Source organism: Ideonella sp. FW305-24 (assembly GCF_058788035.1).
The window spans coordinates 442,230-497,976 of the sequence record NZ_JBYTAI010000004.1 but is presented as its reverse complement, the minus strand read 5'-3'; the positions used below and the strand labels follow the sequence as shown (position 1 = coordinate 497,976).

Genomic DNA, 55,747 nt, shown 5'->3' with positions numbered 1-55,747 from the left:
TGGCCGCCCTGGCCGCCCTGGCCGCCGGGCTGTCTGCCTGCGGTGGCGGTGGCCCGCTGGGCAACCCGCCTGACATCACCAACCCGCCCGGCGCCACAGGCGAGAAGTTGTCGTTTGCCTACTACCAGAAGTGCATCCAGCCCATCCTCGATGCGGCGCTGGCAGCCCCGGACGGCAGCAACCACACCAACACCTGCGCCAGCGGTGGCTGCCACGACAACACCACCGGCACCGGCGGCGCGCTGCGCGTGGTCGGCGGCGCGGCGGCCCAGGACCTGAGCCAGTCGGCGGACGTGATCCGCGCCACCGACATGTACCGCAACTTCTATTCGGCCCAGGGCGTGACGCTGCCTGGCAATGCCGACGACAGCCGGCTGTTCGACAAGCCCTTGCTGAAGAACGTGCTGCACGGCGGCGGCCTGATCTTTGCGAGTGAGTCCGATCCGAATGCGCAGAAGATCCGCTACTGGATCTCCAACCCCGCGCCGCAGGGCCAGGACGAATTCAGCACTGCCTCCTACAGCATGTTCACGCCCGCCGACCCGGCCACCGGCACCTGCAACACCACCCCATGAGCGTTTTCCCACGTCTGGGCGGTGTGACAGGCCTTGCCGCACAGCTGACGATTTTGGTCGCCCTGGCGGCTTTGGCCGCGCCGGCAGTGGCGCAAACTGTCATGCCGGTGGTCGACGCGCCGGAGGCCGTGCCCTCGGTCGGCATCCCCCAGCCGCTGGTCTGGGTCGGCGCGGAACCCGGCCGTGACGACAAGGTCGAGATCGTGCAGGTCCAGGTGGCCTACGTCGAGATGCGCAGCGGCCCGGGCCGCGGCTACCCGGTCTTCTACGTCGCCAAGCGCGAGGAGTGGCTGCGCATCGAGTTGCGCCACACCGACTGGTACCAGGTCCGCACCGCCAACGGCAAGGTCGGCTGGGTGCAGCGCGGCCAGCTGGAAAATACCGTCGTGGCCGGCGGCGACCAGCTTTACCGCAACGTGGTGCTGGGCGACTACCTGAACCGCAGGGTGGAGCTGGGAGCTGCCTGGGGCCGCTTCAAGTCCGAGCCGATGATCCGCTTCTGGACCGCGTATCGCATGTCCGACACGCTGAGCCTCGAAGGCTCGCTGGCCCAGGTGCAGGGCGTGTACTCCGGCAGCACGCTGTGGCATGCAGACCTGATGGCCGAGCCCTGGTCAGACCAGCGCCTGTCGCCGTATTTCGCGGTCGGCGTGGGCCAGTTCAAGAACATCCCGAACCAGAGCCTGGTCGAGTCCCAGACCACCGATGCCAAGCTGGCCGACATGCGGCTGGGCCTGCGCTGGCATCTGACTGACCGCTTCGTGCTGCGGCTGGACGGCACGCTCTACACCGCCTTCCTGTCGCAGCAGCGCACCGGCGAATACCGCGCGTATTCGGCCGGCCTGTCGTTCTTCTTCTGATTGCCACCCATGGCCCACTTTTCCTCCCGCACGCTCCTGGCCGCCAGCGCGCTGCTGCTGTCCCTGCCCGCGCTGGCCGTCGACACCACGACCTCCGGCGACCAGCAAGCCGTGGTGCCGCAGGTCCAGCGCAGTGAGCTGCGCCCCGCGCGCTTCCCGTCCAACGACTTCGAGGTCGGCCTGTTCGGTGGGATCTACGGCACGCAGAACTTCGGCGCCAGCTTCGCCGGTGGTGCACGTGTGGGCTACCACATCACCGAGGACTTTTTCGCCGAGGCTGCCTACGGCCAGACCAATGTCACCGACGAGGCCTTTCGCCGCGTGCTGCCCGGCGGCATCTTCACCAGCGACACAGAGAAGCTCAGCTACTACGACCTGTCGGTCGGCTGGAACATGCTGCCTGGCGAGATCTTCCTCGGCAGCAGCACCGCGAGGATCTCGCAGGTCTACCTGATCGGCGGCCTGGGCCGCACCAGGTTCGTCGACCAGCGCGAGCAGACCTTCAACTTCGGCCTCGGCGTGAAGGTCTTCCTGGCCAACTGGTTCGCGCTGCGCGTGGACATGCGCGACCACATCTTCACGCTGGACCTGCTGGGCAAGCGCGACAGCACCCACAACCTCGAACTAACGACCGGCGCGTCGTTCTTCTTCTGACCGTCCTGCCTGCGTTCCCTGCCGTTGTCATGAACCTCCTGTCTACCCTGCTGCGCCCCGCTGCCCTGTGCCTGCTGCTGCTCGCAGGCTTGGCCCAGGCCACGCCCACGCCCAATGCCCCGGCGCCCGATTTCACGCTGCGCACCGCCGAGGGCCGCAACCTGCGCCTGCAGGAGCAGCGTGGCCAGGTCGTGATGCTGAACTTCTGGGCCACCTGGTGCGGGCCCTGCCGGGAAGAGATGCCTCAATTGGGCAAGCTCTACGAGCGCTACCAGGGCGCCGGCTTCCAGCTGCTGGGGGTCAACGTGGACGAGGACCCGGCCGCGGCCGCGGCGCTGGCGCAAAAGCTGGGCGTGAAGTTCCCGGTGCTGCTGGACAGCGCCAAGCAGGTCAGCAAGCTCTACGAGCTGACCTCGATGCCGTCCACCGTGCTGATCGACCGTGACGGCAAGGTGCGCTTCCTGCACCGCGGCTACCGCGCCGGTGTCGAGCAGACCTACGACCAGCAGATCCGCACGCTGCTGAAGGAGTGACGCGATGACGAACCTCCTGCGCACCCTGCCCGCCCTGGCCCTGCTGGCCGCCACGCTGCTCGCCGGCTGCAGCACGCCGCAGCCCTGGGTCCAGCCCTATGAGCGCGAGCGCCTGGCCGACCCGATCATGCAGTTCTCGCGCGACAGCCTGGCCGAAAAGCACCGCGACCATGTCTACACCGTCCGCGAAGGCGGCCGCGGCGCCACCGGCGTGCAGGGAGGTGGCTGTGGCTGCAACTGAGATGCTTCGCCGCATCGGTGCCGCGCTCGGCTCCCTGGGCGCCGGCCTGGCTGCGCTGCTGGGCCACGGCGCCGCGCGCGCTGTGGACCTGCCGGCCGACACCGCTGAAGCGATGGTGCACATCTACGACGGTGGCGGCGTCAAAGCCGTCGGCCCCGCCTTGCTGATCCGCAAGAACATTGCCGACACCGTCTCGCTCAGCGGCACCTACTACGTGGACCTGGTGAGCAACGCCTCGATCGACGTGGTCACCACCGCCAGCGCTTACCACGAGATGCGCAACGAGCTCTCCCTGAGTCTGGCCTATGCCACGCGCGACAGCCTGATCACGCTCGGCGGCTCGCACAGCCAGGAGCCGGACTACGTCGCCAACAGCTTCTCGGTCGACGTGTCGCAGGAGATCCTCAGCGGCCTGAGCACCATCTCGCTGGGCTTCACGCGCGGGCAGGACCAGGTCGGCATGCACGACAACCCGAGCTTCTCCGACAGCGCCAGCCACTGGCAGTACCGCGTCGGCGGCAGCCTGATCCTCAGCCCGCGCTGGGTCGCCAGCGCCAACCTCGAAGCCATTGCCGATGACGGCTACCTCGGCAGCCCCTACCGGCTGGCGCGTGTCTTCGGCTCCTTCATCCACGAGAACAACCCGCGCACCCGCTCCAGCCGGGCGGTCAAGTTCCGCGTGATTGGCGACGTGGGCGAGGCCGGTGCCCGCAGCGCCTTGCATGCCGAATACAGGTACTTCTGGGACAACTGGGCGATCCGCGCCAACACACTGGAGGCTGGCTACACCCGCTACCTGGGCGATGCTTTCCTGGTCGACGGCTTCGGCCGCTACAACCACCAGACCAAGGCCTTGTTCTACAGCGACAACGCGCCCACCGAAACCACCTACTTCAGCCGCAACCGCCAGCTCGGCACCTTCAACAGCATGTCGCTGGGTGCGCACCTGAGCTGGAACGCGGCCAACGTGCCAGGCAAGTACGACGTCAAGCTGCACGGCTCCTGGGAAATCGTGCGCTTCGACTACCAGGACTTCACCGACATCCGCACCGGCAAACCCTACGCCTTCACCGGCCATGTGGTGCAGCTCTACATGACCGCGAGCTTCTGATGATGCCCATGACCTTCCCCCAAGCGCTGCGCAAGGCATTGGCTGCCGCCGGCTGCCTGCTGGCCCTGGCCGCACCGCTCACCAGCTGGTCGCAAGCCACCGCGCCCGAGGCGGCGGCTTCTGCTCCTGCTGTGGACCCTGCTGCTGCCGCTGTGCCCGCGACCGCCGCATCCGCCCCGTCCGACCCGGTGGCGCTGGACGCGCGCGTCGAAAGCCTGAAGTCCGACGTGATCCAGCTCAACCGCGACCTGCTGCTGCTGGAAGAAGAGCTGTTGTTCCCGGCCAGCACGCAGGTGGCCGTGTTCGTCTCCAGCGACGTCGGCGACCTGTTCCTGCTGGACTCGGTGCAGGTGCTGCTGGACGGCAAGGAAGTCGGCAACCACCTCTACACCGAGCGCGAGTTGGTGGCGCTGCGGCGCGGTGGCGTGCAACGCCTCTATCTGGGCAACCTGCGCAGCGGCGAGCACACGCTGGTGGCCATCTTCGTCGGCAAGGGCCCGCACGAACGCGACTACAGGCGCGGCACCACGCTGAAGTTCGAGAAGGGCAGCGAGCCCAAGTACGTCGAGCTGCAGATCAAGGACTCGGCGCGCACGCTGCAGCCGGTGTTCGACGTCAAAGTCTGGCAGTGACGGCGGTCGTGAAATCTCTCTTGCTGCGCCGCTGGGCGGCGGCCGCGGCCTGCAGCGCGTCGCTGGGCGGCATGCTGCCGTGCGGCTCGCTGGCCGCCGAAGCGCCATCGCCCACCGTCACCGTGCAGGCCCCGCACTATGGCGACGCACTGTTCTACTTTTTCCAGGACCAGTACTTCACCGCCGTCACCGGCCTGATGGTCTCGCAGACGCTGCACCGCGTCGCCCCGCATGACGACGAGGCCGAAGTGCTGCGCGGCGGGCTGCTGCTGTCCTACGGCCTGCACCGCCAGGCCGCCCAGGTCTTCGAGCGGCTGGTCGAGCGCGGCACCGATCCGGCCACGCGTCGCCGCGCCTGGTACTTCCTGGCCAAGATCCGCTACCAGCGCGGCCTGGTCCAGCCGGCGGCCGATGCACTGGCCCGCATCGACGGCCCGCTGCCGCCGCAGCTGGCAGACGACCACGCGCTGCTGCAGGCCCAGGTGCAGATGGCGCTGGGCCAGTACGGCCCCGCCGCCGACGCGCTGCGTGGCCTGGCCGAACGCAAGCCTGCCGCCCGGGCGTCCGGCTGGGCGTCTGTCTGGACACTGGGCTGGTTCGGCCAGCAGTACGCCGACGACGAGACCGACCGCGCCACCCGCTATGCCCGCTTCAACCTGGGCGTGGCGCTGATCCGCAGCGGCCAGCGCGACACCGGCGTGAAGATCCTCGACGAACTCGGCCAGCAAGCCGCCGGCAACGAGGAAATGCGCGCACTGCGCGACCAGGCCAACGTCGCGCTGGGCTACAGCGCACTGCAGGCCGAGGAACCGGAAAACGCCCGCAAATGGCTGGAGCGCGTGCGCCTGAACGGCCCGGCCTCGAACAAGGCGCTGCTGGGCTTCGGCTGGGCCGCGCTGTCGCTCAAGCAGCCCAAGCTGGCGCTGGTGCCCTGGACCGAACTCGCCAAGCGCGACAGCGACGACGCCGCGGTGCTGGAAGCCCGCCTGGCCATGCCGTACGCACTGACCGAACTCGGCGCCATCGCGCCGGCGGCCGCGCAATACGAGCAGACCTTGGGCCAGTATGCCCAGTCCGACCAGCAGCTCGACGAGTCGATCACCGCACTGCGCAATCCCGGCTGGCTGGACGCGCTGCTGACGCTGAACCCCGGCGAGGAGATGGGCGCACTGCGCCAGATCTCTCGCCTGCCGCAGATGCCGGCCGCCGGCCACCTGCGCCTGGTGATGGCGCAGAACGATTTCCAGGAAGCCTTCAAGAACCACCGCGACCTGCGCTTCCTGCAGGCCAACCTGGCCGACTGGCACAGCAAGCTGGCCAGCTACCGTGCGATGCTGGAGCACCGCCGCGAGTTCTTCGACAAACGCCTGCCGGTGCTGCACGCGCAGACCGGTGGCATTGACCTCGCCCCGCGCAAGCAAATGCGCGACCAGCTCGGCTCAGAGCTGGCCCAGGCCACCACCGATGGCGACGGCCTGGCCTTCGCCGACGCTCGACAGCGCAGCCTGCTGGGCCGCGCCGGCACCGCCCGTGACACGCTGGATCGTCTTGCCGCCGCACCGGATGCGCCCGACACGGCAGCCCAGCGCGAGCGCCTGCGCCTGCTCTCGGGCGTGCTGAGCTGGGAGCTGGCCGAGGCCTACCCCGAGCGCGCCTGGCAGGCCCGCAAAGGCCTGCAGCAGCTGGGCAAGGAACTGGACACCGCCGGCCGCCGGCTGGAGGAACTGCTGCAAGCCGAAGGCAGCGAACGCCAGCGCCTGGACTCGCTGGGCCAGCGGCTGGAGGTGATGGCCCGCCGCGTCGAACAACTCGCGCCGCAGGTCGCGGCCCTCAGCGGCGTGCAGCAGCAGGCCTTGCAGACCATGGCGATTGCCTCGCTGCAGCAGCAGAAGGAACGCCTGGCCGGCTACACCACCCAGGCCCGCTTTGCGCTTGCCCAACTGCACGACCAGGCACTGGAACGCACCCCCGGCACCGGCGACGGCCCTGCCAAGCCCGAAGGTGCCAATGCCAAGCCCTGACGCCATGAAACTCCTGCGCACGCCCCTGGGGGCCGCCGTTTTGGCCGCGCTCGCCGTGCTGCTGAGTGCCTGCGGCACCAAGCCCAGCTCGCCCGACAACGAACCCACGCTGAAGGCGCTGGCCGGCCGCACGGTGGATGTGCCGGTGGGTGGCCAGCCGATGAAGAGCAGCGAGTCGCAGGCGATCGCCGCCTACACCGCGCTGCTGGCCGCCGGCCCCACGCCCAAGCAGCGCGCCGAAGCGCTGCGCCGCCTGGGCGACCTGGAAATGGACCGCAGCGACCGCGCCGCGGCCGCCGCCAGCGGCCCCGAAGCGACCCAGGAATACAAGGCCGCCATCACCCGCTACCAGGACTACCTGCGCGCCTACCCACAGGACCCCGGCAACGACAAGGTGCTGTACCAGCTGGCCCGCGCGCATGAGCAGGCAGGCGACCTCGAATCCGCGCAAAAGGTGCTGGACCGGCTGGTCGCCCAGTACCCGCAGACCCGCTACCGCGACGAGGCCGAGTTCCGCCGCGGCGAGCAGTTGTTCACCGCGCGCCAGTACCCGGCCGCCGAGACCGCCTATGCCACGGTGCTGGCCGGTGCCAAGGACAACCCGTACCGCGAGCGCGCGCTCTACATGCAGGGCTGGGCCCAGTTCAAGCAGGGCCGGCTGGACCAGGCCCTGGCCTCCTTCCTCGGCGTGCTGGACGGCAGCCTCGCCGGCAAGCCCGACGACGTGCCGCTGGAAAAACTGCCCGACCTGACCCGCGCCGACCGCGAACTGGTCGAAGACAGCTTCCGCGTCACCAGCCTGGCGCTGCAGAACCTGCAGGGCGCTGAGAGCATCCCGGCGCTGATTCAAAGCGACGCACGCCGCAGCTACGAGGTGCGGCTGTACCAGCAACTGGCCGCGCTGTACCTGAAGCAGGAGCGCCCCAAGGACGCCGCCGACACCTACCTCGCCTTCGCCCGCCTGCACCCGCAGCACGGCCAGGCACCGGTGCTGCAGGCCCGGGTGATCGAGATCTACGAAAAAGCCGGCTTCGCGCAGCAGGCCCTGGCCGAGAAGAAGGCCTTTGTCGGCCTGTACGGCCCGGGCGGCGCCTTCGAGAAGGCCAACCCCATCGCGTGGAAGCAGGCCCAGCCGCTGGTCAAGACCCACCTGGCCGCGCTGGCCGCTCACTACCATGCGCTGGCCCAGGCCAAGCCAGCCCCCGTCACCGCCGCCAACCGCGGCCCGACCGACGCCGAGCTGGCGGCGCAGCACACCGCCGCCGTCACCGAAGCCGTGCAGTGGTACCGCGCGCTGCTGGCCGCCTTCCCGGACGACGCCGAAGCCGCGCGCAACCGCTTCCTGCTCGCCGAGCTGCTGTTCGAGAACAAGCGCTTCGCCGAAGCTGCGACCGAATACGAGCGCGTGGCCTATGCCGCAGCGCCTGCGCCCGCCGCCGCTGCCTCGGCGCCCGCTGCCTCGCCAGCCGGCAATGCGGATGCCGGCTATGCCGGCCTGCTGGCCCACGCCGAGCAGGCCAAGCTTGCGGGCGACGAGCAACGCACCACGCTGCAGCGCGATACCGTCGCCAGCGGCCTGCGTTTTGCCAAGCGCTACCCGGCCGACTCGCGCACGCCGGCCGTGCTGGCGAACGCCGCCGACACGCTGCTGCGCCTGGGCGACGCCCCCGCCGCTGCCGACGCCGCCCGCCAGTTGCTCGCGCTGCAACCCGCCGCACCCGCCGCACAGCGCCGCGTCGCCTTCACCGTGCTCGGCCAGACAGCGTTCGACGCCAAGGACTACGCCACTTCCGAGAAGGCCTACCGCGACAGCCTGGCGCTCACTGCCGCCAATGCCGCAGAACGCAGCGGCCTGGCCGAACGCCTGGCTGCCGCGATCTACCAGCAAGGCGACCAGGCCCGCGCCGCCGGCCGCAGCGCCGAGGCCGCCAACCACTTCGAGCGCGTGGCCGAAGCCGCGCCGTCGTCCAGCGTGCGCGTGAATGCGCAGTACGACGCTGCCGCCGCGCGCCTGGCGCAAAAGGACTGGGCAGGTGCCGTGCGCCTGCTGGAAGACTTCCGCCAGCGCTACCCGAACCATGCGCTGCAGAAGGACTTGCCGCCCAAGCTGGCGCTGGCCTACACCGAGCTGGGCCGCTGGGCCGAAGCAGCCGCCGAGACCGAGCGCGTGGCCGCCGCCACGCCGGACGCCGAGCTGGCCCGCGCCGCGCGCTGGCAGGCCGCCGAGCTGTACGAGAAGGCCAATGCCACGCCGCAGGCCGCTGCAGCCTGGGAGCGTTATGTGCGCCAGTACCCCGCGCCGCTGGACGCGGCCATCGAAGCCCGCGCGCACCTGGTCAAGCTGAACGCCGGCAACCCGACGCGCGCACTGGCCTGGCAGCAGGAGATCCTGCAGGCCGACCGCGCCGGCGGCAGCGCGCGCACGCCACGCACCCGCGCGCTGGCCGCGCAAGCGGCGCTGGCACTGGCCGAGCCGGTGGCGGCGCGCTACCGGCAAGTCGCACTGGTCGAGCCGCTGCAGGCCGCGCTGAAGCTGAAGAAGAGCCGGTTCGACGAAGCGCTCAAGGCTTATGCCCTGGCGACCGAAGACGGGGTGGCCGACACCGTGACTGCCGCGACCTACCAGACCGCCATGCTCTACCAGGACTTCGGCCAGGCCATGCTCAGCTCCGAGCGGCCCAAGAAGCTCTCGAAGACCGAGCGCGAACAGTACGACGTGCTGCTGGAGGAGCAGGCCTTCCCGTTCGAGGAAAAGGCCGCCGAGTTGCACACACTCAACGTCCAGCGCAGCACGCAAGGCTTGTACGACGACAGCGTCAAGCGCAGCTTTGCCGCGCTGCGCACGCTGCGCCCGGCCCGCTACGGCAAGGCAGAACGCAGCAACGACGATCTCAGCGCACTGCCGCCCCAGGCAGCCGAGGCCGCACGGCAGCGCGAGGCCGGCCAACTGGCCGAGGCACTCGCCAGTGGGGATGCTGCCTTGACCGCCAAGCCCGACAGCGCGACCCTGCACGCGCAGCGCGGCCTCACGCTGCGGCTGATGGGCCGCTTTGCCGACGCGCGCGCCGCCTACGAAAAAGCCCTGGCGTTGGATGCCAACCATGCCAACGCCGCGCTGAACCTGGGCGTGCTGCTGGACCTGTACCTGGACGATGCCGCCGGCGCCCTCGCCCAGTACCAGCGTTACCTGGCGCTGACCCCCGCCGGCGACCCGGCGGTGGCCAAGTGGGTCACCGAGCTGAAGAACCGCAAGCCGGCGCCTGGCGCCGCAAAGAAGGAGGCCACCTGATGCACCCTGCCCGCTGCCTCACCTTGTTGAGCCTGGCCGCCGCGTGCGCCATGCCGGCGTGGTCCCAAACCAGGTCCGCGAAACCCGCTGCCGCGCCCGCTGCATCTGCTTCAGCCGCCGCGCCGGCCGACAGTGGCAACACCGACCACGCCGACCTGGAGACGACCCAGATCATCGGCAACCGCGAGTTGCCCAAGGTGCTCTACATCGTGCCGTGGAAGCGCCCGGTGCCGACCTCGCTGTCCGGCAAGCCGCCCGGCAGCGTGCTGGACGAAGCGCTGGCGCCGCTGGACCGCGACGTGTTCCGCCGCGAGGTGGCCTACGGCGCCAACGCGCCGGACGCCAAGGCAGCTGCAAAACCAGACGCCACCAAGTGACGCCGCACCGAGCCGACCCGATTCAGATTCCTCTTTTCTTCCCGACTTTGCCTGTACCCGGAGCCTCCCGATGAATGCCATCAGTATCGCCATCAAGTTCATCCAGGACTGCGGCCTGTTCATCTACCCCAGCCTGCTGATCATGGCGCTGGGCGTGTCGATCGCGATCGAACGTTTCATCTTCCTGCGCCGCGCGCGCAGCGAGAACCGCAAGCTGTGGGAGAAGGTGCAGCCGCTGCTGCAGGGCGGCCAGTGGAAGGAAGTCAACAGCCTGGCCGCCAAGAGCGACGCGGCCATCGGCAAGCTGGTGCACAACGGCCTGGCCCGCATGCAAAGCTCGCGCAAGCGCGACGACATCGACGCCGCGATGGAAGAAGGCATGATGGAAATCGTGCCGCGCCTGGAAAAGCGCACCCACTACATCGCCACCTTCGCCAACGTCATCACGCTGGTCGGCCTGCTCGGTACCATCATGGGCCTGATCAAGGCCTTCACCGCCGTGGCGCAAGTGAATCCGGCCGAGAAGGCCGAGCTGCTGTCCGCCTCGATTTCCATCGCGATGAACAACACCGCCGTCGCGCTGATGGTGGCCATTCCCTTCCTGCTGATCCACGCCTTCCTGCAGGCCCGCACCGCCGAAATCGTCGACGGCCTGGAAGCCGCCAAGATCAGCTTCCTGAATGTCGTGCAGCGCCTGGCGCCCGAAGGCAGCGCCAACCGCCCCGCCACCGCTGACAGCGCAGGTCGGCCGGCATGAGGGTGCGCCGACTCCGCAAGGAAACGGCGCACCTGGAAGTCACCGCGTTCATCAACCTGATCGTGGTGCTGGTGCCCTTCCTGCTGTCCACCGCCGTCTTCACCAAGCTGGCGGTGATGGACCTGTCGCTGCCCGCGCCGGCTGCCGGCGTGATGCAGTTGCAGGTCGACAAGCTGCAACTCGAGGTGGTGATCCGCCCGGACGCGCTGGACGTGGGCGACCGCGTGGGCGGCCTGATCCTGCACATCCCGAACACGGCAGACGGTGCCTACGACTTCAAGGCGCTGAACGCCGAGATGCTGGTCATCAAGCAGCGCTTCCCGGACGAAAAGGCCGCCAGCGTGCTGGCCCAGGCCAACACGCCTTACGAGACGCTGGTACAGGCCATGGACGCGATGCGTGCCACGCCCACGCCAGACCCGGCCCACCCCGGCCGCACGGTCAGCACCGAGCTGTTCCCGGCACTGGCCATTGGCGATGCGCCGGTGAAGTCAGCCGGCGCCGCAGCGCCTGCGCCAGCCACCGCGCAAAAAGGCAAGTGAGGACCGCATGAAACTCACGCCGCTGCAAAAACGCGCCGCCCGCAAGGCACGCAACCAGACCGGGTTGGACATGAACCTGGTCTCGCTGATCGACGTCTTCACCATCCTGATCTTCTTCCTGCTGTCCAACTCGACCGAGATCGACATCCTGCCGAGCCACAAGGCTGTGATGCTGCCCGAATCGGCGGCCGAGACCTCGCCGCGAGAGACGCTGATGGTGCTGGTCAGCGCCAGCGAGATCATCGTCGGCAGCAAGGTCGTCGCCTCGGTGTCCGAGGTGATGGCGTCCAACGAGGACCTGATCGCCCCGCTGCATGCCGAGCTGGTCGAACAGCAGGCCAATCACAAGCCGGTGCAGACAGACGACCCGGTGAAGCTGGCCCAGTCCCAGGCCATCACCATCCTGGGCGACAAGGCCATCCCCTACCAACTGCTGCGCAAGGTGATGACCACCTGCGCCAGCGCGAACTTCACCAACGTGTCGTTTGCGGTGCGGCAGAAAGTGGGGAGTGCGTCATGAGCGCGGTCCTGTCTTTCCGTTCAGGCGTCCTGGCTTGGGACCATGCGCCGGATGACCTGAGCCGCTACCGGCGCACCCAGGCCACGGTGCTGGCCATCGTCGCGCTGGTGCTGCTGCTGGCCCAGGTGCTGCCGCCGCCGGAGATCCTGCGCGAGCCCACGCCTGCGCCGCTGCCGGCGCCCATGGCCAAGCTGATCCTGGAAAAGCCGGTGCCGCTGGTCTTGCCGGCGGTCAAACCCAAGGTCGAAGCGCCGGTCGCCAAGGCCGAGGTGAAGCCCGTGGAACCAGTGGTGCCGCCGAAGGCCCCCCCGAAGCCGCAGGTCGCCAGCCAGCATGATGGCGGCAAGCCCATCATTGCCGAGGCCCGCAACCCGGTGCCGGACAAGCCGCCGGGCGAGGCCATTGACGCGGCGCGCCGCAAGGCCACCGGCGTGGGCCTGCTGGCGATGAAGGACACGCTGGCCGAGATGCATGGTGCGCCGACTGCCGTGCAGCTGAACCAGAACATCAAGCCTGGCGCGGGCGTGGGCAGTGGCACCGGCCCCGGCGTGGGCGCCGGCACCGAGCCCGGCCTGCCGACCCGGGCGATGATCACCGCCAATGCCGGCCAGGGCAGCGGCGGCATCAACACCGGCAGCCTGAGCCGCGACAGTGGCGGCGGCGGCCTGGCCGGCCGTTCGACCACGCTGGTTGCGGGTGTGGCGGGCGGCGGTGGCGGGGGTGGCGCCGGTGTGGGCGGCAAGGGCGGCAGCGGGGGTGGCACCGGCAGCGGCGTGGGCACCGGGTCCGGCAACGGCCAGGGCGGCACGGTGCAGCGCGGTGGCGGCGGCAAGGCGGCGCGGTCGCTGGAAGACGTGCGCCTGGTGTTCGAGCGCAACAAGGGGGCGATCTACGCGATCTACAACCGGGCGCTGCGCGAAGACCCTTCGCTGCAGGGCAAGGTGGTGCTGGAGCTGAAGATCGCGCCGAGCGGCCAGGTCGAAGGCCTGCGCATCGTCTCCACCGAGCTGAAGGCGCCGGAGCTGGAAGCCAAGCTGCTGGCCCGCATCCGCCAGTTCGACTTCGGCGCCAAGGACGTGGAGCCGATGAGCGTCAACTACCCGCTGGACTTCCTGCCGTCGTGAAGGCAGCCGCCCGCTGGCGGTTTCAGCCTTCGCGGCGGCTCAGCAGTTTGTCGCGCTTGAGCAGGGCCATCAACGGCCGGTCCGCCTGGGCACGCAGCACCGGCGCCACCCGCTTGAGGATGCTGCGGGCGCTGTTGCGGTCCCCGGCGGCATTGAGCGCGATGGCCTGGTCGCAGGCACACAGCGCCAGCGCAGTCCACACGGCTGGCTGCTCGCTCTGGCGCAGGAACTCGGCCAGGGCCTGGTTCAGCACGTGGATGGCGTCGGCGCTGCCACGGCGCATCGCGATCAGCCCTTGTGTCCACAGCACCTTGCCTTCGCTCTGCGGCGGCAGCACCGGTGCGGCGTCCACGCGCGCCATCAAGGCCTCGGCCTCGGCCAGCTCGCCAAAGCGGGCCTGTGCCAGCGCGTGGTCCAGCACCCGCGAGGCCTCGTCACCCGAAGCCGCCTGGGCCTTGCCCATCAGGCGCACGAAGCCCGTGCGGTTGCCAGCGGCGGCATGCACCCCCGCCACCCGCGCCTCGTACGAGCCCGCGCGCTCGGTTTGCTGGCTGCGCCACGGGGCCAGGTCTTCCAGCGCGCCGTCCAGGTCGCCCTGGCGCGCACGCAAGGTGGCCAGGCGCACTTCCAGGTCAAAGTCCAGCTGGCTGGTGAAGCGGCCACTGGCGCGCAACTGTCCGGCCAGGCCCACCATCTCGGACCAGCGGCCCAGCGCGTCGGCCTTGAGCAATTGCTGGTAGCGGTCCGCGCGGCGGTGGCGCCAGGCGGCCTGCGCAAACGGCAGCGTTGCAAGCCCAAGTGCAAGCGCCGTCAGCCAGGGGCGGTCGCTCCAGACCCCATAGGCCGCCAGCCCGGCCACCGGCACCCACACAGGCCAGCTGCGCCTGGCGGCAGCCTGCAGCACCGGCACCAGGCCAAGCCGCTCGCGCCAGCGCAAGCCCAGGCGCACCAGGTCGGCCTTTATTGCAGGGTCCAGCCCCGCTGCACCGGCTTTTGCCGCAACAGGTGCCGGGTCCACCGGAAGATCCTGGCCGAAGACGATCTCTGCCGGCCCGTCGATGTCCACCCAATCACTGGCATGGCGATCACTGACCGCCTCGACAAATCCTTGTTGAGCGCGAGCGTCGGACATCTTGGGGCGAAACATCGAAGAAGCCATGGATCGTGAGGTGGGCGCAAAAGAGCTGACCAAACAGGGGCGGCAAGCGCCGTTTGCCCGTCATCAGCAGATCGCGTACCTGACACAAACTGTCACCTTCGGCGCGGCCGCCACCCGGCCCTTCCACCCCTTCACATCGGATTCAACGGTTTCGACAAACCCGCGCCGTTCGGGCGCGGACTTGGCGCAGCGAGCAGGCTACCTGCCGGACTCGCCCGCCATGAAGTCGCGCCGGAGCACGGCCAGCAGTGGCGCGTCGGCATGGGCGCGCAGCACCGGCATGACGTTTTTCAGCGTTGCCTTGGCTTGGGCCTTCTGGCCGGCGGCGTGCAGGGCCATGGCCTGGTCGCAGCTGCAAAAGGCCAGCGCGGTCCACACGGCAGGCGAGTCGCCACGCTGCAGGAAGGCCGCCACGGCCCGGCTGAGCAGTGCCAATGCACCGGGCCTGCCGCGGCGCATCGCGATCAGCCCCTGGGTCCAGGCGACAAAACCTTCTGCCATCGGCGGCAGCAGCGAGAGGTCCAGGCCGGCCATCAAGGCCTCTGCACGCGCCAGGTCGCCAAAGCGGGCCTGGGCCAGCGCATGGTCCAGCACGCGGGCTGGCTCGTCGCCGGACAAGGCCTGCGCCTGGCCCATGGCCTGCACAAACCCCGCACGGTCGCCACCGGCGGCGTACACAGCTGCCAGCCGGGTCTCATACAGCCCGGGGTGGATGACCAGCCGAGGCTGCCAGTCGGCCAGGTCCTCCAGCGCGCCGGGCAGGTCGCCCTGGCGGGCACGCACCGACGCGATCCGCACGTCCAGGTCGAAGTCAAGGTTCTCGGCCAAATCAACGGCGCTGCGCAGCCGGCCCGCCAGGCCCACCATCTCAGGCCAGCGGCCGAGTGCATGGGCCTTCAGCAGCTGCTGGTAACGGTCGGCATGGCGGTAGCGCCACAAGGCCGGGGCGAACGGCAGCGCCAGCAAGGCCACGGCGATCAGCATCAACGCCGGGCTGCGGGCCAAGATGCCGCCCGCCAGCAGCAGGGCGTCCACCACCAGCCAGACGCGGTTCTTGCGGACCACGATCTGCAGCAAGGGCAGCAGGCCGGGCCGCTCGCGGAAGTGCAGGTGCAGCTTTGCGAGTTCTGCCTTGTCGGCCGCGCTCAGGCCCTGCAGGCTGGCCTCGTCCTGGCTGATCGCCACCTCCTGGTGCAGCACGACCTGCCGCAGCCCCTGGGCACGCAGCTGATCACGCGCCGCGCGTGCACTGTCGGCTTCGACAAAGCCTTGCCGGTCGCGGCCATCGGCCGTCTTGGCGCTGTAAAGCAGTTGAGCCATGGGTCGGGTCAGGAAGGTGGTCGTTCGCCGGACGATTGTCTGGCAGCACGCCGGCAGCGCATCCGCCATCCGGCCGCGCTTGGCTGCCGCTGGTCTGCCGTGATCCGCCGGGCAGGCATGGTTCAGACCGGCCCCTGCGTCACGGAGGGGAATGGAAGGCTGCCGCCGTCAATAACTGTATATTCATCCAGCATCCAAACACCCAACAGCTCCGTGGACCTGCAACGCAAACTCGCCATCCTGGCCGACGCCGCCAAGTACGACGCCTCCTGCGCCTCCAGCGGCAGCAAGCCGCGCGACTCGCTCGGCGGCCGCGGCATCGGCTCGACCGAAGGCGCCGGCATCTGCCACAGCTATGCGCCGGACGGCCGCTGCATCTCGCTGCTGAAGGTGCTGCTGACCAACTACTGCCTCTACGACTGCCTGTACTGCGTCAACCGCGTGACCAGCAACGTGCCACGCGCCCGCTTCACGGTGGACGAGGTGGTGCAGCTGACGCTGGACTTCTACCGGCGCAACTGCATCGAAGGCCTGTTCCTCAGCTCCGGCATCGTGCGCAGCGCGGACCACACGATGGCCGAGGTGGTCGAAGTGGCCAGGGTGCTGCGCGAGGAGCACGACTTTCGCGGCTACATCCACCTGAAGACCATTCCGGATGCCAGCCCCGGGCTGCTGGCGCTGGCCGGCCGCTACGCCGACCGGCTGAGCATCAACATCGAGCTGCCCACCAGCGAAAGCCTGGCCCAGCTGGCGCCGGAGAAGGACGGCCAGGCCATTCGCCGCTCGATGGCCAGGCTGCGCGTGCACATCGACGACGCCAGGGAGGCCGCCGCGCCGCCGCCAGCCGTCGTCTCGCTGGCCGGACTGAGGCCCAAACGCGCGGAACCGCCGGTCTTCGCGCCGGCCGGCCAGAGCACGCAGATGATCGTCGGCGCGGACGCGACCGATGACCGCGCCATCCTGGTCACCAGCGCCACGCTCTACGGTGCCTACCGGCTGCGCCGCGTGTACTACTCGGCCTTCAGCCCGATCCCCGACGCATCGCTCGCCCTGCCCTCGCAGGCGCCGCCGCTGGTACGCGAACACCGGCTCTACCAGGCCGACTGGCTGATGCGCTTCTACGGCTTTGCGCACGACGAGATCGTGCCCGCAGGCCAGGGCATGCTGGCGCTGGATGTGGACCCCAAGCTGGCCTGGGCGCTGGCGCACCGAGAGCGCTTCCCGGTCGACCTGAATCGCGCCCCCAGGGAGATGCTGCTGCGCGTGCCCGGCCTGGGGGTGAAGACGGTCGAAAAACTGCTGGCCGCCAGGCGCAGCCGGCTGGTCCGTGCCGATGACCTGCGCCGGCTGCGCGTGCCGTTGAAGAACGTGATGCCGTTTGTCGTGCTGCCGGACCATCATCCCGGCGCGCAGCTGGAGGCGCAGGACCTCGTGGCACGGCTGCGGCCGGCACCGCAACAGGCTTCGTTGTTCGACGCTGAAGCAGTCGTCTGAACGCCATGCCGCTTCATCACACCATGCAGCTCGCGCACGAGGCCGACCTGGCAGGTTTTCGTGCCGCGGCAAGGCGCCTGTGCCAGCAAGCCGTGCCGCCGGACAGCGTGCGCTGGCAGGTCGCGACCGCGGCCTCAGCTGACCTGTTTGCCCTGGCTGAACCGAGTGAGCCATTCGCGGTGAACCCGGCTGGAAAAAACGCCGCACCGCTCGCGGTGCCGGCCTTTTTCATCCCCCTCTGCGAGAGCGTGGCCCTGCATGCCGACAACGCCCGCTTCGCGCTGCTCTACCGGCTGCTGTGGCGCCTGCAGCGCGAACCCGGCCTGCGCAGCGACCCGCTGGACGCTGACCGCCTGCGCGCCGAGCAGATGGCCCGCGCGGTCACACGCGAGCAGCACAAGATGACGGCCTTCGTGCGCTTCCGGCCACTGGACGACCGCGCGCCTTCAGCCCAAGGCGACAGTCGCTGGCATGTCGCCTGGTTCGAGCCCGAGCACCACATCGTAGAAGCCACCGCGCCGTTTTTTGCGCGCCGCTTCGCGCAGATGCGTTGGGCCATCCTGACGCCTTCGCGCTGCGTGCGCTGGGACGGCCACGCCCTCGCGTTCGGCCCCGGCGCGCAGCGGGAAGATGCCCCCGCGGCCGACGCCGGCGAACAGCTCTGGCTCACGTACTACGAACACATCTTCAACCCCGCGCGGCTGAAGCTGAAGATGATGCAAAAGGAGATGCCGCGCCGGTACTGGCACAACCTGCCCGAGGCGGCGCTGATCCAGCCGCTGGTGGCCCAGGCCGAGGCGCGCAGCGGCCGCATGGTCGATCAAGGCGGCACGGTGCCCGCGCACCGTCGCCCGGCCGCCTCTTCGGCACTCGTGATCTCCCCGCACACCTGGCTGCACGAAGGCATTGCCGCCGGCACCTCCATCGACTGGGACCTCGTGCGCCATGGCCCCGAACGCTGCCGCGCCTGCCCCATCGGCGCCTGCGCCACCCAGGCCGTGCCTGGCGAAGGCTCGCGCGAGGCACGGCTGATGATCGTCGGCGAGCAACCCGGCGAGCAGGAAGACCTGCAAGGCCGCCCCTTTGTCGGCCCCGCCGGCCAGTTGCTGGACCGGGCTTTCGAAGCGCTGCACTGGCAGCGCGACGAGCTCTACCTCACCAACGCCGTCAAGCACTTCAAGTTCGAGCTGCGCGGCAAACGCCGCCTGCACAAGACGGCGGCGCTCAGCGAGGCCCAGGCCTGCCTGCACTGGCTGGAAGCCGAGATCGCCTTGCTGAAACCGCAAGCCGCCATCGCCCTTGGCGCCACCGCCACCCGCGCGCTGCTGGGCCCCGGCGTGAAGGTGATCGAAGCGCGCGGCCAGTGGTTCACCCGTGCTGACGGCCTGCGGGTGTTGGTCACGCTGCACCCTGCCGCCTTGCTGCGCATGCCTGCCCAACAACAGGCCGCCGCGTTCGAGGGCTGGCTGGCAGACCTGCGCATGGCGTCCGACTTGCGGCCCGGTGCCGCCAGCCTCACTCCAGCGTGATGCGCGCCTTGCTCACGTACGCATGCAGCAAAGGCAGTTCCTTGGCCAGGCGCGCGTCATAGGCGCTGGCGCCCTGGTAGGACACTTCCAGGCCAGCCTGCTCGAGCGCACCCTTGACGGATGGGGATGTCAGCACGACCGCCAGTGCCACGTTCAAGGTGTTGCGGGTCAGTGCGGGCAATCCGCGCGGCGCCACCACGGCCATCCACGACACCATCTCGTACTGCGGGAAACCGGCTTCCGCCACCGTGGGCACCTCCGGCAACTCGGTGGAGCGTCGAAAGCCCGTGGTGGCCAGCACCTTGACCTTGCCCGAACGCTGCATGGGCAAGGCCGCCACCAGCGTGTCCACGCTGAGGTCCACCTGGCCACCCAGCAGGTCGGCCATGGCCGGGCCGCTGCCCTTGTAGGGGATGTGCAGCAGGTCAATCCCGGCCATCACCTTCAACATCTCGCCTGCGAGGTGGGCCGTGGTGCCGGCGCCGAAGGAGGCATAGGTGAAATGGCCCGGCTTGGACTTGGCCTGCGTGATCAGTTCCTTCACGTTGCTGGCTGGGAAGCTGGGCTTGGCCATCAGCACCAGCGGCATGCTGCCGACAATGCCGACCGCCTCGAAGCTCTTGTCCGGCGAATACTGCAGCTGCGGTTTGATCGCCGGGTTGATGGTGAAAGTGCTGTTCGACGAGATCAGCAAGGTGTAGCCGTCTGCCGGCGAGCGGGCCACCGCCGCGGCGCCCACTTCGGTGCCGGCGCCCGGCTTGTTCTCGACCACCACGGTCTGCTTGAGTTGCTCGGCCAGCGCCTTGGCCAGGATGCGGCCCACCGTGTCCGTGGCACCACCGGCCGTGAAGGGCACGACCAGCGTGATGGGCTTGGACGGGAATCCCTCGGCGGCAAAGGCAGGCAAGGACAGCGCAGCGCTGGCCAAGGCGGCCAGCGCCAGGTGGTTCAGTTGACGACGGAACATTCAGACACTCCTGGAACTACATCCTGAAACGGCGGCGCATCGTAGGGAGCAGCACGCCTGTGCATCAACCCGCTGTTTCTGAATCCACCGTTGCAAAATCAGCAAACCTCCATCCCGTTTTGAAGATGTGCCCGCAACGGTGCTCCTCGCCATGTCACGCAAGATCGACCACCGCGCCCTGCAGGAAACCGCCCTGCGCCACTTCCTGGAAGTCACCCAGACCGGCTCCGTGACGGCCGCAGCCGAGCGGCTTCACGTGGCCCCTTCGGCGGTGAGCCGCAGCATTGCCCGGCTCGAACACGCGCTGGACACGCTGCTGTTCGAGCGCCGCGCGCGCGGCATGAAGCTGAATTCGGCGGGCGAGTTGCTGGCCGTGCATGCCCGGCGCGTCTGGCAGGACATTGAGCGCGTCGTGACCGACATCGAGTCCCTGCGCGGCTTGCGCTCGGGCATCGTGCGCGTGGCCAGCACCGAAGGCTTCGCCTCGGAATTCCTGCCCCAGCTGATCGCCGACTTCCAGCGTGAATACCAAGGCATCCGCTTTGTGCTGGAAGTCTGCGACCAGGCCCAGATCCCGCCACTGCTGCGGCATGGCGACATAGACATCGGCCTGACCTTCGGCACCAGCTCCGAGCGGGACATCCAGGTCGAGCGCCGCCACGCTGCGCCCATCCTTGCGGTGATGGCGCCCGACCATCCGCTGGCCAGCCGCCGGCAGCTCTCGCTGGCGCAGATCGTCGGTTATCCGCTGACCCTGCCCTCTCCTGCTTCCACGCTGCGGCAGCTGTTCGACATCAGTTGCGGCCGGCAGGGCCTGACGGCCGACGCCGCGCTGCTGGTCAACCGGCTGGACCCGGCGCTGGCCTTCGCAGAGGCCGGCGGCGGCATTGCGCTCAGCGGCGAACTTGCAGTGCGCTCGCGCCTGAAAGCCGGCAGCGTGGTGGCCATCGCATTACGCGACCGCGAGATGAACGAGCGCCACTTCGAGGTCCAGACCCTGGCCGGCCGCACCCTCCCCAGCGCCTGCCGCGGCTTCCTCGGCCATTTGCAGGAAGTGCTGCAGCAGGACGCCTGACCAGCGCCCCGGGGCGGATTGCGTTTCGCGCACTTCCTCAGCGCGTCTTCACCTTCTCAGGCAATTCCTTGGGTGCCAGCGCGCGCACCTGCTGCACCAGGTTGTTGTGCGCGTCCAGGAAGGCCGCGGCAATGACCTTGCCTTCGTTGGTATTGCTCCAGCCCATGCCGCCCAGGCCACCACCGCCGCCAAAGGCCAGGCCGCCAACGCCCAGGTCGGTGGTGCGCGCGGCGCCGGTGGCCGACGACAGCTGCTCGGTGGTCTCGTTGTCGGTCAGCAGCAGCACGACCTGAGCTTCCTTGGTCTTCACCTGCTCGGCCGCGCCAGCGAACTTGTTCAGCACCGGGATGGCCGCCATCACGCCGCCGAGCTGGCGGCCGGCGTCCTGCTCGGAGAAGGTCAGGCTGGGCACGATGCTGTATTGCGCCATGATGCCGCGGCCCTTCTTGACATTGCCGTCGGCGCGCAGCACGCCAGCGTCCTTCAGCTCCTGCTCCTGCACGGTGGACTTCAGCCCGGCATTGCGGTCCACGATGCGGAAGCAGCCGCTCTGCTGCATGATGACCCGCACCAGCGGCAGCGGCGATTCCGGCAGCCCACCGTGGCCAATGCCGGTGTAGCCACCCTGGTTCTCGACCAGCGAAACAACGGCCACCGGCGCGTCGCACTTCAGCAAGGCCTTGGCCGCATTGGTCGCGCCATTCGGCCCGCCACCGCCGCTCACCACCGAGCCGCCCTGGCCCAGCTCAACCCCTTGTTTGCCGCAACCGGCCAAGCCCAAGACCAGTCCTGCGGCCAGCAGGCCACCACGCGAAAGCAACATCGTTTCTCCTGCAACAACCCATCGGCGACAGCCGCCTCGCACGGGCGCAGGGACTCTAGCAGTGCCCGGCGATGCGCCTTCTCCCCACTAGGAGGGGACCGTGTATCAAGGTGTATCAACACACTAGGGGGAACCGGGCTCACGGCAGATCGAGGCCTTCAGAATCGCGATCCTCATATTCAAAGAACGAGGCTGCCATGTCCCAACGCCTGCTCCTGTCCGCCCTGCTGCTGTCCATCGGCGTCGGTTCCGCTTCAGCCCAAACCAGTCTCGCACCCAGCCTCGCGACCAACACGGCCTACGCCGCCAAGGACATCGGCACGCTGGGCGCCTACCCGGTCACGCCGGTCCAGCTCAATGACAAGGCCTGGGTCACCGGCCGTTCGCCCAAGGGTCAGAACCAGGCGATGCAGGGCTTCCTCACCGGCCCGAACGCCAACAAGATGCGCCCATTGCCACGGCTTGACGGCAAGGCCAACCAGCCCAACGCGCTGAACAATCACGGCGTCGTGGTCGGGCGAAGCAACATGGGCCAAGGCGGCATGCATGCCTTCATGACGGGCGCACAAGGCATGGGCATCCAGGATCTGGGTGCGCTGGGCGGCAACAAGAGCGAGGCCCTGGCCGTCAACAACCTGGGCCAGGTGGTCGGTTACGCCGAAACCTCGCCTGACTCGCCGAACGTGCGCGCCTTCCTGTACGACAGTGCCAGCCAAGCCATGCGCCCGCTGGGCCAATGCCTGTCAGACGCCAGCACCGCCAGGGTCATCAACGACCAGGGCGTGGTGGCCGGCACCTTCGCCTGCCAGCCCGACCCTTCGGTGCGCGTGTTCGTCGCCTCCCCGCCGGACTACGTCTTCGTGCCCTACGCGCTGGACGACCGCTTCGGCTACCAGGTCACCGGCATCGACCCGCAGGGCGTGGTGCTGGGCTATGTCTCCGACCACAAGTCCCGCACCCGCTCCTTCCTGGTCCGCCCCGGCATGGGCATGCAGGAACTCGCCACGCCCAGCAACTTCACCACCGTCGTCGCCTGGTCCCGCAACGAAGCCGGCACCATCGTCGGCCATTCTCTGGACGGCCACGACAACGCCGCCCGCGCCTTCGTCTGCAGCGGCGACTGCAGCGACCTCACCGACCTGAACAGCCTGGCCACGCTGCCCGAAGGCGTCAAGCTGACTGACGCCCGCAGCGTCAACCAAGCCGGCCAGATCCTGGCCAGCGGGTCGGATGGGCATGGTTACCTGCTCACGCCTGCGAACTGAGTCTCGCCAGGCCACCCCTTTCTCGAAAGCAGTACCCACCCTCCACCCACTGCAAACCAGCTTCATGCATCCAAACCCGTCTCTTCGCATCCTTGCCGCCAGCCTGCTGGCCTGCCTCGCGCAATCGACCGCGTTCGCCACGCCAAGCTACAGCGTCAAGGACGTCGGGCCGATCAATGGCTCATTCAAGGCGGCAGCCATGAACGACAAGGGCTGGATCACAGGCACGGCGCCCGTGGGACCGGATGGCGCTTATCTCCCGTTCATCACAGGCCCGAACGGCAACAAATCGCGGCCCCTGCCTGCGCCTGAAGGAAGCGGCGCGCGCCTGTACAGCATCAACAACCATGGCATGGTCGCCGGCACGCTGAGCTCGGCCGCCAATGTGCAGCATGCCTTCGTGACTGGCGAGCAGGGCTCCGCGATGCGCGACATCAGCACCAACATCGGCAGCGATGACGGCATGAAAAGCGGCGCCTGGGCCGTCAACAACCATGGCCAAGTGGCCGGCTACCTGGAAACCACGCCGAACTACATCCGCGGCTTTGTCTACGACAGCGCAACCGACAAGACAACGCTGCTCGGCGACTGTCCGGTGGATGCAAGCAATGCCCAGGCGATCAACGACAAAGGGGTGATCGCAGGCACCTTCATCTGCTCGGAGACCGACAAGATCCATGTATTCATTGCCAAGCCGCCAGGCTACGCCTTCGTGGCTTATGACGTGCCTAGCGGCCTCGGCTATCAGGTCACGGCCGTTTCCCAGAAAGGCTCGGTACTCGGCTTCATGGGCACGACAGACGGAACGCAGTCCTTCGTGATCCGCCCCGGCAAGGCCATGCAGCAACTCAAGAGCCCGAAAAACTTGCCCTTGGTTGTAGCCTTGGCACAAACCGATGAAGGCCGCATCGTCGGCAGCTTCGAGCCTGCCGAAACCAACGAACTGCGGGCATTCGTCTGCAACGGCGATTGCAGCGACCTGACTGATCTCAACAGCCTGGCGACGCTGCCGGCCGGTGTGCTGCTGACGCAGGCGCTGAGCATCAATGCCGGCGGCCAGATCCTGGCCTCGGGCTCCGATGGACACGGGTATTTGCTGACGCCCAGTCACTGATTGCACGGCGGTTACACGCCGGCCGCATGCTCAACACGGCTTCTCCATCACTGGATTCAAGGCAACCGTCCGTCATCTCGCTTGCGGATGCGGCCATTTCCCCGTGGATGGCATCGGCGACACTACGCTGAAATCAACGTTACCCACCCCAGATGACACCCACCGTCCGCCGCAGCCTCGCAATCGCCACGATGTGCCTTGGCCTGAATGCAGTTGCACAGACTCACTACTCCGTCCAACACATCAGCCAACCATCGGAGCTCAGCAACTGCTTCGTTACCTCTCTGGATTCGAAGGGCCGCGTAGGGGGTGGCGGAATCAACACGACGGCAGGCTCATACGACGGCTTCGTCACGAAATCGGCCGGAAAGGGCTTGAAACCCCTTCAAGAACCAGGGCCCTACGGAGAAGTGTTCGGCGTGTATATCAATGACAACGGCTTGGTCGCAGTGGGCGGCTATGCCTACAGCCACGCCTACCTTACCGATGTGAATGGGTCGTTCGTTACCGACTTGACATCTGTGCTCCACGACAACATGGCGACGCTCTATGCCGTCAACAACACCGGGCTGGTAGTCGGCTCCCGAGGTTCGGCCCAATCCCGGGGCACGGTGTTCTTGCTCGACGCGGCCACCATGGCCATCACTGAAATCGCTTCGATCGGCGTACCGTCTGCGATCAGCGACCATGGCGTGGTAGTCGGAACCGATTGGTACGCCCATCAAGCTTTCGTAGCCCCTCCGCCATATTCAACTGCCTACTCGATTCAGCCGATCTGGGCAGCGAGCAGCAAGGCGATGGCTGTAAACAAGAAGTCCGAGGTTGTTGGCAGCTATGTGGCTGCTTCCAGCGGTCAAACGCGACCCTTCATTGGGAAGGGGACACAGCTGTTTACGGAATTGCAGGTGCCAGGGGCCCTCGATGCAGAAGCAACGGGGATCAACATTGCAAGCACCATCGTTGGCAACTTTACAGACCCCATAACCGGCAACAAAGGCGCCTTCCGGTGCTCTGGCGACTGCAGCGACTTCGTGGATCTGGACACGCTCGCCACGCTTCCACATGACGCCCACATTGAGGCGGCCAAGGCCATCAACAAGGCAGGCCAGATCCTGGTCCAGGGCAGCAACGCCAAGTTCTATTTGCTCTCCCCGGAATCCTGAGCAAGTCCGGCAATCGCCAGGCATTCGACCACACACAACTGCCTCGGTTTCGGGTGAATGGTCATGGCGACTTCTTGCGGAAGAAGCGCATCTGACAACGCCGCCGGCGCGGCGTGTCGCTTTCCGCACCCCAATCTCGTTCTCCTCCATGACCAGGTCCATCGGACCCGGTCCACAGGGGAGCAGGAATGGACGGGATTTGCAAGGCGGTGCTGACGGCTGCCGTGGTGTGGCTGGTGATGGGCGCGGTGCGGCATGGTGGGCACCGGCTGGCGGGCGTTGCAGCAGCGCTGCCGACCATCACCGCACCGACGCTGGCCTGGCTGGCGCATGAGCAAGGCGTGGTGTTCGCGACCCAGGCGGCAGTGGCCAGCGTGGCCGCTTGCGCCATGCTGGCGGTGTTCGCCATGGTGTATGCGCTGCTCGCGCAGCGTGGCGGCGCGGGGCGGGCGCTGGTGGGCGGACTGGCCGCCGCGGCAGCGTTGGCCTGGCCGGTCTTCGCTGCCAGCGCGCAGCTGGCAGACGCGCTGGTGCTGGCGTTGGGCTGTTGCGCAGTGGCCTGGTACACGATCCGGCGGCATGGCGCGCACAAGGGCGCACAGCGGGGCTCACGCTGCAGCCGGGCCTGCGCTGCAACTGCGGTGGGCGGCATCACCGCATTGACGACCACGCTGGGCCCGCTGATCGGCAGTTTTGCCGCCGGGCTGATGGCCTCGCTACCGCTGATCAGCGGGGCGGTCGCGGTGGTCGAACACTCGGCCAGCGGCCCGGCCGCAGCGGCGCGCTTCCTGCACGGCTATGTCGGCGGCCTGTTTGGCAAGGCGGCTTTCGGCACGGTCTTCGCACTGCTGGCCGCCCCCATCGGCGCGCCGTGGGCCTTGCTGTGGGCCTGCGCCAGCGCCTGCGCAGTGCCACTGCTTTTCGCGCCCTCGCGGACTGCGGCCCACGCATGACCCTGGCTGGCACGACCGGGCAACCCTGCCTGAAACAGGGCCGGGTATCGTTTTCGATACCATGCGGCTTCCACAACCACAGGTGGAAGACACGCCGGCATGGGAGAAGTCACGCTTTTGATCGGACGCGCACGCGAAGGCGACCGCGCTGCCATCGACCGAATTTTCGAGCTGCTGTACCCGGAGTTGCGACAGATCGCCCACCGCCGTCTGTCTCGCGGCGCGCGGGACGGCCTGATCGAAACCACGGCACTGGTCAACGAGTGCTACATGAAATTCGTGCAGCGGGACCGACTGGCCCCCTCCGACCGCGCGCATTTCCTGGGCTATGCCGCGGCCGTGATGCGCTCCATCATCGTGGACGCCGCACGCGCCGCGCAGAGCGACCGGCGCGGCGGCGATGTGCAGCAGGTGACGCTCAACTCCGAGTTGCTGGGCAGCATTGCCGATCCGGCCGACGAGATCCTCGAAGTGCATGCCGCGCTGCAGGACCTGGACGCGGTGGATGCGCGGCTGGCCCGCGTCGTGGAGATGCGCTACTTCGGCGGCATGGAAGACGCCGAGATCGCCGAGGCGCTGGGGCTGTCGCGCCGTACCGTGAGCCGGGACTGGGACAAGGCCAGGCTGCTGCTGGCCCACGCGCTGCGGGGCTGAGCCCGGCCAAAACCGCCACATGAAGCCGCTCGCCCCGTTTGCGGCCCAGTGGTCCGCCATCAGCGCCCTGCTCGACGAAGCACTGAACCTGCCCGCGCCGCAGCGCGAGGCCTGGCTGGCAGGACTGAGCGGCGAGCAGGCCACGCACAGTGAGGCCTTGCGGGCACTGCTGGCCCGCCAGGCCGAGATCGAGACCGACGATTTCCTCGAAGCGCTGCCCCGGCTGGACCCGCCGCCCTCGGCGCCTGGTCAGGGCCTGGGCCCCGGCAGCAAGGTTGGCCCCTACCGCCTGATCGAGGCCATCGGCCAGGGCGGCATGGGCTCGGTCTGGCTGGCCGAGCGCTCCGACGGCCTGATGCAGCGCCAGGTCGCACTCAAGCTCCCTCGCGTGACCTGGGGCGACGCCTTCGCCGAGCGCCTGGACCGCGAACGCGAGATCCTGGCCTCGCTGACCCACCCGCACATCGCCCGGCTCTACGACGCGGGTGTGGACGCCCACGGCCGCCCCTACCTGGCGATGGAATACGTGCAGGGCGAGCCCATCGATGCCTACTGCCGCCACCACGCGCTGCCGCTGCGCGAACGCGTGGCGCTGCTGCTGCAGGTCATGGCCGCCGTCGCCCACGCGCATGCGCGGCTGGTGGTGCACCGCGACCTCAAGCCGAGCAACATCCTGGTCACATCCGAAGGCCAGGCCAGCCTGCTGGACTTCGGCATCGCCAAGCTGCTGGACGGCGAGCAGACCCAGGCCACCGCGCTGACCGAGCAATCCGGCCGCGCCTTGACGCTGGACTACGCCAGCCCCGAGCAGATCCGCGGCGAGCCGTTGGGCACGGCGAGCGACATCTACAGCATGGCCGTCGTCGCCTATGAAGTGCTGGCCGACGTGCGCCCCTACCGCCTCAAGCGCGGCAGCGCAGCCGAGCTGGAAGAAGTCATCGCCGGCGCGCAAGTGCCATTGGCGAGCAACGCCAGCACCGAGCCCGCGCTGCGCAAACAACTGCGCGGCGACCTGGATGCCATCCTCAACCATGCGCTGAAGAAATCCGCAGCGGAGCGCTACCCGACCATGGAAGCCTTCGCGCAGGACCTGCGGCGCTGGCTGGATGGCGAACCGGTGCTGGCCCGGCCAGACCGCTTCGCCTACCGCGCAGCGAAGTTCGTGGGGCGGCACCGGCTGCAAGTGGCTGCTGGCGCGGTTGTCGCCATAGCGCTGGTGGCTGGCAGTTCGGTCGCGCTATGGCAGGCCCACGAAGCCCGCCTCCATGCGCAGCGGGCCCAAACCGAAGCTGCCACGGCGCAGGCCGTGCAGGCCTTTCTCGAAGGTGTGTTCCTTACCAGCAGCGCCGATCAGATTGACCCGAAAAATGCACGCGACGTGACGGCACGTGAGTTGCTCGATAGGGGTGCAGAACGCATCGACGCCGAACTGGCCCACGCACCGCTGGCTCGGGAGCGGCTGCTGGACGTGCTTGCGTCGATCTACGGCAACATGGTGCTCACCGACAAAGAGATCGAACTGCGCCGTAAGGTCCTGGCTCAGAGTCGCTCGGTCCACGGTGCAGCAAGCGATGAGGCGGTGATCGCGATGGCAAAGCTGTCGCACGCGCTGACCCTCAACGACAAGCGCCCGGAAGCTGTGTCATTGTTGAAAGACGCTGCAACTCTGCTCGATGGGCGGCAGGAGCAAGGAACGCGCGCCCGCTTCGAGGTCGACGTGATGCAGGCCGCATTTGAGCGGCGCAGCAACCCGCGGCAGGGTCTGGTTTACGCGGATCGTGCAATCGAATACGCACGCCGCTTCGGGACAAACGACGATCTCGCCAATGCCTTGCAGATGAAGGCCGACAGTGCCCATTCACTGCACGACTATGCACAGGCGAGCGAGGTCTACGCCGAACTGATCCGCCTGTGCGAAGCCCATCCACCGCTGGGTGCCGGCGGCCTGGCCATCATGTACGAATCCCTGGGCGATGCGCAAACCGAACTGGGCCAATACGCAGAAGCGGAGCGCAACATCCGCAAGGGTATCGAGCGCGATGAAAAGCGCGGGGCCGAGGTGACCGTGCATGCCGGCCATGCATACTTGTCCATCTTCCTGCGCAGGACAGGACGCCCGCGCGAAAGCATCGACGTCATCACAGGGGCTCTGCGCTGGGCCAGGAGCCCCGCATCGGAGTCGCAGCAGTCCCTGGCGCACGCCGTGCGCGTCCGTTACGCCATGGCGCTACTGGCATATGGTCGAGCCCAAGATGCGCTGCGCGAATCGGATGACGACGTCGCGCTAACGGTGGACGCAAAGTCCGTGACGGCACTGGACTTTGGGGTGCTTGCCATGCGCGCTCTCGCCTTGATCCAACTCGGCCGCCTGGCCGAGGCGCATGAGCTACTGGACCGTGCTCGTTCCTTGAAGAAGGACATGGTTGGAAAGGTGCCCAGCGCGTCAGTCGACCAAGCCGAGCGCGCCTGGCTCGTGGCGAATGGCCGAGGGGCAGAGGCGCTCGCCGACGCCAAAGCAAAACGCGTGGCTGAAAAGCTGGCGCCGGAGCCAGGCCTGGACGCTCCGGTGGGAGAACTTGTCGAATGGGCGGGCTACGAGTTGGCTGCGGGCCACTTCGAAGCGGCACGAAGCCGGGCGGACCGAGCCCTTGAGTCCATTGCTCGGGGTGGGCAAGTCAACTATCAACGTGACAAAGAGGCGCGTGCAACGCTGATCGTTGGAAGAGCGCTGCTGGGCAATGGACAGGTGAAAGATGCCGTGCCAGTGCTGGAGCGTGCCGTTGCGATGTACAGCGCGCTGTTCGATCCGGCAAGTCCGGAGCTGGCCGAGGCGGCGCGCATTCTTGCTCAGAGCCGGCGTTGATGGATCAGACCAGCAGCTCCATGCCAGCCGTCTTGGCCGCGCCCACGTCAAAAGTCATCGTGCGCCCGCAGCCTGCAGCATTGGCCATGTGCTCGATCAGGCAGTCGGCCAAGTCGGCGTTGCCTGCGCGGTAGACCTGCAAGGCACGCACCACCTGATCGGCTCTGTCCACCATCAGTTGCGGGGAGCGCAGCAGGACGTCCAGCACCCAACCACAACCGGCGAACGGCAGATTGCGCCGTGCCAATGTCGCTTTCACCCGCCGCACTCCGTATGGGAAGACAAGGACCCTCGCCTTTGCGCAGGGGCCCGCCACTTCCACACGGAGCTGCGATGAACCGACTCGACAGGCGCTGGGCCAAAAGCCTCCGCCACGCCGTCCCAACCGCCATTGCCGCGAGCGCCATGCTCGCTTGCAGCCTGACCACCCACGCCCAGACCCGGGACTTCGATTTTTCCCCGGAGGCCAACGGCAGCGCGGCAGCGGGCCGGCAATTCAGCCTCGGCTTCGGCGCAGGCTTGGACCGTGGCAAGACCGATTGCGTGGACGGCTACAGCTGCGACCGCAGCAGTGCCCACGGCAAGCTGTTCCTGAACTACCGGCTGGACGAGGCCTGGGACCTGCAGGCGCTGGGCTTTGCTGGCAGCCGCTTCAAGGGCGGCGACACGACCGACGACGGCACCACTTTTGGTGGCAGCTTCCGCGTCGACGCGCTGGGGCTGGCCGCGGGTTACCGGGTGCCGCTGGCGCCGGACTGGTGGCTGCGCGGGCAGCTGGGCGTGGCGGCGGTGCGCACGCGGTTCAGCTACGCAGCGCCGTTCGAGGGCGATGTGAGCAAGACGCAGGCGCAGCCGCTGGCGGGCCTGAGCGCCGGCTACGCCATTGCGCCCGGCTGGCTGCTCTCGCTGGACTACGACTTCACCCGCTTCAAGGTGCACAGCACCCGCGGTTCGCTGCACCTGCTGGGCCTGAGCGCCCAGATGGCCTTCTGATGCCGAGGAACCCCATGTTCGACACGCTCCGCCTCGCGCTCATCATCGCCCACGCGCTGCGCCGCTTCGCCGCAGCCAGCGCCAGCCTGCTGCTGGCCAGCTTCTTCGCGCTGTTCCTCGCCGCCTGCGGCGGCAGCGCGGACGCGCCACCGCCCGGCTCCAGCCCGGCCGGCGGCCCGCAGCCACCCCAGATCACGCAGCAGCCAGCCGACCTGAGCGTGACCGCCGGCCAGCCCGCCAGCTTCACCGTCGCCGCCACCGGCAGCGACCCGCTGAGCTACCAGTGGCAGCGCGACGGCAGCGACATCGTGGGGGCGACCTCTGCAACGTATTCACTCGCGACCACCGCGACCACCGACACCGGCGCGGTCTTCCGTGCGGTCGTCAGCAACGTCGCCGGCAGCGCCACCAGCAACAACGCCGCGCTGACCGTGACCGGCGTGCCGCCGGTGCTGACGATCACGCAGCAACCCGCCGATGCCAGCGTGGTCGCCGGCAGTTCGGCCAGCTTCACGGTCGGCGCCACCTGCAGCAGCGGCACTTTGGGGGTTCAATGGGAACGCGCCAGCGGATCGGGCTTTGCCGCCATCGCGGGTGCAACGGCGCTGACCTACACCTTCACGAGCGCCACGGCAGACAACGGCGCGCAGTTCCGCACCACGCTGGATTGCAGTGGCCAGTCGGCGACAGCCAGCAATGCCGCCACGCTCAGCGTCGGCACTGCCGGCGGCATCACCGTGGGCCTCTTGAACATCGCCAATCGGGCCGCTCAGGCCGGGGTCAGTCAATTGCGCGGCGTCGACGCCCTGCCTGATGGATCGACCGTCTACACCAGCGCCAACAACATCATCAAACTGTCAGCCGACCGGGCCAGCATCACCGTGGTGGCGGGCACCCAGGGCACGCTCGGGAGTACCGACGGGCCGGGCGCGACGGCATTGTTCAGCACCCCGACCAGCATCGTGCACGATGCATCAGGCGCACTGTGGGTCCTCGACACCGGCAATTCGGCGGTTCGTCGCATCGCGACCGACGGCACGGTGACCACCGTCGCCCGTGGATTGACCAGCCCTTCGGCAATGGCGCTCGGGCCGGATGGCAACTTCTACATTTCGGTCCAGGGCTTCATCGTTCGCATGACACCCGCCGGCGTCGTTTCGAACTATGCGGGTTCGGGCAACTACGGATACCTCGATGGACCTGCGGCGACCGCCGACATCGGCGACGTCCGCGGCATGGCGATCGCGGCAAACGGGGACCTGTATTTCAGCCAATGGAGTTCGAGCGTGGTCCGGCGCGTGGTGCGCAGCGGCAACGTCGCCGGCAATGTCGAGACCGTCGCCGGCATTCGCAATGACACCACGGTGCCCGGTGTCGATGGCGTTGGCACCGCGGCCGGCATTCCGGGGCCGACAGGCCTCGCGATCTCGGGCACCAAGCTGTATGTACGGGACACCAGCCTGATCCGCGCCATTGACCTCGGCACGTTTGCGGTGACCACCTTCAGCGGCAACCGGACCGGCCCGCTGAGGCTCAAGGATGGCCCGGCAGCAGAGTCGAACTTCGATGCGCCGGCCAACGGTGGAGCCAATGTGCTGGTTGCGCTGCCCGCGGGCGGATTCATGCTCGGCGACGGGCTGGCCATCCGCACATCCGATGCCGCAGGCACCATCACGACCATTGCGAGTTCCTTCAACCAGATCATCGCCCCGGGTGGCACTGCCGTGACCGACAAGCTGCCGTTCGCCGCAGGCAACCTCCCCGTCAGCCTCGCGGTCGACGGCCAGCACCGCGTCGTCGTCGGCACCGACCTGGGGCTGTTCGTGCGCCGCATCGACACCGCCGGCAACCTGGAGATCCTGGCCGGCAACCCGGCTTCCGACGACGACTTCCCTGCCGACGGCGTCGGCAATGCGGCAGCGCTGAGAACGCCCGGCACCTCGATCGCGGCAGCGCCCGACGGGACGGTCTACTTCTCGGACTACCTGAGCGTGCGTCGCATCGCAGCAGACAAGACGGTGAAGACGATCGCGGGCGGCTACTACCAGGGTACGGCTGCCAATGTGGACGGACCGATCGGGACATCGCGCCTGACACGGGTCCCGACCAGCATGACGATGGGCATCGATGGCAGTGTCTATTTCTCCAGCGGAGGCTCCAGCATCCGGCGTGTCGATGCCGCCGGCAACACCACGAGCTTCGCCGGCAGGGAAGGCACCACGACTTCGGTCGACGGCCCATTGGCCACCGCGACCTTCGCAGGCGTGGGCGCCATGGTGACCGCGCCGGACGGCACGATGTACGTCGCCGACGGGCCGGTGATCCGCAAGATCACCCCGGCCGGCATCGTCTCCACGCTGCACAGCGCCGCGCTGGTGAAGGCCATGGCGCTGGACCCTTCGACCGGGCTGCTGTACGTCACGCTGGTGCAAGGTGACGGCATCTCGGTCGTGGACCCGGTCGCCGACACGGCCCACGTGTTGATCCGCTCGGGCAGTGCCCTTGTGACGGGCAATGTCGAACCGCGCGTGGGCGCGGTGCGGACACTGGCGATGTTGGGACCCAAACAGATCGTGATCTGCACCGACATCGACGTGCTGGCGGTGGTCACGCTACCTTGATGCGGGCGGGCGGCCTACACTGGGTTCAACCCAAGCCGCCGCACGCCCCCATGACCGAACCGCTGGACCTCGACCGCTACAGCCTGCAGATCCTCTCCGAGCTGCAGCGGGACGCGCGCCAGACGGTGCAGCAGCTGTCCGAGGCGGTCGGCCTGTCGGCCACGCCGTGCTGGAAGCGCGTCAAGGACATGGAGGCCGCGGGCGTGATCCGCGGCTACACCGCACTGGTGGACCGCGAGAAGGTCGGGCTCAAGCTGGCCGTCATCGTCGAGGCCAACCTGAGCCAGCACAACGAGGACCTGGTGGCCCGCTTCGAGCAGGCGGTGGCGGCCAGCCCGCAGATCGTGCGCTGCCTGTCCACCACCGGCCAGGCCGACTACCTGCTCACCGTGCTGGTCGAAGACATCAAGCACTACGAGCAGTTCCTGCACGACACCATCTTCAAGCTGCCCGGCGTCACGCATGTGCGCTCCAGCATCGTGCTGAAGGAAATCAAGTCCGAGGTGCGGCTGCCGGTGGGCGACCCGGCCAGCCCGGCCGCCACGCGCCCCGCACGTGTGTCGCGCAGCAAAGGCTGAGCTTCAGCCCGTGGTAGCCTTCGATGATGATCACGTCCGCCGTCGACACCGGCTTGCGCAGCGCCAGCGCCCGCTGGTACTCCGGCGAATCCCAGCAGGCCAAGGCCTGCTCGTAGCTGGCGAACTCGATCACCACGTTGCGCGCCCGGTTGGCCCCCTCCACGCAGGCGAACTGCCCGCCCCGCACCAGGAAGCGCCCACCGTACTTGGCAAACGCCTCGGCATTCGCGGCCACGTAGTCCTTGTACTTTTCCGGATCCGCGCACGTCCACGTGCGCGATCCAATATCCCTTGGGCATGCGACTGTCTCCGGTGTCAAAGGGCAAAACAGCCATTCTGCCGCGTGGCGGCCAGCCCCGTGTCGCCGGCAGGGCAAGCAGGTCACGCAAGGTGCAAGGGAACTTGGCCCGGACATAATCGGTCGCACCCCAGTGGGCGGTTTGTGCCCAGGAGAAGCTGTTTGCCCTTGCCTTTGCTCATGCCCGACGCTGCCCTTTCCTGCCGCCCAGCCAAGGCTGCGGTCTCGCGCGCGGCTGCGTGCGGGCTGTTGATGCTGGCAGTGGCCGGGGGGCTGGCGGGCTGTGAGACGGTGATTCCGCGCAAGACTTCGGTCTACCAGAACGAGCAGTTCAAGTCGGACGAGACGTTTTCGCGGCTGTTCGACGCCGAGCCGGACGACACCTGCGAAGCGGCGCGCCGTGCGCTGCTGAGCCAGGGGTATGTGATCAATACGCTGAAGCCGGACCTGGTCAACGGCAGCAAGCGCTTCCAGCCCGAGGGCGAGGTGCACGTCGAGATCTCGTTCACCGTGGTCTGTACGCCGGAAGGCCGTTCGGGCAAGGTGTCGACCGCCTATGTCAGCGCCATGCAGGATCGCTACGCGCTGAAGAAGAGTGCCAATTCGGCCAGCCTGGGGCTGCCGGCGCTGGGCTCGCTGTCCATTCCACTGTCGGCCAGCGACGACTCACTGGTCAAGGTCGCCAGCGAGACGATTCCCGCCGGCCAGTTCTACGACCGCTTTTTCACGCTGATGCACCGCTACCTGCGGGAGTCGGTGGGCGACAGCCGGCAGCAGCAGCGCGCCACCACGGCTGCCCTGGTGCCGCAACCCGTGCCCGCCCCGCCGCTTCCGGCCGCAGCCGCCTCGGTGCCTGCCGCCGCTGGACCCGCCGCCGCAGCGGCATCCACCCCCGGCGCCACGGACCACTGAGCCGTCCGGTCAAGCGGCTGCCGGCGCCACCGCGCCGGCAGCGCGTTGCGCAGCCAACCAAACAACACCAGGAAGATCGCCGGCCGCAGCCGTGGCCGTTCGGGAAGGCGTGACAGCTTGGGCATCTGCCGGCGGCTGCGCAAAACCATTGCACGCGCGGAACCGTCAAGTCCGCACCGGAAGCGCCGAAGACATGCAGCGATGCAAGCTTTCTTGCGCCCGCCTGCCCACCAGGCGACCTTCCCGGACGATCCAGATGTTCAGACCTTCAAAGGCCGCCGCCACGACTCACGCGACTCGCCTTCCCCGCAGTGCCGCGGCGCTGGCCTGCAGCCTGCTGCTGGCCGCCGCGCAGCCGGCGCGTGCCGAGCTGCAGCCGCTGTCGGAAGCCGCGCTGCGCGCGCAGGTTGCCCAGGCCACCCTGCCGCCGGTGCTGGAAGCCTTGTGGCAGCGCCTGCAGCAGCAAGCCCAGGTCAGCACGCTGAGCGCCGAAAGCTTTGCCGCGGACCTGGCCGCACACGGCCTGCCGGCCGGCTTCCCCGCTGCTTTGTACGACGGCCGCCCCGTCACCCGCATGACGCTGCAGGGCGAGCCCTTCACCCTCGGCATGGACGCCGGTGCGCTGCTCGGCGCCCCCGCCCAGCCCGGTGCCGCCTCCATGGGCAGGATCAGCTTCAACAACCTCGACGCCCGCGGCACCACGCTGTGGACGTGGGGCCATTGAGACCCATGCCGTGAAGCCTTTTCCACGATCTCCCAGCCTGGCAGCCTGGCTGATCCTGATGGTGATGAGCTCGGTGCTGCTGGCCCTGGCCGGCACCACGGTGCTGATCGACCGCTTTGCGCGCAAGCACGCTGAAGAGCGGGCCCACCAACACCTGGACCAGGTGGCCGACAAGTTCCGAGATGCACTGGACCACGGCATGGCCCGCCAGGTCGCCGCGGTGCAACTGCTGGCCGAGTTGCCTGCCTTGCTGCGGGCCGACGACCCGGCCCGCGCCCGCGCCGCGCTGGATGCCATGCGCCGCCGCGAACCGGAAATTGCCTGGATCGGCCTGGCCGCTGCCGATGGCAAGGTGCTGGCAGCCAACGACGGTCTGCTCGAAGGCGCGGACGTCTCCAAGCGCCCCTGGTTCCAGGGCGGCAAGTCCACGCTGTTCCTGGGCGATGTGCACGCTGCCGTGCTGCTGGCCAAGCTGCTGCCGCAAGCGCCCGAGCCCTGGCGTTTCGTCGACATCTCGCTGCCGGTCGCCGCGAACCCCGGCTCGGTGCTGGGCGTGCACCTGAGCTGGACCTGGGCCGCGGCGCTCAAGCGCGACTTGCTGGACCCGACCCTGCGCAACGACGGTGCCCAGGCCTTTGTGCTGGACCGCCAGGGCGCGGTGCTGCTGGGCCCGCCGGACGTGAAGGCGCCCGACGGTGCGGCAGCGGACCAGTTCACCGCCGTCTCGCCCAGCCGCGGCCACGGCGGCTTCAGCGGCCTGGGCTGGCAGGTGGTGGTGCAACAGCCACGCGAAGTCGCGATGGCCGACTACCTGCTGCTGCGCCGCCAGCTGATGGGCGTGGCCGGCGCGGTGCTGCTGCTGTTCGTGCCGCTGGCCTGGGCGCTGGCACGCAAGCTGGCCCGGCCGCTCACGGTGCTGGCAGACAGCATCGGCCAGAACCAGCACCTCGGCGACCGCCCGCTGCCACGGCTGGCCGGCTTCGCCGAAGCCGAGGTGCTGTCCACCGCGCTGAACGAGCTGGTCGAGCGCCAGCGCGAGCACAACAACACCTTGCAGGAGCTCAATGCCTCGCTGGACCAGCGTGTGCGCGACCGCACCGCGGCACTGAACCTGGCGCTGCAGGGTGAAGCGCTGAACCTGCAGCGCATGCAGAACATCGCCAACAGCGTGCCGGCGCAGATCGCGCATTTCGATGCCGACGGCCACTGCCTGTTCGCCAACCAGGCCGCCCTGCGCCTGGCGGGCCTGCCACCCGAGCGCAGCGGCATGCTGCGCCTGGTCGACCTGCTCGGCGACCCGGTGCCACCCGCGCTGCTGCCCATGGCCAGCAGCGCCACCACGCTGCCGCAGACGCTGCGCTTCCAGCATGCCCGCGTGGTCGGCGACGACACCTGGCACAGCGAGGTGCACTGGCTGCCAGACGGCGAACACGGCGTCGGCGCCGCCGGCGGCCGTCCCGGCCACTACCTGGTCAGCTTCGATGTCAGCCAGCTGAAGGAAGTCGAACTGAGGCTGCAGCAGCTTTCCCGTGCCGACGCGCTCACCGGCCTGCCCAATCGCCGCCAGTTCGACGAACACATGCGCGCCTCGCTGGCCCGCGAACGCCGCACCGGCCGCGGCCTGGGCGTGGTCTACCTGGACCTGGACCATTTCAAGCGCATCAACGACACCCTGGGCCACGCCGGTGGCGACGAAGTGCTGAAGACCTTCGCCCAGCGCGTGGGCAGCGTGATCCGCGCCACCGACCTGCTGGCCCGCGTCGGCGGCGACGAATTCGTGCTCGTCTGCGAAGGCGTGGCCAACCCCGAGCAGATGCAGGTGCTGGCCGACAAGGTGCTCACCGCAGTTCGCGCCCCGCTGCGGCTGCAGAACCAGCAAGTGCTGCTCAGCACCAGCATGGGCTCGGCCCTGATGCAAGACGGCGAAAGCGTGGACCACCTGCTGGCCCGCGCCGACGCCGCGCTCTACCGCGCCAAGCAGGCCGGCCGCAACGGCCACCAGTTCGCGGCCGCCGACGAACCCGTCACGCCCACCGCCCCGCCGGTGGCGCAATGGGCCGCGACGCAGGTGATGACGCTGGCGGCTTGAAGCCTGTTCAGCGCGCCAGCTGCGGCAACCGCAGCTCGCTCAGGCGCCAGTCGGCAAAGCCTTGGCGCGCCAGCACGAAGGCCGTGGCCTGCTCGCGCGGCGTGCCGGGCTTGAGGGCGTAGGCGACGAAGCGGTCGGCGCCTTCGCGTTCGGTCTGCCACTGCAGGCGCTCGCCTGCGGGCGGTGGCGCGGTGCCATCTGGCGACGAGGCCGGGGGCTTGCGGTGATGCAGCGAAGGCAGCAGCTTGCCGTCCTGCATCGCGCGCATCACGGTCTCGGGGCGGACAAAGGCGTCGATGGCCTTGTCGGCGACGAACATGCCCAGCAGGCCGCCAATGGCCGAACCGACGTTGTTGCCGTCCGAGCCGCCCATCTGGTCGGCCAGCAGCGTCGAGACCTGGCCTTTCAGGCTTTCGCGCAAGCGCGGGTAGTCGACATGCGCATTGAAGCTGGCCGCATCACCGGACTTGGCGGCAGACTGCATCTGCCACAGCGTGAGCCAGGGCGATTCGTACCAGTAGACGGCCAGCGCGGCGGCAAACACCAGCGCCAGCGCGGCCCAGGTCTTGGTCTTCATGTCCAGGCCTGTTCCCTGCGAGCGCTCAGCGCCGCCCGCCACGGTTGCCACCACCACCGCCGCCGCCGCCCCCACGGGCCTGCCACAGCGGCTTCTTGCCTTTGAGCTGGCGCTCGATGCCGTCGTTCAGCTCGCTGCGCAGCGCCACCACCTCTTCCAGGTGGCCGTAGATGCCGGGGAAGCGCAGGTCCAGCCACAGCCACAGCGTGCAGGCGCGCAGCGTCTGCTCCATGCGGTCCAGCCGGCTGAAACCGTCGACCTGGCCGAGGAAGTCCGGCCGGCCGGCCTGGCCGGTGCGAGCGTGTTGCCAGGCCCAGCCGAAGAACTCCTGCACCAGCGATTCGGTGCGCGTGTCCACGGGCGCCTGGGCGTAGATGAAACGCTCCTTCAGGCTCAGCGTGCCGGCGTTGTGGTCCAGCTCGGCGGCCAGCGCCAGCATCTGCTCCAGCTCGGCCACCTGGAAGTGCGCGTTGTCCAGCTCCAGCTGGGCCATGAACACGCTCAGCACCTCGTGCAGCTTCTGCTTGCCCAGGCGCTGCGAGATGGTGCTGACGTGCCACCAGTTCGGCGCCACCGGTGCCTTGAAGTGCAGCGGCGCACGCGGCGTGCGGGGCAGCAGTTCCTTCAGCGAACGCGCCGCACCCGGCTCGGCTTCGTGCAGCACACCGGTGAAGCCTTCTTCGTGGATGCCGTAGCGGCCCGCGCGGCCGGCGATCTGGTGCACCTCGGACTCGCTGAGCACCCGGTCGCCCACGCCATCGAACTTGGTCATGGTGGAGAACAGCACGCGGCGGATCGGCAGGTTCAGGCCCATGCCAATCGCGTCCGTGGCCACCAGGATGTGCGACTCGCCAGTGGCGAAGCGCTCGGCCTCGCGGCGCCGCACCTCGGGCGGCAGCGCGCCGTAGATCACCGAGACCGGGTGGCCGTTGGCGCCGATCTGGTCGCGCAGCATCAGCACCTCGCGGCGGCTGAAGGCCACCACCGCATCGCCCTTCTTCAGCGCCGGAATCGGCACCGGCGCCTTCAGCAGCTCCACGTGCTGCTTGCGCTCGAACTGCCGGATGACCGGGCTCTCTCCGCACAGGCCCAGCAGGCTCTCGATGGCCGGCACGGCATAGGCCGAGCAGATGATGATCAGCTCGCGCGCCGGCACGCCGACGATGGCCTGGGTCCAGGCCCAGCCGCGCGAGGCGTCGAAGATCATCTGCGCTTCGTCGATCACGGCCACGTCCACCGCGTCGCGCGTGCCGACCATCTCGATGGTGCTGGAGACCACGCGCGCGCCGTTGGCCGGCACGTTTTCCTCACCCGTCAGCAGCGAGCACGGCACGCCGCGCGCCACCAGCCGGTCGCGCCCTTCGAGCGCCAACAGGCGCAGCGGCGCGAGGTAGGCGCCGTCCAGCGCACCGGCCAAGCGCTCGAAGGCCGAGTAGGTCTTGCCGCTGTTGGGCGGGCCCACATAGAGCGAAACCTTGCGCTTCAGTTGCCGGGCCAGCGCGAAGCTGTCCGGGTAGCCCTGGAAGCCCAGCTCGCGGTTCAGGCCGACCAGCGTCTGCTGCTCATTGACCTGGTGTTCCCAGCGGTCCTGCGCACGGGTGCAGGCGGCCATCAACTCCTCAGGCCCTTGCGGGCGCGAGCATTCGGCCTGCAGCCGGGCCACCAGCGAGCCCATGCTGCGGCTGTCGCAGAGGTCGCTGCGCTCGGCCAGCGCGTCCAGGTGGCGGGCCAGCGCTTCGGCATGCGGCCAGGGCGCGGCCGGCCCGAGCGAACCCAGCAGCGCGCGCTCGTCGCCATTGCGGAAAAAAGACCACACCGGCTCGGCCGGCAATGGCGCCAGGTAGGCCACCTGCAGCGCCGTGCCATCGGGCCAGGTGTCGCTCTTCAGCGGCAGTGGCTGGCGCATCAGCCGCTCCCAGCCACTGCCCTGGCGGTGAATGCCCAGCACATCCAGCGCCGCGCTGCGCTCGATCAGCACCGCGCGCATTTCCTTGCCGGCACCCACCTCGTCCAGGTGGCGCAGCGCCGAGTCGATCAGCTCCGGCGCAATCCAGCGGCTGGGCCGGTGGCCAGGCACTGCCTTCTGCAGCTTGATCAGGCCCAGCGTCTCCAGGTGGTTTTCCAGCCCGGGCGCGTCTTCCGGCAGGTAGTCCGTCGGCTTGACCACCTGCGGCAGGTTGTAGGCCGCTTGCCGCACCCGCTCCATCGCCTCTGGCGTGACGTGTTCCGGCACGCGGTCCACGTGATGGCGCTGGGGCAGCCGGAGGGAAACGGGGATGGAATCAGGCATGCAGGAAGGAAAAACGAAACAGGAAATCGGAGGTGCCGCCGGATGAAACTGCCCGGCGGCGGCGCCTGGCATTGTGCCCCTGCGCCAGGCCAATGGCCCTGGCAGCCGCTATGCTCGCCCACGGCCGCCATGCGAAGCGGCAAGTCGCTGCAAAAAGAGGAGATCCACCATGCGCCCCACCCTGTCCCGCCGCCGCCTGCTGCAGGCCGCCCTGCCGCTGCTCGCCGTGCCCGCCTGGCCGCTGGCGCAAGCCCAAAGCACCTATGCCGGCGGCAAGCCGCTGCGCCTCTTGGTGGGCTTCCCCGCAGGCGGCGGCACCGATGCCATCGCCCGCATCCTGGCCGAGCAGCTGAAGGACGAGCTGGGCGTGCCGGTGGTCGTGGAGAACAAGCCCGGGGCCGGTGGCCAGCTCGCCGCGCAGTCGCTGAAAACCGCCGCGCCGGACGGCAGCACGCTGTTCCTCAGCCACGACCACACGATTTCCATCCTGCCGCAGGTCGTCAAGACCCCCGGCTTCGAGCCGGCCAGGGACTTCGTGCCCGCTGGCGGCTTCGCCACCTTCGTCAACGCCTTTGCCGTCTCGGGTGGTACGCCCGCGAAGAGCTTCAACGACTACGTCGCCTGGGCCAAGGCGCAAGGCGGCAAAGGCTCGGTCGGCATCCCGGCGCCGGCCTCGGTGCCCGAGTTCCTGGTCAAGGTCATCGGCCAGAAATACCAGCTGGACCTGGTGCCGGTGCCCTACCGCGGCAGCGCGCCGATGATGGCCGACATGCTGGGCAACCAGATCCCCGCCGGCACGGGCTCCATCCCAGATTTCATCGAGAACCACAAGAGCGGCAAGCTGCGCGTGGTCGCCGTGCTTGGCAACACCCGTCAGGCCGTGATGCCCGACGTGCCCACCTTCGCCGAACTCGGCCTGGCCGGCTTCGAGGACGTGCCCTACTACGGCATCTTTGCCCCCGCCGGCACGCCCAGGCCCACGCTGGACCAGTTCTCCGCAGCCCTCGCCAAGGTCATCGCCCAGCCCGCCGTGCACGAACGCCTCACCGCGATGGGCCTGACGGTCGGCCACATGAGCCCGGACGCACTTGGCGCCCGCGAGAGGGCCTACACGGCAAGCTGGACCCGCATCATCAAGGCGAGCGGCTTCCAGCCGCAATAGTCACCGAATGACTTCAACCCATTGGTAACATGCATTGGGCCAATCATTCGACGGGTGAATCCTGTTCATTTATTGCGTCTCGTGACATTCATCTATAAACCTGACATCAGGAGGACCGCTTTGAAAAATGTCCCAATTTCGCTCTTGCTAGCGATATCGGCGGCTTGCAGCTTGACTACATCGGCTTCCGGTGCTGATGTGGCCGCCACCGAACTCGCTACCATCTACAGTAATTTCGGTGATGAACCCGAGAGTTATGACTGCTATACTGGATGGGCGATTGCGGGCTCAGATCTCAATTCAGACGGCGCGTACAGTATGGCGATGCCATTCACTTCGTCTACGGATGCAGTCGTCAAAAAGATCAAGGTTCCGCTATTTCATATCTCGGGTACCAACACGGCTGTTATCAGCCTCAGGGCAGATCTCGACGGACTGCCTGGCGCCGTACTTGCAAAAGTTCAAATCGGCAAGATTCCCGATGGCGCAGATTGCCGCGAACCGAAAACGATGAAACTCGCGGAGGGTATACCAATCAATGCGGGGAAACGGTATTGGGTCGCAGTTTCAACACCTAAGAGCGCTACTGACACGTACGAGGGCTGGAACTTTAGCGGTTACAGTACAAGCGGACCCATCGCATATGCTTATAATGGCGCCTGGAGTCGCTACACCGATTATCCCAGCGCTTTCAAAGTACTAGGAACGCTATCTGTGCCTGATTGACCGGCAGCGTTCAACGCTTCGCAAGCGTTCCCACACAAAGCGGGCAAAGAGCGGCCAGAGCCGGTCAGATGCACTCATCCTTTAATACCCGCAATGCGTCAAGACACTTCATCCTGCGGCATCGCCCTGTTCGACACGCCCGTCGGCGCCTGCGGCCTGGCCTGGGGTGACGACGGGCGGCTGAGAGGGTGCCACCTGCCAGAAGCCGATCGGGCCCACACGGCGCGCCGCCTGCGCCACCAGTTTCCGGAGCTGCCGTGGCATGACACGCTGCCGCCGGCGATGGCGGTGGTCGCCCGGCGCTGGGTGGCGGTGCTGACCGAAGGCAGCCGGGACACGCTGGCGGATGTGGCCTTGAACTTCGACGGGCATGCGCCGTTCCATGTCCAGGTGTGGCAGCTCGCCAGGCAGATTCCGCCGGGGCAGACGCGCAGCTACGGCGAGATGGCCAGGTTGCTGGATCAGCCGCCGGCCATGGCGCGTGCGGTGGGTCAGGCGCTGGGCCGCAATCCGTTTGCGCCCATCGTGCCGTGCCATCGCATCCTGGCCGCAGGCGGGCTGGCTGGCGGTTTCTCGGCCAGCGGCGGCGTGCCGCTGAAGCTGCAGTTGCTGCAGTTGGAAGGTGCTGGTCTCGGGGCAGCGGCTTCACCGGACCAGCCGGGGCTTTTCTGAGCGCTGCCGGGCCGGCAGACCCGCTTCAATCCACCGATTCTTCGGCCTCGATCACCAGCTTCTGCCGGCGGGTGCCGGGGCCGATCTGCGTGACGGCGCGGATGCGCAGGGCCTGGCCGGCGGGCAGTTCGCGGCGGCAGTGGTAGTCCAGCGAATCGGTGCTGGTGCCTGGGTGGGTGGGCAGGCGGCGGGACCATTCGCGTTTGCCGTCCAGCTCCACGCTGAGGGCGTGCCAGGCTTGGGCATCTTGGGCCGGGTTGCGCACGACGAAGCGCACGTCGATCTCGAACACGCGGTGCTGCAGCAGCACGGCCGGGATGGTGAGCACGGCGACATCGCCGTCGCCGGCATCGAGCGCCCAGCGCTCGGGTCGGTTGGCAGGCATGCAGGGGCTCAGCGTGGCTGACGGGGCAACACGGGGGCGTTCGCGTCGACAGCCGCCGGCACCTCGCGGGCCTGGATGTCGACCACCTCGGCGCTGTTTGCGGACGGCTGGCGGCCGGTGGCCCAGCCGGGCATGCCACGGGCACCGCGGCCCCAGCGCAGGTTCATCGGCGATGGGCGCCGGCCGCGCAGCAATGCCCACAGCAGCAGGACCAGGCCCAGCGTGAGGCCCACGAGCAGCAGCACCGCCACAAACACCAGGCCGGCCAGCGCCAGCACCACACGCCGGATGGCCAGCGCCACGCGGGCCAGGAAGAGAGACAAGGAGGACATGGGACGGGATTTTGAAGCCTGCGCGGCCTTGCGCCGTGCAATGGCCGCAAAAACCGTCCGCCAGCCAAGGGCAGGCCGACAGGGCCAAGATGGGCGCCATGATTCCTCTGTCCGTACTCGACCTCGCCCCCATTGCCGAAGGCAGCAGCGCCCGCGAAGCGCTGCAGCACAGCCTGGACCTGGCCCAGCATGCCGAAGCCTGGGGCTACAAGCGCTACTGGCTGGCCGAACACCACAACATGGACGGCGTGGCCTGCTCGGCCACTGCGGTGCTGATCGGCCACGTGGCCGGCGGCACCACGCGCATCCGCGTAGGCTCCGGCGGCGTGATGCTGCCCAACCATGCGCCGCTGGTGATTGCCGAGCAGTTCGGCACGCTGGCCACGCTGTATCCGGGTCGCATTGACCTCGGGCTGGGCCGTGCGCCGGGGACCGATGGCCCGACCGCCCGCGCGCTGCGGCGCGGGCCGATGGCCACCAGCGAAGACGATTTCCCGCGCGAGGTGCAGGAGCTGATGGCCTACCTGGACGACGCCAAGCCGGGCCAGGCGGTGCGCGCCATTCCCGGCATGGGCACGCAGGTGCCGGTGTGGCTGCTGGGCTCCAGCCTGTTCAGCGCGCAGCTCGCCGCCTGGCTGGGCCGGCCGTTCGCGTTTGCCTCGCATTTCGCGCCAGACATGCTGCTGCAGGCACTGGACATCTACCGCGACAGCTACAAGCCCTCGGCCGAATGGCCAAAGCCACATGCGATGGTGGGCGTCAACGTGATCGCGGCCGACACGGATGCCGAGGCGGCGCGGTTGTTCACCTCGATCCAGCAGCGCTTCCTGGGCATGCAGCGCGGCCAACGCGGCCCGCTGCCGCCGCCCATCGATCCAGCCGAGATGGAAGCCATGTGGCAGCCGCACGAGAAGCACAGCGTGCAGCGCATGCTGGCGGCCAGTGCGGTGGGCAGCGCAGAGACGGTGCGCGAGAAGCTGCTGGCCTTGCAGAAGGAAACCCGGGCCGACGAGTTCATCGTCGCCGGGGCCTTGCATGCGCACAGCGCGCGGCTGCGTTCCTACGAGCTGCTGGCGCAGGCCTGGCGCTGAGGGCACAGGCCTGCACCAGCCGGTGCTGGCTTACAGCGTGTTGGCGATGAGCAGGTTGTCCTGCGTGCTGCCATGGCGCACGTCGAGCAGCTGCACGTTCAGGCCGTCGTCGCTGGGCAGGCTGATCAGCAGTTCGTCGTCGTCATCGCCCACGGTCATGCTGGCGCTGTAGAACGCCGTCTTCGAGCCGGCGGGCGTCAAGCGGACCTGGTAAGTGCCGCTGCCGATGAAGACCGAGTTGGCGCCTGAGGCCGGCACTGCGGCCTGGCTGGCCACCGAAGCCATGTTCGGCGAAACGGTGGCGAGGTCGGTGCCGGGCGGCGTGATGTAGACGTCATAGGTACCCGTCAGCGGCGAGCCGTTCAGGATGCGCACGCGGGCACGGTTGGAGTCCACCGGCTTGTCATACGGGTCCGAGATCGTCATCAGCTTGTAGCCGGTGCCGTCAGGCAGCGCGACCAGTGTGTAGTTGGTGGCGTTTTCGGTGTTCAGCGAGGTCGTCGCCAGCACGGTGCCGACAGTCGAGTCGTGGATCGCCCAGTCGGAGGTCACGCTGGGGGTGTCGTAATACTTGGAGGTACCTTCATAGGCCTGAACGCCAGCACTGGTCTCGTAGTTGCCCTTGCGATAGAGGGTGAGGCTCGGGCTGCCAGGCGCAGCGTTGATGAAACGGGCCTGGGCCGAGCCCAGGTTCAGCGAATCGGCGGTGTCACCGCCGCCGCAGGCGGACAGGGCAGACACGGCAAGCAGGGTGCAGCCCAGCAGGGCGAGTTTGGAGCGAATGGTCATGGGACAGCCTCTCGTTGTGATCACGGTTGAACAGCGCAGGCGCGGTGTTCGCAGTGCTGGAAGTAGACCGTTGACGCCACCCGCTGGCGTGTGAGCTGCTGCCGCGCAGCCTTGTAGGCGCAGGCCGGCAATCCGTGTTTCCGCTTGTGTCCTGCTGCGCCGCCGGCCAGCCGGTCCACTGCCTGGCAGTGCCCGGCTTCGGCTGGTGATGGTGCGTGCGGGCTACGTCGTCGTTCAATCTTCCAGGCCAGCACCCGAAGCTTCGCCAGGCCGGGCCTTCGAGGAATTTCTCGGCATCGCCGCCTCCATCACGGACCGAGCGCGCGTCCAGTTGGCCAAGCCAAACGCCGCCAGCCTCTGGCTCGCAGCGTCGGGCTGATCGGGCCGGTAGACATGGTGGTCGAGCGCAAACCGCAGCGGGAGCACATCCAAGGGGCAGTTGCCCGCGGGCCAGATCTCGACGCCCTCGGGCAAGAAGGGTTCGAAGTCCATCAGCGCTCGGCGGGTGATGTCATCCGCGAGGTGCAGCCGAACAGCCTGCGCACCCGACTGGATCGCCTGCAAAGCTTCTCGCAATGAATAGACCTGCGGCACCACGAAAAGGCGCAGGCGCAGCCCGAGCAGCAGCAACTCGGGCTCGAAGGCCTGCACCCCCACCACGCGCCCGCCCACGCGAGCGATGTCCCGCACCTGCGACGCATCATTGACACCGGTGGCGCCGACCACGCAATCGGCTGGCAAGGCACGGACCAATTGCTGCAGCGTGGCCAGCGTGGCCAGACCCGCCCATGGCACTGCCATCACGCGAAACCCGGCGGCGTACAGCGCCGCCCCGGTTCGAGCGGCGTCCTGGGCGCGCAGCCCGGGCAGCGTGACCAGCAGCGGCAGGCCCGAGGGCCAGGACTGCGGCGCCCACGGCGTCATCTCGTTCAACAGTCGGTCCAAGGTCTGCTCCTGCGTCACGGATTCACATGTGAAGGTGGGTCTGCGGCGCGGCGAGGGGCGCCACGCCGCCCACCGAGTGGGCGAGAACCTCGCCAGCAATGCGCTCGAAGGCGTGGCCCATGCTGTCGACCGATTCGCGCAGCGCGTTGCCCAGCGACTCGGCCTCCGGCCCGGGCAGCAGCAAGGCAAATCGAGCGGCCTCCGGGGCGACCGCGCCCAGGCGTTCGCACAAGGCATCACCAGGTGCATGCTCACCACGGGCTGCCATGCTGACGATGCAGACGGTGCCGATGGCCGAAGCCGGCGGCTGCGCCGTCTGCAGCGAGTGCAGGTCCGACGCGGTCAGGTGGTAGGCGTCCAGGCCGAGGTGGCGCAGGATGCGCACCAACAGCTCGGTGGCCAGCTCGTCACCTGGCAGACCCATGCCGACGCAAACGACGACGCGCGCCGCAGCCGACGCGGGTCCAGGGGCCCCCAGGGTCCGTGCGCGCTGGCGCGCCAGCCGTTTGTGACGCAGCAGCAGGCCCGAACTCAGGCCCTCCACCTCTGCCTCCGGCCTGGGTCGGCTGCCGGCCAGGCCAGGCTCGCGCCGCGCACCGTCCAGCGCCTCCACCACGTCGACCACGGCCGAACGAATCTTGGCCTGCTGGCGCAGGCTGATGGCGCCGGCTTCGAAGTCACGCCCGCCCAGCTGCATCGCGGGCATCAGCACCGCGTCGCAATAGACGGCCAGCGTGCGGCGCTTCATGAAGCCTTTTGCGTCGCCGATGATCTCGTCGGAGTCGCCGGACAGGGCCCGCTGGTAGAACTTCTGCGCCATCGTCAGCGCAGGGCCGTTGCCCAGCAGGATGTCCAGGAAGCCCAGCGAGCTGGCATGGCGCCCGGCCACGGCCAGGCACAGCGTCAGCGGTGTGGAGATGAGCACGCCGACAGGTCCCCAGAGCAGGCCCCAGAACAGCGTGGCCAGGACAATCGACAGCGGTGAAAGGCCGGTGGCCCGGCCATACAGCCGGGGCTCGATGAATTGCGAGGTGATGAGCTGGACGGCCGCAAAGGCTGCCCCGGTCATCAGCACCAGGTGCCAACCCGCGGAGGCGCCCAGCGCCAGTCCCATGGCCAGCAGCGCCGCCAAAGGCACGCCGGCGAACGGCACGAAGCGCAGCACCACGGTAGAGGCGGCGGCGAGGAAGGCGTCGGGCAGGCCGATGAGCGACAAGGCCACCCACACCACCCCACCGACCCCCAGGTTGACGACGAACAGCCGGGCCAGGTAGCGCGACAGCCGCTCCGTCGCATCGTCGATGGCCGCCGTGGTGACGCGCAGATCGGCCTGACCGATCAGGCGGATGAACCGGTCCCGCAGTGACTCCCGCTCAAGCAGCACGAAGACCATCACGATGCCCACCACCGCCGCGCTGACCAGCGGGCCCCACAGCCAAGACAGCAACTGCTGCAGGCGTCGAAGCGGCGTGCTTGTCGGAGGCGCCGCAGGGCCCCCGGCAGAAGCCTGGAAAGGCTGGCCCGTGCCGCTGTCCGCCTGCTGCGCGTCCAGCAGCGCGTCAGCCGCGTCCCAGGTCTTCTGCAGCGGCAGCAGCGCGCCCGAACGCAAGGCATCCAGGTTGGCGCTCAGGGTCGCCTGGTAGGCAGGCAGGCGCTCGGCCATGTGCAGGGCATGCGTGCCCATCAGCACCAGCAGCCACGACACCACCAGCACCACGGAAGCCACGGCCGCGAACACCGCCGATCGCGGCCCCAGGCGCCAACGCCGCAGGGTGCGCACCCAGGGTGTCACGGCGAAGCTGAGCACGACGGCCAGCGTCACCGGCACCAGGATTGCCCGGCCGAAGTGCAGCAGCGCCAGCGCCGCGGCGAGCGCCAGGATGACGACTGCAGTTTGCAGCACGGGCGGCACCGCGCGCGGGGTGGCGGCGGCAGGGTGGGACATGGTGCGCGGCCTCGCGGTTCATGCGGTTGCGGTGCGTCAGGCCTCGTTGGGAATCTCGGTGTTCGACTGGGTCTTGCCGGCCGGGATGTCCAGGATCTTGACCTCGCCGCTGGCGGCGCCTGGCAAGGTGATCAACAGCACGTCGTCGTCGTTGCCCAGCTTGACGGTGCCGGAGAAGAAGACGGACTTCGAACCTGCGCCGGTGAGGCGGATCTGGTATGTGCCGTTGCCGATCATGAAGGAATCTGCGCCCGAGGCAGGGCGGGGCATCTGGCCGGCGACGCCGGCCATGGCGGGCGTGGCGCTGCCAATGTCGGCGCCCACCGCGGTGATGTAGACGTCGAAGCTGCCAACCTCCGGCGTGCCGTTGACGATGCGCACGCGGGCCCGGTCGGAATCCAGCGGCTTGTTGTAGGGGTCGGAGATCTGCAGCAGCTTGTAGGCGCTGCCGGAACCCGGGAGGGCCACCAGCGTGTAGAGCGTGCCGTTCTCGACGCGCATGGACGTGACGCCGAGCTGCGTGCCCGTGATGGCGTCGCGCGCGCTCCAATCAGAGGTCACGTTGACGGTGTCGTAGTACTTCGATGCACCTTCATAGGCCTGCACACCGGCCTCGTTTTCCATGTCGTCCTTGCGATAGAGCGCAAGGCTGGGGCTGCCCGGCACGGCGTTCAAGAAACGCACCTGGCCGGGGCCGATGTTCAGGGATTCGGCGGTATCGCCACCGCCGCAGGCGGCAAGGGCGAGGACGGTGCCGCCGAACAGGGCGACTTTGGAGAGGAAGTTCATGCTGGTGTCCTTGAAATGAGGAGGCAATGCCAGGAAAGAGGTGCAGGAATCAGTTGTCCTGGAGGTAACTCACCAGTTCGTCTGCCCCGCTGCGGATGCCGGTCTTGGCGGCGTTCAAAGCCCCCATGCCCGCCTTGAGGTCCCAGGCTCCGGGGTATTGCTTGGAGACATAGGCCGCGAGCAGCACCTGGGTGTTGGCATCGAAGACCTCGACGGCATAGGTCACCGAGCCGGTGAACGCCCCCTCCTTGCCACGCGCGGCCTGCACCGCGTTGTAGGGGCCGCCTACCAGATCGAAGCGCGACAGCGTGCTCAGCACCGCGGTACTGCTCTTGGCGCCCGTGAGCGTCAGCTGGATGCGCAAGGCCTTGCCAGGCGCACCGGATGCATGGCGGGCGTAGTCATCGAGCCGGTCGGAAAACTGGCGTTGCATGTAGGCCGCCAGTTCGCGCCTGTCGGATTTGGCGATGTCTTCGAACTGGTTGTCGGCGCCGCGATAGATGACCACCGGATCCAGGCTGACGCTGCCGTAGCGCTTGAGCGCCACCCCGGACTGATAGGCCAGCGGGATGCGCCCCGTCTCATCGAGGATGTTGCGGCGCAGCTGTTCGGATGAGGCGATGCCGGCGTATGGCACCGGTTGGGTGCCGGCACAGGCCGTCAGCCCAACGCACAGCGCGAGCGCGGCGCCTGAAAACCAAGGGTTGGAAAGTGACATGGCGGTTCCTGGGTGAGGTCGCATTGAGGGAGCGGTCAACGGAAGACAAGACCACGAAGCTGCGGAGTCGACCTGTTGGCTGCTCGCCAGCGCTGCCAGCCATTCACCGACGAAATCAAAACCGATCCGTACGGTTCATTATTGATTTGCTTTTCCGGCGCGTCAAGAAAAAAGTACCATCCGGTTCACTTTTGAGGAGCAAGGATGAAGGTACGCACGGAGGCGCGCCGCAGCGCCATCGTTCTGGCGGCGGCGGAGCTGTTCCAGGAGGTGGGCTACGAGCGGGCCTCGATGAATGAGCTGGCTCGCCGTTTTGGCGGCTCCAAGGCCACCTTGTATGGGTACTTCCCGTCCAAGGAAGCGCTGTTCGTGGCCGTGGTCGAGACCCTGGCCACTGCCAACCTGGCAGACGCGGTGGATGACCTGGCGCAGGTCGATGAAAAGTCCATCCCGCTGAAAGAGCAGCTCACGCGCTTTGGTGAACGCATGCTGCACGTGCTGGTCAACGACGAGAAGGCCATCGCCGTCTACCGCATGGTCGTCGCGGAATCCGGCCATTCGGTGGTGGGCCAGCTGTTCCACGAATCCGGCCCTGCGCAGAGCATCGAGGCCATTGCCAAGCTCGTCTCCGCGGCCATGGCACGCGAGGAATTGCGCCGGACCGACCCCAAGGTCATGGCCCAGCAGTTCTTTGCGCTGCTGACGGCCGAAATCAACAATCGGGTGTTCCAGAACCCGCCGCCACCGGTGTCCGAGACCGAGGTGCGCGCCAAGGTCCACCGGGCGGTGGAGATGTTCCTGATGGGCGCAGTTCCCCGCCAGGGCAAGGCCGAACAAGCGGGCCGGTAGCCGGCTGGCACAATTCGGGCGAACCGCAACTGCGGCCTGGTGACCTGGGCCACCCCCTCGTTGCCCTGTGCCCGCCCATGTCCGCCGCTTCCGAGTTCAAGGTGTTGAGCCTCATCCCGCCGATGACGCAGCTCAACACGCCCTACCCGTCCACCGCCTATCTAACCGGCTTCCTGCGCTCGCGCGAGATCGAGGCCGTGCAGGAAGACTTCGCGCTGGCGCTGGTGCTGCGGCTGTTTTCGCCCAGCGGGCTGGAGCAGGTGCTGGCCGCCTGCCAGGTGCTGCCCGAAGCGCGCCGCTCGGCGCAGGTGCGGCACTTCATCAACGAGTTCCGGCGCTACCGTGCCTGCATCGCATCGCTGATCCGCTTCCTGCAAGGGACGGACGCGACGCTGGCGCACCGCATCGTCACCCGCTTCTGGCTGCCCGAAGGTGCACGCTTCGCGAGCCTGGAACACTACATCGACGACGGCAGCGGCGACCCATTGCACTGGGCCTTCGGCGCGCTGGGCCTGCAGGACCGCGCCCGCCACCTGGCCACGCTGTGCCTGAACGACCTGGCCGACGTGCTGCGCGACGCGGTGGACCCACGCTTCGAGTTCGTGCGCTACGCCGAGCAGCTCGCCACCAGCCAGCCGCATTTCGACCCGCTGGCCGAAGCGCTGGCGCAGCCGCCCAACCTGCTGGACGACACGCTGGCCGCGCTCACGCGCGAAGCAATGACACGCCACCAGCCGCAGCTGGTGCTGCTCTCGGTGCCCTTCCCCGGCGCTGTATATGCCGCACTGCGCATTGCGCAGACCATCAAGCGCGAGTTCCCCGGCGTGGCCATTGCGCTGGGCGGCGGCTTCGTCAACACCGAGCTGCGCGAGCTGGGCGAGCCGCGGCTGTTCGACTTCGTCGACTTCGTGACGCTGGACGCCGGCGAGCGCCCGCTATTGGCCTTGATCGAGCATGTCAAAGGCCAGCGCTCGCGCCAGCGCCTGGTGCGCACCTTCGTGCGCGACGCAGACAGCGGCGAGGTCCGCTACGTCAACATGATGGAGGCCGACGTGGCCTTCGCCGAGGTCGGCACGCCCACCTGGGACGGGCTGCCGCTGGGCCAGTACCTGTCGCTGCTGGACATGCTCAACCCGATGAACCGGCTGTGGAGCGACGGCCGCTGGAACAAGCTCACCGTGGCCCACGGCTGCTACTGGAAGAAGTGCAGCTTCTGCGATGTGAGCCTGGACTACATCTCGCGCTACGAAGGGGCTTCGGCCAGCGTGCTGGCAGACCGCATCCAGCAGATCGTCGCCGAGACGGGCCAGACCGGCTTCCACTTCGTCGACGAAGCCGCGCCGCCCAAGGCCTTGAAGACGCTGGCGCAGGAGTTGATCCAGCGCGAGCTGGGCATCTCCTGGTGGGGCAACATCCGCTTCGAGAAGACCTTCACGCCAGACCTCTGCCAGCTGTTGGCCGACAGCGGCTGCGTGGCGATCTCGGGCGGCCTGGAAGTGGCCTCGGACCGGCTGCTGCAGCTGATGAAAAAAGGCGTGTCGGTCGAGCAGGTCGCGCGCGTGACCAAGGGCTTTGCCGATGCCGGCATCCTGGTGCACGCCTACCTGATGTACGGCTTCCCCACGCAAACGCTGCAGGACACGGTGGACGCGCTGGAATACGTGCGCCAGCTGTTCGAGAACGGCTGCATCCACAGCGGCTTTTTCCACCGCTTCGCCTGCACCGTGCATTCACCCGTTGGCCAGCAGCCGGCGGACTACGGCATCACGCTGCTGCCGCTGCCGGACGGCAAGTTCGCGAAGAACGACGTGGGGTTCCTGGACCCCACCGGCACCGACCACGACGCCCTCGGCCGCGGCCTGAAGAAGGCCATCTACAACTACATGCACGGCAACATGCTGGAAGAAGACGTGCGCGCCTGGTTCGACGAGGTCAAGGGCAAGGTGCCGCGGCCGACCGTGGGCCGGCAGCGCATTGCCAAGGCACTCGCCGAGCGGGCCTGAGAGCGCCCCCAGACCTGCCGCTTCGCGTCAGGCCCCCCGAGGAGGATGAGAAAACCTGGGGCGACCCTTCGTTTTCTCATGAGGCTGACACGGGAAGCGAAACGCCCTGGATGATCATCAAGGCGCGTAGACCGGGAACTGCTTGCCGGTCTCGATCTCCACGCCGGTCTGCAGCGGCACGTTCGGCACCACCACCACCTGCTTGTTCACGTCCGTCAGCCGGAAGTCGTACGGGCCGGGGCCCATGCCGTCCTGCTTGACGAAATAGTTGTAGTCGGTTCGCGCCACCGTGGTCCACGCGCCCCCTTGCGCGCTGAGGCGGTACTGCAGCTTGTTGATGCGGTAGCGATGGTGCCGCACCTGCACCGCCGTGTAGTACTGGCTGGAACCGTCGGCAATGAAAAGCTGCATGCTGGGCTGGTCGTACGGCACGTATTTCCAGCTGATGTTGATGATGCCCTGCGCCGGATCGGCGATCTGCTTGAAGGCTTCGGCAGAGAGGTCCAGGTTGCCCGCGGGACATCCGGGGCACTGGTCGTCGATCCGCACCTTCACCGTCTGCCCGGTGTCGCTGTTCTTCACCAGCACGTAGCCGCCACAGGCCTTGGAGCCCTGGTAATCGGTCCCGTTGATGGCAGCGGTGTACACGTCGCCTGGCACCGGCAGCATGCAGTTGCCCCCGCCGCTGTAGCCGTAAAAGGTGGCCTGCCCGGTCTTCGCCGCGCAGGCGGGTGCGGTCGCCAGGCCCAGCACGGCAAAGCCAGTCAGCAGACTGGCGCGAAACAGCGTCTTGGTGTTCATGTGATCCCTCCGGGCCATGGCCGGCACATGCGCGGCCCGGCGCGATGATCCGGGCGCAGACTCCGCGGCGTCAATCATCGCCACCCCAGCCTGCAGCCCGGCATTTCAGGCGCTGCCCCGTGCGCCGAAGCCGAGCGCTTACATTCATTCAATTCCTTACACCCTCCGTGTCGCAGAGCACACACTGCCCACCTGGATGCGCACCTCATGCACGACCTCCATTTCTACGAGACCGCCAAAGGCCACGGCCTGCCGCACGACCCGTTCAACGCCATCGTCGGTCCGCGGCCGATCGGCTGGATCTCCTCGATTTCCGCGGCCGGTGTGTTGAACCTGGCGCCCTACAGTTTCTTCAACGGCTTCAACTACACGCCGCCCATCGTCGGCTTTGCCAGCGTGGGCGAGAAGGACAGCCTGCGCAACATCCGCGCAACCGGCGAGTTCTGCTGGAACCTGGCGACCGAGCCGCTGGCCGAGGCGATGAATGCCTCGTCAGCCATGGTCGCGCCCGAGGTCGACGAGTTCGGCCTGGCGGGCTTGACGCCGCTGGCCTCGCGCCTGGTCAAGCCGCCACGCGTGGCCGAAAGCCCGGTCAGCTTCGAGTGCAAGCTGACGCAAATCGTCCAGCTGCAGAGCGCCGCGGGCGAACTGGTGCCGACCTGGCTGATCCTGGGCGAGGTGGTGGGCGTGCACATCGCGCAGCGCCTGCTGGTGAACGGCGTGTACGACACGGCGGCCGGCCAGCCCATCCTGCGTGGCGGCGGCCCGGCGGACTATTTCCGCATCGGGCCGGAGCAGAAGTTCAAGCTGCGGCGGCCGGGCTGACTGACCGATTGACGGCAGCGGGCGCTCAGCCGCGCTGCATCACCAGCTTGACCTTGCGGCCGGTCAGCCATTGCCAGGCCTTGCGGGCCACGCGACGCCAGGCCGGCGTCTGCAGGTCCCAGAGCGGGGCCCAGGCGTGAGTGTTGGAGACTTCGATGCCGGGCATCACGCCGTTCCATTCGCGCGGCTGCACCACGTGCCAGTCGCGGCCCAGGCGCACCGCGCCTTCGCGGTCCAGCAGCACCACCATCGAGCCCTTGATGGCCGGGGTGATCAGGCGGTTGAAGCCTTCGCTGCGCATCATGCTGGCCACTTGCGCATCGCTCAGGCCGTCGAACATGCAGGCCAGCATGCGGGCCAGCTCGGAGGTGTCGCTGCGGCGGGTGTCGGTGGGAGCCAGGTGTTCGATGCTGCCGTTGTGCATCAACATGAGGCCTTCGCGCACCTGGTAGGGGTGGGCCATCTCATGGTTGACATGGCCGTAGGTGGCCTTGCGCAGGTGCAGGTAGACCTCGCAGTCCAGCGGCAGGCCCTGGTTCAGCGCCAGCAACTCGTTGAGCTGCATGCCCTTGGTGGTGGCGAGGTGGCCGCTGCCGTCGAGGTAGAAGAAGCCCCAGCCGTCGTGGTTGCCACGCCAGGCGTTTTCAAGGAAGTCGGCGGTGATCTGCCGGCCCCGGGGCTTTTTGATGATCAGGCACATGGCGGTTCAGGCGGAAGCTCGGTCCAATGCTGACATTGAAGCAGGGCAAGCGAGCGTGCACACACCGAAAAAGCTAGCAAGTTCGGGGCCGACAATTGCTTTTGGGCAACAGTCTGCTGGCCGACCCCCCGTGCTGCGAAAAGCCTCATCGGTGCACCGAGGCAAATCGCTTTCCACATTTGGAGCAGCCTTTGCACGGCTGCTCGCGGCAACCCCAGCCTGGCGAGGCCTAATCGGGTTGCCATGCGGTGGCCTTGAAATTGGCGTCCAATGACGCACTTTCCGGGCAAGCTGCCATCCCAGTGCAACGCGACAGCG

At 68.1% G+C, this 55,747-nt stretch carries 53 protein-coding genes (1 of these 53 running past the window's edge); 36 read left to right on the top strand and 17 right to left on the bottom strand.

The window, feature by feature from the left end:
• The 14 genes from AC3WR5_RS14195 to AC3WR5_RS14130 form a co-directional block, all read left to right on the top strand.
• Positions 1–575, top strand: partial view of a hypothetical protein gene (locus tag AC3WR5_RS14195; RefSeq protein WP_231011097.1) — the 3' portion only. 52 nt of this gene lie to the left of the window's left edge; only the last 575 of its 627 coding nucleotides appear in the window; the start codon falls outside the window, past its left edge; its stop codon occupies positions 573–575.
• Positions 572–1,435: an SH3 domain-containing protein gene (locus AC3WR5_RS14190; RefSeq protein ID WP_492485345.1), complete on the top strand. Its 864-nt coding sequence runs from the start codon at positions 572–574 to the stop codon at positions 1,433–1,435. Before AC3WR5_RS14195 ends, AC3WR5_RS14190 begins: the two co-directional genes overlap by 4 nt.
• A 9-nt stretch (positions 1,436–1,444) precedes the next feature.
• Positions 1,445–2,089 carry an outer membrane beta-barrel domain-containing protein gene (locus AC3WR5_RS14185; protein WP_492485343.1) on the top strand — a complete coding sequence of 215 codons (645 nt, stop codon included), beginning with the start codon at positions 1,445–1,447 and terminating at the stop codon, positions 2,087–2,089.
• A 29-nt stretch (positions 2,090–2,118) separates the two neighbouring features.
• Positions 2,119–2,622 carry a TlpA family protein disulfide reductase gene (locus AC3WR5_RS14180; RefSeq protein WP_492485341.1) on the top strand — a complete coding sequence of 168 codons (504 nt, stop codon included), beginning with the start codon at positions 2,119–2,121 and terminating at the stop codon, positions 2,620–2,622.
• A 4-nt stretch (positions 2,623–2,626) separates the two neighbouring features.
• Positions 2,627–2,863, top strand: a complete 237-nt coding sequence (locus AC3WR5_RS14175; protein ID WP_231011096.1) for a DUF4266 domain-containing protein — start codon at positions 2,627–2,629, stop codon at positions 2,861–2,863.
• Position 2,864: 1 nt separating this feature from the next.
• On the top strand, positions 2,865–3,974 hold the full coding sequence (locus AC3WR5_RS14170) for a DUF3570 domain-containing protein (protein ID WP_492485339.1): 1,110 nt from the start codon (positions 2,865–2,867) through the stop codon (positions 3,972–3,974).
• An 8-nt stretch (positions 3,975–3,982) separates the two neighbouring features.
• The gene (locus tag AC3WR5_RS14165; protein ID WP_231011094.1) at positions 3,983–4,606 is read left to right on the top strand and encodes an AraC family transcriptional regulator; all 624 of its coding nucleotides are present in this window, start codon (positions 3,983–3,985) and stop codon (positions 4,604–4,606) included.
• Positions 4,607–4,614: 8 nt separating this feature from the next.
• A complete protein-coding gene (locus AC3WR5_RS14160) occupies positions 4,615–6,627 on the top strand; it encodes a tetratricopeptide repeat protein (RefSeq protein WP_492485338.1) in 2,013 nt (670 codons plus the stop codon).
• A 4-nt stretch (positions 6,628–6,631) separates the two neighbouring features.
• A complete protein-coding gene (locus AC3WR5_RS14155; RefSeq protein WP_492485336.1) occupies positions 6,632–9,916 on the top strand; it encodes a tetratricopeptide repeat protein in 3,285 nt (1,094 codons plus the stop codon).
• Positions 9,916–10,293, top strand: a complete 378-nt coding sequence (locus AC3WR5_RS14150) for a hypothetical protein (protein ID WP_231011091.1) — start codon at positions 9,916–9,918, stop codon at positions 10,291–10,293. Before AC3WR5_RS14155 ends, AC3WR5_RS14150 begins: the two co-directional genes overlap by 1 nt.
• A 70-nt stretch (positions 10,294–10,363) precedes the next feature.
• Positions 10,364–11,050 (top strand): MotA/TolQ/ExbB proton channel family protein, encoded by a 687-nt coding sequence (locus AC3WR5_RS14145; RefSeq protein ID WP_492485334.1) that lies wholly within the window; start codon positions 10,364–10,366, stop codon positions 11,048–11,050.
• Complete coding sequence (locus AC3WR5_RS14140; protein ID WP_141290261.1) at positions 11,047–11,592, top strand: ExbD/TolR family protein; 546 nt, start codon at positions 11,047–11,049, stop codon at positions 11,590–11,592. The genes AC3WR5_RS14145 and AC3WR5_RS14140 overlap by 4 nt, the downstream gene beginning before the upstream one ends.
• A gap of 7 nt (positions 11,593–11,599) precedes the next feature.
• Complete coding sequence (locus AC3WR5_RS14135) at positions 11,600–12,112, top strand: ExbD/TolR family protein (protein WP_492485332.1); 513 nt, start codon at positions 11,600–11,602, stop codon at positions 12,110–12,112.
• Positions 12,109–13,236 carry an AgmX/PglI C-terminal domain-containing protein gene (locus tag AC3WR5_RS14130; protein ID WP_492485330.1) on the top strand — a complete coding sequence of 376 codons (1,128 nt, stop codon included), beginning with the start codon at positions 12,109–12,111 and terminating at the stop codon, positions 13,234–13,236. The genes AC3WR5_RS14135 and AC3WR5_RS14130 overlap by 4 nt, the downstream gene beginning before the upstream one ends.
• A gap of 22 nt (positions 13,237–13,258) precedes the next feature.
• Here AC3WR5_RS14130 and AC3WR5_RS14125 read toward each other — a convergent pair whose 3' ends face one another.
• Complete coding sequence (locus AC3WR5_RS14125; RefSeq protein ID WP_492485328.1) at positions 13,259–14,368, bottom strand: hypothetical protein; 1,110 nt, start codon at positions 14,366–14,368, stop codon at positions 13,259–13,261.
• A 225-nt stretch (positions 14,369–14,593) separates the two neighbouring features.
• A complete protein-coding gene (locus AC3WR5_RS14120; RefSeq protein WP_492485326.1) occupies positions 14,594–15,715 on the bottom strand; it encodes a hypothetical protein in 1,122 nt (373 codons plus the stop codon).
• Between the two features lie 213 nt (positions 15,716–15,928).
• Between AC3WR5_RS14120 and AC3WR5_RS14115 the strand changes: the two genes are divergently transcribed.
• Positions 15,929–17,209: a putative DNA modification/repair radical SAM protein gene (locus AC3WR5_RS14115; protein WP_492485324.1), complete on the top strand. Its 1,281-nt coding sequence runs from the start codon at positions 15,929–15,931 to the stop codon at positions 17,207–17,209.
• A 23-nt stretch (positions 17,210–17,232) separates the two neighbouring features.
• Entirely contained in the window at positions 17,233–18,738 is a 1,506-nt protein-coding gene (locus AC3WR5_RS14110) for a UdgX family uracil-DNA binding protein (protein ID WP_492485322.1), read from the top strand.
• Here the strand turns inward: AC3WR5_RS14110 and AC3WR5_RS14105 are convergent.
• The gene (locus tag AC3WR5_RS14105; RefSeq protein WP_492485320.1) at positions 18,725–19,705 is read right to left on the bottom strand and encodes a Bug family tripartite tricarboxylate transporter substrate binding protein; all 981 of its coding nucleotides are present in this window, start codon (positions 19,703–19,705) and stop codon (positions 18,725–18,727) included. The two genes, AC3WR5_RS14110 and AC3WR5_RS14105, sit on opposite strands and share 14 nt — an antisense overlap.
• Positions 19,706–19,856: 151 nt before the next feature.
• On the opposite strand from AC3WR5_RS14105, the gene AC3WR5_RS14100 reads away from it, so the two are divergent.
• Complete coding sequence (locus AC3WR5_RS14100; RefSeq protein WP_492485318.1) at positions 19,857–20,780, top strand: LysR family transcriptional regulator; 924 nt, start codon at positions 19,857–19,859, stop codon at positions 20,778–20,780.
• A gap of 37 nt (positions 20,781–20,817) precedes the next feature.
• Here the strand turns inward: AC3WR5_RS14100 and AC3WR5_RS14095 are convergent, their stop codons facing one another.
• Complete coding sequence (locus AC3WR5_RS14095) at positions 20,818–21,603, bottom strand: curli production assembly/transport component CsgG (protein ID WP_492485316.1); 786 nt, start codon at positions 21,601–21,603, stop codon at positions 20,818–20,820.
• A gap of 197 nt (positions 21,604–21,800) precedes the next feature.
• On the opposite strand from AC3WR5_RS14095, the gene AC3WR5_RS14090 reads away from it, so the two are divergent.
• The 6 genes from AC3WR5_RS14090 to AC3WR5_RS14065 all read left to right on the top strand — a co-directional run bounded on the left by AC3WR5_RS14090 (position 21,801) and on the right by AC3WR5_RS14065 (position 29,615).
• Positions 21,801–22,868, top strand: a complete 1,068-nt coding sequence (locus AC3WR5_RS14090) for a hypothetical protein (protein ID WP_492485315.1) — start codon at positions 21,801–21,803, stop codon at positions 22,866–22,868.
• Positions 22,834–23,982: a hypothetical protein gene (locus tag AC3WR5_RS14085; protein ID WP_492485313.1), complete on the top strand. Its 1,149-nt coding sequence runs from the start codon at positions 22,834–22,836 to the stop codon at positions 23,980–23,982. Before AC3WR5_RS14090 ends, AC3WR5_RS14085 begins: the two co-directional genes overlap by 35 nt.
• A gap of 152 nt (positions 23,983–24,134) precedes the next feature.
• Positions 24,135–25,145 (top strand): hypothetical protein, encoded by a 1,011-nt coding sequence (locus AC3WR5_RS14080; RefSeq protein WP_492485311.1) that lies wholly within the window; start codon positions 24,135–24,137, stop codon positions 25,143–25,145.
• Between the two features lie 188 nt (positions 25,146–25,333).
• Positions 25,334–26,098, top strand: a complete 765-nt coding sequence (locus tag AC3WR5_RS14075) for a hypothetical protein (RefSeq protein WP_492485309.1) — start codon at positions 25,334–25,336, stop codon at positions 26,096–26,098.
• A 99-nt stretch (positions 26,099–26,197) separates the two neighbouring features.
• Entirely contained in the window at positions 26,198–26,752 is a 555-nt protein-coding gene (locus AC3WR5_RS14070; protein WP_231011087.1) for an ECF-type sigma factor, read from the top strand.
• Positions 26,753–26,771: 19 nt separating this feature from the next.
• Entirely contained in the window at positions 26,772–29,615 is a 2,844-nt protein-coding gene (locus AC3WR5_RS14065) for a protein kinase domain-containing protein (RefSeq protein ID WP_492485307.1), read from the top strand.
• Between the two features lie 4 nt (positions 29,616–29,619).
• Here the strand turns inward: AC3WR5_RS14065 and AC3WR5_RS14060 are convergent, their stop codons facing one another.
• On the bottom strand, positions 29,620–29,874 hold the full coding sequence (locus tag AC3WR5_RS14060; RefSeq protein ID WP_492485305.1) for a hypothetical protein: 255 nt from the start codon (positions 29,872–29,874) through the stop codon (positions 29,620–29,622).
• A gap of 74 nt (positions 29,875–29,948) precedes the next feature.
• On the opposite strand from AC3WR5_RS14060, the gene AC3WR5_RS14055 reads away from it, so the two are divergent.
• Genes AC3WR5_RS14055 through AC3WR5_RS14045 form a run of 3 tightly spaced genes read left to right on the top strand, consistent with a single transcriptional unit; the run spans position 29,949 to position 33,807 of the window.
• Positions 29,949–30,608, top strand: a complete 660-nt coding sequence (locus AC3WR5_RS14055; RefSeq protein ID WP_492485303.1) for an outer membrane beta-barrel protein — start codon at positions 29,949–29,951, stop codon at positions 30,606–30,608.
• A gap of 14 nt (positions 30,609–30,622) precedes the next feature.
• Positions 30,623–33,229 (top strand): NHL repeat-containing protein, encoded by a 2,607-nt coding sequence (locus tag AC3WR5_RS14050; protein WP_492485301.1) that lies wholly within the window; start codon positions 30,623–30,625, stop codon positions 33,227–33,229.
• Positions 33,230–33,279: 50 nt separating this feature from the next.
• Positions 33,280–33,807 (top strand): Lrp/AsnC family transcriptional regulator, encoded by a 528-nt coding sequence (locus AC3WR5_RS14045; protein ID WP_492485299.1) that lies wholly within the window; start codon positions 33,280–33,282, stop codon positions 33,805–33,807.
• Here AC3WR5_RS14045 and AC3WR5_RS14040 read toward each other — a convergent pair.
• Positions 33,722–34,222 carry a DUF1330 domain-containing protein gene (locus AC3WR5_RS14040; RefSeq protein ID WP_492485297.1) on the bottom strand — a complete coding sequence of 167 codons (501 nt, stop codon included), beginning with the start codon at positions 34,220–34,222 and terminating at the stop codon, positions 33,722–33,724. The genes AC3WR5_RS14045 and AC3WR5_RS14040 overlap by 86 nt on opposite strands.
• 63 nt (positions 34,223–34,285) lie before the next feature.
• Here AC3WR5_RS14040 and AC3WR5_RS14035 point away from each other — a divergent pair, with 63 nt between their 5' ends.
• The 3 genes from AC3WR5_RS14035 (at position 34,286) to AC3WR5_RS14025 (ending at position 37,830) form a co-directional block, all read left to right on the top strand.
• Entirely contained in the window at positions 34,286–35,017 is a 732-nt protein-coding gene (locus AC3WR5_RS14035) for a DUF2242 domain-containing protein (protein ID WP_492485295.1), read from the top strand.
• 256 nt (positions 35,018–35,273) lie between these two features.
• The gene (locus AC3WR5_RS14030; protein WP_492485293.1) at positions 35,274–35,741 is read left to right on the top strand and encodes a hypothetical protein; all 468 of its coding nucleotides are present in this window, start codon (positions 35,274–35,276) and stop codon (positions 35,739–35,741) included.
• 10 nt (positions 35,742–35,751) lie between these two features.
• Positions 35,752–37,830: a diguanylate cyclase domain-containing protein gene (locus AC3WR5_RS14025; RefSeq protein ID WP_492485291.1), complete on the top strand. Its 2,079-nt coding sequence runs from the start codon at positions 35,752–35,754 to the stop codon at positions 37,828–37,830.
• 7 nt (positions 37,831–37,837) lie between these two features.
• On the opposite strand, the gene AC3WR5_RS14020 is transcribed toward AC3WR5_RS14025, so the two are convergent.
• Together AC3WR5_RS14020 and AC3WR5_RS14015 are read right to left on the bottom strand one after the other, a co-directional pair.
• A complete protein-coding gene (locus AC3WR5_RS14020) occupies positions 37,838–38,407 on the bottom strand; it encodes a DUF2939 domain-containing protein (RefSeq protein ID WP_492485289.1) in 570 nt (189 codons plus the stop codon).
• A 25-nt stretch (positions 38,408–38,432) separates the two neighbouring features.
• Positions 38,433–40,697, bottom strand: coding sequence for a helicase-related protein (locus tag AC3WR5_RS14015; protein WP_231011078.1), 2,265 nt, complete (start codon positions 40,695–40,697; stop codon positions 38,433–38,435).
• A gap of 169 nt (positions 40,698–40,866) precedes the next feature.
• Between AC3WR5_RS14015 and AC3WR5_RS14010 the strand changes: the two genes are divergently transcribed.
• The 3 genes from AC3WR5_RS14010 (at position 40,867) to AC3WR5_RS14000 (ending at position 43,257) form a co-directional block, all read left to right on the top strand.
• Positions 40,867–41,859, top strand: coding sequence for a Bug family tripartite tricarboxylate transporter substrate binding protein (locus AC3WR5_RS14010; RefSeq protein WP_492485287.1), 993 nt, complete (start codon positions 40,867–40,869; stop codon positions 41,857–41,859).
• A gap of 81 nt (positions 41,860–41,940) precedes the next feature.
• The gene (locus AC3WR5_RS14005) at positions 41,941–42,585 is read left to right on the top strand and encodes a hypothetical protein (RefSeq protein WP_492485285.1); all 645 of its coding nucleotides are present in this window, start codon (positions 41,941–41,943) and stop codon (positions 42,583–42,585) included.
• Positions 42,586–42,678: 93 nt separating this feature from the next.
• Positions 42,679–43,257 carry a methylated-DNA--[protein]-cysteine S-methyltransferase gene (locus tag AC3WR5_RS14000; protein WP_492485283.1) on the top strand — a complete coding sequence of 193 codons (579 nt, stop codon included), beginning with the start codon at positions 42,679–42,681 and terminating at the stop codon, positions 43,255–43,257.
• Between the two features lie 25 nt (positions 43,258–43,282).
• Here the strand turns inward: AC3WR5_RS14000 and AC3WR5_RS13995 are convergent, their stop codons facing one another.
• Positions 43,283–43,642 carry a hypothetical protein gene (locus AC3WR5_RS13995; protein WP_141288303.1) on the bottom strand — a complete coding sequence of 120 codons (360 nt, stop codon included), beginning with the start codon at positions 43,640–43,642 and terminating at the stop codon, positions 43,283–43,285.
• Between the two features lie 8 nt (positions 43,643–43,650).
• Positions 43,651–43,974: a hypothetical protein gene (locus AC3WR5_RS13990; RefSeq protein ID WP_231011075.1), complete on the bottom strand. Its 324-nt coding sequence runs from the start codon at positions 43,972–43,974 to the stop codon at positions 43,651–43,653.
• Positions 43,975–44,072: 98 nt separating this feature from the next.
• Between AC3WR5_RS13990 and AC3WR5_RS13985 the strand changes: the two genes are divergently transcribed.
• Positions 44,073–45,065, top strand: a complete 993-nt coding sequence (locus AC3WR5_RS13985) for an LLM class flavin-dependent oxidoreductase (protein WP_492485280.1) — start codon at positions 44,073–44,075, stop codon at positions 45,063–45,065.
• A gap of 30 nt (positions 45,066–45,095) precedes the next feature.
• Here AC3WR5_RS13985 and AC3WR5_RS13980 read toward each other — a convergent pair whose 3' ends face one another.
• The 5 genes from AC3WR5_RS13980 to AC3WR5_RS13960 all read right to left on the bottom strand — a co-directional run bounded on the left by AC3WR5_RS13980 (position 45,096) and on the right by AC3WR5_RS13960 (position 50,251).
• Positions 45,096–45,854: a DUF4397 domain-containing protein gene (locus AC3WR5_RS13980; RefSeq protein WP_492485278.1), complete on the bottom strand. Its 759-nt coding sequence runs from the start codon at positions 45,852–45,854 to the stop codon at positions 45,096–45,098.
• A 234-nt stretch (positions 45,855–46,088) separates the two neighbouring features.
• Positions 46,089–46,799 carry a beta/alpha barrel domain-containing protein gene (locus tag AC3WR5_RS13975; RefSeq protein WP_141286855.1) on the bottom strand — a complete coding sequence of 237 codons (711 nt, stop codon included), beginning with the start codon at positions 46,797–46,799 and terminating at the stop codon, positions 46,089–46,091.
• A 22-nt stretch (positions 46,800–46,821) separates the two neighbouring features.
• Positions 46,822–48,744 carry an AI-2E family transporter gene (locus tag AC3WR5_RS13970; RefSeq protein WP_492485276.1) on the bottom strand — a complete coding sequence of 641 codons (1,923 nt, stop codon included), beginning with the start codon at positions 48,742–48,744 and terminating at the stop codon, positions 46,822–46,824.
• Between the two features lie 36 nt (positions 48,745–48,780).
• On the bottom strand, positions 48,781–49,533 hold the full coding sequence (locus AC3WR5_RS13965) for a DUF4397 domain-containing protein (protein ID WP_492485275.1): 753 nt from the start codon (positions 49,531–49,533) through the stop codon (positions 48,781–48,783).
• Positions 49,534–49,582: 49 nt separating this feature from the next.
• Positions 49,583–50,251, bottom strand: a complete 669-nt coding sequence (locus tag AC3WR5_RS13960; protein ID WP_492485273.1) for a DUF3313 domain-containing protein — start codon at positions 50,249–50,251, stop codon at positions 49,583–49,585.
• Positions 50,252–50,455: 204 nt separating this feature from the next.
• Between AC3WR5_RS13960 and AC3WR5_RS13955 the strand changes: the two genes are divergently transcribed.
• Positions 50,456–51,100 (top strand): TetR/AcrR family transcriptional regulator, encoded by a 645-nt coding sequence (locus AC3WR5_RS13955; RefSeq protein WP_141286851.1) that lies wholly within the window; start codon positions 50,456–50,458, stop codon positions 51,098–51,100.
• Between the two features lie 77 nt (positions 51,101–51,177).
• Positions 51,178–53,103, top strand: a complete 1,926-nt coding sequence (locus tag AC3WR5_RS13950) for a B12-binding domain-containing radical SAM protein (protein ID WP_492485271.1) — start codon at positions 51,178–51,180, stop codon at positions 53,101–53,103.
• Positions 53,104–53,220: 117 nt separating this feature from the next.
• Here the strand turns inward: AC3WR5_RS13950 and AC3WR5_RS13945 are convergent, their stop codons facing one another.
• The gene (locus AC3WR5_RS13945; protein ID WP_492485269.1) at positions 53,221–53,904 is read right to left on the bottom strand and encodes an expansin EXLX1 family cellulose-binding protein; all 684 of its coding nucleotides are present in this window, start codon (positions 53,902–53,904) and stop codon (positions 53,221–53,223) included.
• A gap of 207 nt (positions 53,905–54,111) precedes the next feature.
• Between AC3WR5_RS13945 and AC3WR5_RS13940 the strand changes: the two genes are divergently transcribed.
• Positions 54,112–54,729 (top strand): flavin reductase family protein, encoded by a 618-nt coding sequence (locus AC3WR5_RS13940; protein WP_492485267.1) that lies wholly within the window; start codon positions 54,112–54,114, stop codon positions 54,727–54,729.
• Positions 54,730–54,754: 25 nt separating this feature from the next.
• Here AC3WR5_RS13940 and AC3WR5_RS13935 read toward each other — a convergent pair whose 3' ends face one another.
• Entirely contained in the window at positions 54,755–55,429 is a 675-nt protein-coding gene (locus AC3WR5_RS13935; protein ID WP_325655420.1) for a class II glutamine amidotransferase domain-containing protein, read from the bottom strand.
• Positions 55,430–55,747 lie beyond the last annotated feature (318 nt).

Coding starts and splice junctions, on each gene's coding strand:
- AC3WR5_RS14190 (WP_492485345.1), top strand. CDS start 572: ATGAGCGTTTTCCCACGTCTGGGCGGTGTGACAGGCCTTGCCGCACAG.
- AC3WR5_RS14185 (WP_492485343.1), top strand. CDS start 1,445: ATGGCCCACTTTTCCTCCCGCACGCTCCTGGCCGCCAGCGCGCTGCTG.
- AC3WR5_RS14180 (WP_492485341.1), top strand. CDS start 2,119: ATGAACCTCCTGTCTACCCTGCTGCGCCCCGCTGCCCTGTGCCTGCTG.
- AC3WR5_RS14175 (WP_231011096.1), top strand. CDS start 2,627: ATGACGAACCTCCTGCGCACCCTGCCCGCCCTGGCCCTGCTGGCCGCC.
- AC3WR5_RS14170 (WP_492485339.1), top strand. CDS start 2,865: ATGCTTCGCCGCATCGGTGCCGCGCTCGGCTCCCTGGGCGCCGGCCTG.
- AC3WR5_RS14165 (WP_231011094.1), top strand. CDS start 3,983: ATGACCTTCCCCCAAGCGCTGCGCAAGGCATTGGCTGCCGCCGGCTGC.
- AC3WR5_RS14155 (WP_492485336.1), top strand. CDS start 6,632: ATGAAACTCCTGCGCACGCCCCTGGGGGCCGCCGTTTTGGCCGCGCTC.
- AC3WR5_RS14150 (WP_231011091.1), top strand. CDS start 9,916: ATGCACCCTGCCCGCTGCCTCACCTTGTTGAGCCTGGCCGCCGCGTGC.
- AC3WR5_RS14145 (WP_492485334.1), top strand. CDS start 10,364: ATGAATGCCATCAGTATCGCCATCAAGTTCATCCAGGACTGCGGCCTG.
- AC3WR5_RS14140 (WP_141290261.1), top strand. CDS start 11,047: ATGAGGGTGCGCCGACTCCGCAAGGAAACGGCGCACCTGGAAGTCACC.
- AC3WR5_RS14135 (WP_492485332.1), top strand. CDS start 11,600: ATGAAACTCACGCCGCTGCAAAAACGCGCCGCCCGCAAGGCACGCAAC.
- AC3WR5_RS14130 (WP_492485330.1), top strand. CDS start 12,109: ATGAGCGCGGTCCTGTCTTTCCGTTCAGGCGTCCTGGCTTGGGACCAT.
- AC3WR5_RS14125 (WP_492485328.1), bottom strand. CDS start 14,368: ATGTCCGACGCTCGCGCTCAACAAGGATTTGTCGAGGCGGTCAGTGAT.
- AC3WR5_RS14120 (WP_492485326.1), bottom strand. CDS start 15,715: ATGGCTCAACTGCTTTACAGCGCCAAGACGGCCGATGGCCGCGACCGG.
- AC3WR5_RS14110 (WP_492485322.1), top strand. CDS start 17,233: ATGCAGCTCGCGCACGAGGCCGACCTGGCAGGTTTTCGTGCCGCGGCA.
- AC3WR5_RS14105 (WP_492485320.1), bottom strand. CDS start 19,705: ATGTTCCGTCGTCAACTGAACCACCTGGCGCTGGCCGCCTTGGCCAGC.
- AC3WR5_RS14100 (WP_492485318.1), top strand. CDS start 19,857: ATGTCACGCAAGATCGACCACCGCGCCCTGCAGGAAACCGCCCTGCGC.
- AC3WR5_RS14095 (WP_492485316.1), bottom strand. CDS start 21,603: ATGTTGCTTTCGCGTGGTGGCCTGCTGGCCGCAGGACTGGTCTTGGGC.
- AC3WR5_RS14090 (WP_492485315.1), top strand. CDS start 21,801: ATGTCCCAACGCCTGCTCCTGTCCGCCCTGCTGCTGTCCATCGGCGTC.
- AC3WR5_RS14085 (WP_492485313.1), top strand. CDS start 22,834: ATGGGCATGGTTACCTGCTCACGCCTGCGAACTGAGTCTCGCCAGGCC.
- AC3WR5_RS14080 (WP_492485311.1), top strand. CDS start 24,135: ATGACACCCACCGTCCGCCGCAGCCTCGCAATCGCCACGATGTGCCTT.
- AC3WR5_RS14075 (WP_492485309.1), top strand. CDS start 25,334: ATGGACGGGATTTGCAAGGCGGTGCTGACGGCTGCCGTGGTGTGGCTG.
- AC3WR5_RS14070 (WP_231011087.1), top strand. CDS start 26,198: ATGGGAGAAGTCACGCTTTTGATCGGACGCGCACGCGAAGGCGACCGC.
- AC3WR5_RS14065 (WP_492485307.1), top strand. CDS start 26,772: ATGAAGCCGCTCGCCCCGTTTGCGGCCCAGTGGTCCGCCATCAGCGCC.
- AC3WR5_RS14055 (WP_492485303.1), top strand. CDS start 29,949: ATGAACCGACTCGACAGGCGCTGGGCCAAAAGCCTCCGCCACGCCGTC.
- AC3WR5_RS14050 (WP_492485301.1), top strand. CDS start 30,623: ATGTTCGACACGCTCCGCCTCGCGCTCATCATCGCCCACGCGCTGCGC.
- AC3WR5_RS14045 (WP_492485299.1), top strand. CDS start 33,280: ATGACCGAACCGCTGGACCTCGACCGCTACAGCCTGCAGATCCTCTCC.
- AC3WR5_RS14040 (WP_492485297.1), bottom strand. CDS start 34,222: ATGTCCGGGCCAAGTTCCCTTGCACCTTGCGTGACCTGCTTGCCCTGC.
- AC3WR5_RS14035 (WP_492485295.1), top strand. CDS start 34,286: ATGCCCGACGCTGCCCTTTCCTGCCGCCCAGCCAAGGCTGCGGTCTCG.
- AC3WR5_RS14030 (WP_492485293.1), top strand. CDS start 35,274: ATGTTCAGACCTTCAAAGGCCGCCGCCACGACTCACGCGACTCGCCTT.
- AC3WR5_RS14020 (WP_492485289.1), bottom strand. CDS start 38,407: ATGAAGACCAAGACCTGGGCCGCGCTGGCGCTGGTGTTTGCCGCCGCG.
- AC3WR5_RS14015 (WP_231011078.1), bottom strand. CDS start 40,697: ATGCCTGATTCCATCCCCGTTTCCCTCCGGCTGCCCCAGCGCCATCAC.
- AC3WR5_RS14010 (WP_492485287.1), top strand. CDS start 40,867: ATGCGCCCCACCCTGTCCCGCCGCCGCCTGCTGCAGGCCGCCCTGCCG.
- AC3WR5_RS14000 (WP_492485283.1), top strand. CDS start 42,679: ATGCGTCAAGACACTTCATCCTGCGGCATCGCCCTGTTCGACACGCCC.
- AC3WR5_RS13995 (WP_141288303.1), bottom strand. CDS start 43,642: ATGCCTGCCAACCGACCCGAGCGCTGGGCGCTCGATGCCGGCGACGGC.
- AC3WR5_RS13990 (WP_231011075.1), bottom strand. CDS start 43,974: ATGTCCTCCTTGTCTCTCTTCCTGGCCCGCGTGGCGCTGGCCATCCGG.
- AC3WR5_RS13985 (WP_492485280.1), top strand. CDS start 44,073: ATGATTCCTCTGTCCGTACTCGACCTCGCCCCCATTGCCGAAGGCAGC.
- AC3WR5_RS13980 (WP_492485278.1), bottom strand. CDS start 45,854: ATGACCATTCGCTCCAAACTCGCCCTGCTGGGCTGCACCCTGCTTGCC.
- AC3WR5_RS13970 (WP_492485276.1), bottom strand. CDS start 48,744: ATGTCCCACCCTGCCGCCGCCACCCCGCGCGCGGTGCCGCCCGTGCTG.
- AC3WR5_RS13965 (WP_492485275.1), bottom strand. CDS start 49,533: ATGAACTTCCTCTCCAAAGTCGCCCTGTTCGGCGGCACCGTCCTCGCC.
- AC3WR5_RS13960 (WP_492485273.1), bottom strand. CDS start 50,251: ATGTCACTTTCCAACCCTTGGTTTTCAGGCGCCGCGCTCGCGCTGTGC.
- AC3WR5_RS13955 (WP_141286851.1), top strand. CDS start 50,456: ATGAAGGTACGCACGGAGGCGCGCCGCAGCGCCATCGTTCTGGCGGCG.
- AC3WR5_RS13950 (WP_492485271.1), top strand. CDS start 51,178: ATGTCCGCCGCTTCCGAGTTCAAGGTGTTGAGCCTCATCCCGCCGATG.
- AC3WR5_RS13945 (WP_492485269.1), bottom strand. CDS start 53,904: ATGAACACCAAGACGCTGTTTCGCGCCAGTCTGCTGACTGGCTTTGCC.
- AC3WR5_RS13940 (WP_492485267.1), top strand. CDS start 54,112: ATGCACGACCTCCATTTCTACGAGACCGCCAAAGGCCACGGCCTGCCG.
- AC3WR5_RS13935 (WP_325655420.1), bottom strand. CDS start 55,429: ATGTGCCTGATCATCAAAAAGCCCCGGGGCCGGCAGATCACCGCCGAC.